At 54.4% G+C, this 57,671-nt stretch carries 54 protein-coding genes and 2 tRNA genes (1 of these 56 running past the window's edge); 31 read left to right on the forward strand and 25 right to left on the reverse strand.

The features are described from left to right. The 5 genes from ABLW18_RS10085 to ABLW18_RS10105 all read left to right on the forward strand — a co-directional run. The coding region (locus ABLW18_RS10085) for a GntR family transcriptional regulator (protein ID WP_347824686.1) at positions 1–659 on the forward strand (659 nt) is incomplete at its 5' end. A 110-nt stretch (positions 660–769) separates the two neighbouring features. Then, positions 770–2,140: an FAD-linked oxidase C-terminal domain-containing protein gene (locus ABLW18_RS10090; RefSeq protein ID WP_347824687.1), complete on the forward strand. Its 1,371-nt coding sequence runs from the start codon at positions 770–772 to the stop codon at positions 2,138–2,140. Positions 2,141–2,242: 102 nt separating this feature from the next. Then, positions 2,243–3,241, forward strand: coding sequence for a fatty acid desaturase (locus ABLW18_RS10095; RefSeq protein WP_347824688.1), 999 nt, complete (start codon positions 2,243–2,245; stop codon positions 3,239–3,241). Between the two features lie 21 nt (positions 3,242–3,262). Further along, complete coding sequence (locus ABLW18_RS10100) at positions 3,263–3,580, forward strand: non-heme iron oxygenase ferredoxin subunit (protein WP_347824689.1); 318 nt, start codon at positions 3,263–3,265, stop codon at positions 3,578–3,580. A 62-nt stretch (positions 3,581–3,642) separates the two neighbouring features. Next, a complete protein-coding gene (locus ABLW18_RS10105; RefSeq protein WP_347824690.1) occupies positions 3,643–4,854 on the forward strand; it encodes an FAD-dependent oxidoreductase in 1,212 nt (403 codons plus the stop codon). A 45-nt stretch (positions 4,855–4,899) separates the two neighbouring features. On the opposite strand, the gene ABLW18_RS10110 is transcribed toward ABLW18_RS10105, so the two are convergent. From ABLW18_RS10110 to ABLW18_RS10125, 4 genes are all read right to left on the reverse strand, one after another. Further along, positions 4,900–6,219, reverse strand: coding sequence for a TRAP transporter large permease subunit (locus ABLW18_RS10110; protein ID WP_347824691.1), 1,320 nt, complete (start codon positions 6,217–6,219; stop codon positions 4,900–4,902). Then, positions 6,219–6,734, reverse strand: coding sequence for a TRAP transporter small permease subunit (locus tag ABLW18_RS10115; RefSeq protein WP_347824692.1), 516 nt, complete (start codon positions 6,732–6,734; stop codon positions 6,219–6,221). Before ABLW18_RS10115 ends, ABLW18_RS10110 begins: the two co-directional genes overlap by 1 nt. A gap of 101 nt (positions 6,735–6,835) precedes the next feature. After that, positions 6,836–7,924, reverse strand: coding sequence for a TRAP transporter substrate-binding protein DctP (dctP, locus tag ABLW18_RS10120; protein WP_347824693.1), 1,089 nt, complete (start codon positions 7,922–7,924; stop codon positions 6,836–6,838). 929 nt (positions 7,925–8,853) lie between these two features. Further along, a tRNA-Ser gene (locus tag ABLW18_RS10125) sits at positions 8,854–8,943 on the reverse strand. 286 nt (positions 8,944–9,229) lie between these two features. Between ABLW18_RS10125 and ABLW18_RS10130 the strand changes: the two genes are divergently transcribed. From ABLW18_RS10130 to ABLW18_RS10155, 6 genes are read left to right on the forward strand one after another with little or no spacing between them, the layout of a single operon-like run. Continuing rightward, positions 9,230–10,372 carry a D-alanyl-D-alanine carboxypeptidase family protein gene (locus ABLW18_RS10130; protein ID WP_347824793.1) on the forward strand — a complete coding sequence of 381 codons (1,143 nt, stop codon included), beginning with the start codon at positions 9,230–9,232 and terminating at the stop codon, positions 10,370–10,372. Further along, positions 10,373–10,987 (forward strand): dTMP kinase, encoded by a 615-nt coding sequence (gene tmk, locus ABLW18_RS10135; RefSeq protein ID WP_347824694.1) that lies wholly within the window; start codon positions 10,373–10,375, stop codon positions 10,985–10,987. Beyond that, a complete protein-coding gene (locus tag ABLW18_RS10140; protein WP_347824695.1) occupies positions 10,984–12,108 on the forward strand; it encodes a DNA polymerase III subunit delta' in 1,125 nt (374 codons plus the stop codon). Before tmk ends, ABLW18_RS10140 begins: the two co-directional genes overlap by 4 nt. Continuing rightward, a complete protein-coding gene (locus ABLW18_RS10145; protein WP_347824794.1) occupies positions 12,108–12,893 on the forward strand; it encodes a TatD family hydrolase in 786 nt (261 codons plus the stop codon). Before ABLW18_RS10140 ends, ABLW18_RS10145 begins: the two co-directional genes overlap by 1 nt. Further along, positions 12,890–13,678 carry an MBL fold metallo-hydrolase gene (locus tag ABLW18_RS10150; protein ID WP_347824696.1) on the forward strand — a complete coding sequence of 263 codons (789 nt, stop codon included), beginning with the start codon at positions 12,890–12,892 and terminating at the stop codon, positions 13,676–13,678. Before ABLW18_RS10145 ends, ABLW18_RS10150 begins: the two co-directional genes overlap by 4 nt. A 1-nt stretch (position 13,679) precedes the next feature. After that, positions 13,680–14,609 (forward strand): AEC family transporter, encoded by a 930-nt coding sequence (locus ABLW18_RS10155; RefSeq protein WP_347824697.1) that lies wholly within the window; start codon positions 13,680–13,682, stop codon positions 14,607–14,609. 3 nt (positions 14,610–14,612) lie between these two features. On the opposite strand, the gene ABLW18_RS10160 is transcribed toward ABLW18_RS10155, so the two are convergent. Continuing rightward, on the reverse strand, positions 14,613–15,698 hold the full coding sequence (locus ABLW18_RS10160) for an FAD-binding oxidoreductase (RefSeq protein ID WP_347824698.1): 1,086 nt from the start codon (positions 15,696–15,698) through the stop codon (positions 14,613–14,615). A gap of 187 nt (positions 15,699–15,885) precedes the next feature. Between ABLW18_RS10160 and uvrB the strand changes: the two genes are divergently transcribed. Next, the gene (gene uvrB / locus ABLW18_RS10165) at positions 15,886–18,075 is read left to right on the forward strand and encodes an excinuclease ABC subunit UvrB (protein ID WP_347824699.1); all 2,190 of its coding nucleotides are present in this window, start codon (positions 15,886–15,888) and stop codon (positions 18,073–18,075) included. Positions 18,076–18,147: 72 nt separating this feature from the next. Here uvrB and ABLW18_RS10170 read toward each other — a convergent pair whose 3' ends face one another. From ABLW18_RS10170 to ABLW18_RS10180, 3 genes are all read right to left on the reverse strand, one after another. Continuing rightward, on the reverse strand, positions 18,148–18,651 hold the full coding sequence (locus ABLW18_RS10170; RefSeq protein ID WP_347824700.1) for a hypothetical protein: 504 nt from the start codon (positions 18,649–18,651) through the stop codon (positions 18,148–18,150). Between the two features lie 317 nt (positions 18,652–18,968). Further along, positions 18,969–19,370 carry a DUF4864 domain-containing protein gene (locus ABLW18_RS10175; protein ID WP_347824701.1) on the reverse strand — a complete coding sequence of 134 codons (402 nt, stop codon included), beginning with the start codon at positions 19,368–19,370 and terminating at the stop codon, positions 18,969–18,971. Positions 19,371–19,434: 64 nt separating this feature from the next. Next, complete coding sequence (locus ABLW18_RS10180; RefSeq protein ID WP_347824702.1) at positions 19,435–21,009, reverse strand: lysine--tRNA ligase; 1,575 nt, start codon at positions 21,007–21,009, stop codon at positions 19,435–19,437. A gap of 139 nt (positions 21,010–21,148) precedes the next feature. Here ABLW18_RS10180 and ABLW18_RS10185 point away from each other — a divergent pair, with 139 nt between their 5' ends. Continuing rightward, complete coding sequence (locus tag ABLW18_RS10185; protein ID WP_347824795.1) at positions 21,149–21,523, forward strand: tellurite resistance TerB family protein; 375 nt, start codon at positions 21,149–21,151, stop codon at positions 21,521–21,523. Here ABLW18_RS10185 and dacB read toward each other — a convergent pair. Then, positions 21,515–22,972, reverse strand: a complete 1,458-nt coding sequence (dacB, locus tag ABLW18_RS10190; protein ID WP_347824703.1) for a D-alanyl-D-alanine carboxypeptidase/D-alanyl-D-alanine-endopeptidase — start codon at positions 22,970–22,972, stop codon at positions 21,515–21,517. The genes ABLW18_RS10185 and dacB overlap by 9 nt on opposite strands. 89 nt (positions 22,973–23,061) lie before the next feature. Here dacB and ABLW18_RS10195 point away from each other — a divergent pair, with 89 nt between their 5' ends. After that, positions 23,062–23,889, forward strand: coding sequence for a DMT family transporter (locus tag ABLW18_RS10195; RefSeq protein ID WP_347824704.1), 828 nt, complete (start codon positions 23,062–23,064; stop codon positions 23,887–23,889). On the opposite strand, the gene ABLW18_RS10200 is transcribed toward ABLW18_RS10195, so the two are convergent. After that, entirely contained in the window at positions 23,886–24,485 is a 600-nt protein-coding gene (locus tag ABLW18_RS10200) for a nicotinate-nucleotide adenylyltransferase (RefSeq protein ID WP_347824705.1), read from the reverse strand. The two genes, ABLW18_RS10195 and ABLW18_RS10200, sit on opposite strands and share 4 nt — an antisense overlap. Before the next feature lie 136 nt (positions 24,486–24,621). Between ABLW18_RS10200 and ettA the strand changes: the two genes are divergently transcribed. Together ettA and ABLW18_RS10210 are read left to right on the forward strand one after the other, a co-directional pair. Beyond that, positions 24,622–26,277 (forward strand): energy-dependent translational throttle protein EttA, encoded by a 1,656-nt coding sequence (gene ettA, locus ABLW18_RS10205; protein ID WP_347824706.1) that lies wholly within the window; start codon positions 24,622–24,624, stop codon positions 26,275–26,277. Positions 26,278–26,522: 245 nt separating this feature from the next. Continuing rightward, positions 26,523–26,729 (forward strand): cold-shock protein, encoded by a 207-nt coding sequence (locus ABLW18_RS10210; RefSeq protein WP_044050638.1) that lies wholly within the window; start codon positions 26,523–26,525, stop codon positions 26,727–26,729. A 121-nt stretch (positions 26,730–26,850) separates the two neighbouring features. Here ABLW18_RS10210 and gltX read toward each other — a convergent pair whose 3' ends face one another. Next, positions 26,851–28,170, reverse strand: a complete 1,320-nt coding sequence (gene gltX / locus ABLW18_RS10215; protein ID WP_347824707.1) for a glutamate--tRNA ligase — start codon at positions 28,168–28,170, stop codon at positions 26,851–26,853. Between the two features lie 67 nt (positions 28,171–28,237). Then, the gene (locus tag ABLW18_RS10220) at positions 28,238–29,899 is read right to left on the reverse strand and encodes an NAD+ synthase (RefSeq protein ID WP_347824708.1); all 1,662 of its coding nucleotides are present in this window, start codon (positions 29,897–29,899) and stop codon (positions 28,238–28,240) included. Between the two features lie 179 nt (positions 29,900–30,078). On the opposite strand from ABLW18_RS10220, the gene ABLW18_RS10225 reads away from it, so the two are divergent. After that, the gene (locus ABLW18_RS10225; protein ID WP_347824709.1) at positions 30,079–31,521 is read left to right on the forward strand and encodes a 2-isopropylmalate synthase; all 1,443 of its coding nucleotides are present in this window, start codon (positions 30,079–30,081) and stop codon (positions 31,519–31,521) included. Positions 31,522–31,534: 13 nt separating this feature from the next. On the opposite strand, the gene ABLW18_RS10230 is transcribed toward ABLW18_RS10225, so the two are convergent. Further along, positions 31,535–32,248: an SDR family NAD(P)-dependent oxidoreductase gene (locus ABLW18_RS10230; RefSeq protein WP_347824710.1), complete on the reverse strand. Its 714-nt coding sequence runs from the start codon at positions 32,246–32,248 to the stop codon at positions 31,535–31,537. A 209-nt stretch (positions 32,249–32,457) separates the two neighbouring features. Between ABLW18_RS10230 and ABLW18_RS10235 the strand changes: the two genes are divergently transcribed. The 7 genes from ABLW18_RS10235 to ABLW18_RS10265 all read left to right on the forward strand — a co-directional run bounded on the left by ABLW18_RS10235 (position 32,458) and on the right by ABLW18_RS10265 (position 40,675). After that, entirely contained in the window at positions 32,458–34,023 is a 1,566-nt protein-coding gene (locus ABLW18_RS10235) for a 2-isopropylmalate synthase (protein WP_347824711.1), read from the forward strand. A 140-nt stretch (positions 34,024–34,163) separates the two neighbouring features. Continuing rightward, positions 34,164–35,201 carry a rod shape-determining protein gene (locus ABLW18_RS10240; RefSeq protein WP_347824712.1) on the forward strand — a complete coding sequence of 346 codons (1,038 nt, stop codon included), beginning with the start codon at positions 34,164–34,166 and terminating at the stop codon, positions 35,199–35,201. Between the two features lie 30 nt (positions 35,202–35,231). Further along, entirely contained in the window at positions 35,232–36,116 is an 885-nt protein-coding gene (gene mreC / locus ABLW18_RS10245; RefSeq protein WP_347824713.1) for a rod shape-determining protein MreC, read from the forward strand. After that, on the forward strand, positions 36,113–36,652 hold the full coding sequence (locus ABLW18_RS10250; RefSeq protein WP_347824714.1) for a hypothetical protein: 540 nt from the start codon (positions 36,113–36,115) through the stop codon (positions 36,650–36,652). The genes mreC and ABLW18_RS10250 overlap by 4 nt, the downstream gene beginning before the upstream one ends. After that, a complete protein-coding gene (mrdA, locus tag ABLW18_RS10255) occupies positions 36,649–38,601 on the forward strand; it encodes a penicillin-binding protein 2 (RefSeq protein WP_347824715.1) in 1,953 nt (650 codons plus the stop codon). Before ABLW18_RS10250 ends, mrdA begins: the two co-directional genes overlap by 4 nt. Next, on the forward strand, positions 38,598–39,749 hold the full coding sequence (gene rodA, locus ABLW18_RS10260) for a rod shape-determining protein RodA (protein WP_347824716.1): 1,152 nt from the start codon (positions 38,598–38,600) through the stop codon (positions 39,747–39,749). Before mrdA ends, rodA begins: the two co-directional genes overlap by 4 nt. After that, on the forward strand, positions 39,746–40,675 hold the full coding sequence (locus tag ABLW18_RS10265) for a glyoxylate/hydroxypyruvate reductase A (protein WP_347824717.1): 930 nt from the start codon (positions 39,746–39,748) through the stop codon (positions 40,673–40,675). The genes rodA and ABLW18_RS10265 overlap by 4 nt, the downstream gene beginning before the upstream one ends. Positions 40,676–40,707: 32 nt before the next feature. Here ABLW18_RS10265 and ABLW18_RS10270 read toward each other — a convergent pair whose 3' ends face one another. Further along, on the reverse strand, positions 40,708–41,484 hold the full coding sequence (locus tag ABLW18_RS10270) for an SseB family protein (protein WP_347824718.1): 777 nt from the start codon (positions 41,482–41,484) through the stop codon (positions 40,708–40,710). Beyond that, positions 41,471–42,091 carry a uracil-DNA glycosylase family protein gene (locus ABLW18_RS10275; protein WP_347824719.1) on the reverse strand — a complete coding sequence of 207 codons (621 nt, stop codon included), beginning with the start codon at positions 42,089–42,091 and terminating at the stop codon, positions 41,471–41,473. Before ABLW18_RS10275 ends, ABLW18_RS10270 begins: the two co-directional genes overlap by 14 nt. Positions 42,092–42,137: 46 nt before the next feature. On the opposite strand from ABLW18_RS10275, the gene ABLW18_RS10280 reads away from it, so the two are divergent. From ABLW18_RS10280 to ABLW18_RS10290, 3 genes are all read left to right on the forward strand, one after another. Beyond that, a complete protein-coding gene (locus tag ABLW18_RS10280) occupies positions 42,138–43,436 on the forward strand; it encodes a Na+/H+ antiporter NhaA (protein WP_347824720.1) in 1,299 nt (432 codons plus the stop codon). 145 nt (positions 43,437–43,581) lie between these two features. Then, the gene (locus ABLW18_RS10285) at positions 43,582–44,079 is read left to right on the forward strand and encodes a hypothetical protein (RefSeq protein WP_347824721.1); all 498 of its coding nucleotides are present in this window, start codon (positions 43,582–43,584) and stop codon (positions 44,077–44,079) included. Between the two features lie 63 nt (positions 44,080–44,142). Then, positions 44,143–44,217 (forward strand) — tRNA-Gln (locus ABLW18_RS10290). A 1,097-nt stretch (positions 44,218–45,314) separates the two neighbouring features. Here ABLW18_RS10290 and ABLW18_RS10295 read toward each other — a convergent pair. From ABLW18_RS10295 to ABLW18_RS10315, 5 genes are all read right to left on the reverse strand, one after another. After that, positions 45,315–45,764 carry a CoA-binding protein gene (locus ABLW18_RS10295; protein WP_347824722.1) on the reverse strand — a complete coding sequence of 150 codons (450 nt, stop codon included), beginning with the start codon at positions 45,762–45,764 and terminating at the stop codon, positions 45,315–45,317. A 2-nt stretch (positions 45,765–45,766) separates the two neighbouring features. Beyond that, entirely contained in the window at positions 45,767–46,117 is a 351-nt protein-coding gene (locus ABLW18_RS10300) for a 2Fe-2S iron-sulfur cluster-binding protein (protein WP_347824723.1), read from the reverse strand. Positions 46,118–46,119: 2 nt separating this feature from the next. Continuing rightward, positions 46,120–47,472 (reverse strand): selenium-binding family protein, encoded by a 1,353-nt coding sequence (locus tag ABLW18_RS10305; protein ID WP_347824724.1) that lies wholly within the window; start codon positions 47,470–47,472, stop codon positions 46,120–46,122. A 111-nt stretch (positions 47,473–47,583) separates the two neighbouring features. After that, entirely contained in the window at positions 47,584–49,023 is a 1,440-nt protein-coding gene (locus ABLW18_RS10310) for an aldehyde dehydrogenase family protein (RefSeq protein ID WP_347824725.1), read from the reverse strand. 67 nt (positions 49,024–49,090) lie between these two features. Further along, positions 49,091–50,230: a CaiB/BaiF CoA-transferase family protein gene (locus ABLW18_RS10315; protein ID WP_347824726.1), complete on the reverse strand. Its 1,140-nt coding sequence runs from the start codon at positions 50,228–50,230 to the stop codon at positions 49,091–49,093. 262 nt (positions 50,231–50,492) lie between these two features. Between ABLW18_RS10315 and ABLW18_RS10320 the strand changes: the two genes are divergently transcribed. Together ABLW18_RS10320 and ABLW18_RS10325 are read left to right on the forward strand one after the other, a co-directional pair. Continuing rightward, positions 50,493–50,831, forward strand: coding sequence for a P-II family nitrogen regulator (locus ABLW18_RS10320; protein ID WP_347816229.1), 339 nt, complete (start codon positions 50,493–50,495; stop codon positions 50,829–50,831). Next, positions 50,831–52,168, forward strand: coding sequence for an ammonium transporter (locus tag ABLW18_RS10325; protein WP_347824727.1), 1,338 nt, complete (start codon positions 50,831–50,833; stop codon positions 52,166–52,168). Before ABLW18_RS10320 ends, ABLW18_RS10325 begins: the two co-directional genes overlap by 1 nt. Positions 52,169–52,222: 54 nt before the next feature. Here the strand turns inward: ABLW18_RS10325 and hpaR are convergent, their stop codons facing one another. Beyond that, on the reverse strand, positions 52,223–52,684 hold the full coding sequence (gene hpaR, locus ABLW18_RS10330; protein WP_347824728.1) for a homoprotocatechuate degradation operon regulator HpaR: 462 nt from the start codon (positions 52,682–52,684) through the stop codon (positions 52,223–52,225). A gap of 119 nt (positions 52,685–52,803) precedes the next feature. On the opposite strand from hpaR, the gene hpaE reads away from it, so the two are divergent. Together hpaE and hpaD are read left to right on the forward strand one after the other, a co-directional pair. Then, positions 52,804–54,312, forward strand: a complete 1,509-nt coding sequence (gene hpaE, locus ABLW18_RS10335) for a 5-carboxymethyl-2-hydroxymuconate semialdehyde dehydrogenase (RefSeq protein WP_347824729.1) — start codon at positions 52,804–52,806, stop codon at positions 54,310–54,312. Between the two features lie 22 nt (positions 54,313–54,334). Further along, positions 54,335–55,318, forward strand: coding sequence for a 3,4-dihydroxyphenylacetate 2,3-dioxygenase (gene hpaD / locus ABLW18_RS10340; protein WP_347824730.1), 984 nt, complete (start codon positions 54,335–54,337; stop codon positions 55,316–55,318). Here the strand turns inward: hpaD and ABLW18_RS10345 are convergent. The 4 genes from ABLW18_RS10345 to ABLW18_RS10360 form a co-directional block, all read right to left on the reverse strand. Continuing rightward, complete coding sequence (locus ABLW18_RS10345) at positions 55,305–55,538, reverse strand: hypothetical protein (RefSeq protein ID WP_347824731.1); 234 nt, start codon at positions 55,536–55,538, stop codon at positions 55,305–55,307. The genes hpaD and ABLW18_RS10345 overlap by 14 nt on opposite strands. A 27-nt stretch (positions 55,539–55,565) precedes the next feature. Then, complete coding sequence (locus tag ABLW18_RS10350; protein WP_347824732.1) at positions 55,566–55,844, reverse strand: hypothetical protein; 279 nt, start codon at positions 55,842–55,844, stop codon at positions 55,566–55,568. Positions 55,845–55,927: 83 nt separating this feature from the next. Then, on the reverse strand, positions 55,928–56,770 hold the full coding sequence (locus ABLW18_RS10355) for a 3-keto-5-aminohexanoate cleavage protein (protein WP_347824733.1): 843 nt from the start codon (positions 56,768–56,770) through the stop codon (positions 55,928–55,930). 139 nt (positions 56,771–56,909) lie between these two features. Then, positions 56,910–57,671, reverse strand: the 3' portion of a protein-coding gene (locus ABLW18_RS10360) for an inorganic phosphate transporter (RefSeq protein WP_347824734.1). The gene runs 732 nt beyond the window's last position; only the last 762 of its 1,494 coding nucleotides appear in the window; its start codon lies off the right edge, out of view; it ends in the stop codon at positions 56,910–56,912.

Consider the following 57,671-nt stretch of genomic DNA (forward strand, 5'->3'; position numbering starts at 1 on the left):
AAAAGACATCAAAACTCCTCGAGCCTGACAGCCTCGTTGACAAACTTGTCGCCGCGATCCGCGATTCCATCATTGCGGGCGATCTCGAAGCAGGCGCTCACATCGGCATCAAGAAGATTGCGGATGAATACGGTGTCAGCATGATCCCGGTCCGCGAGGCCCTTGCCCGTCTGCTCGCATCGCGGCTTGTACGCGCCGAGGCAAATCGTGGCTATTTCGTCGCCTCAAAACCCTCTCGTTCCGATTTTTTCGAATTCGTCGAGGCGCGCGAATTGTTCGAGACCTCCGCCGTTGCGCGCGGCTTCGAAAAGGCCACGCCAGAGCATGTCCGCAAGCTTCGGAAACTGAATGAAAAAATGCGCAAGGTCGCAAAGGCGGGCCGAGCCAACATGATGGTCGAATGGGGCAATCTGAATGCCGAATTTCACAGCGTTCTGGTTGGCATGGCCGAAAATGCCTACCTGAGTGAGCTCTACGCTGACCTCTCGTTTGGCAATATGCACTTCCAGTTGGTGCGCAACTACCCTGCCGAAATCATAGGGTTGGATTTGCTGGTCGCACAGCATGAAGAGATGATCGACGCGCTTGAGAATGCCGATCAAAGCGGGCTCTTGTCCTGCCTATCGAACCATATTCGAAATCTGACAAAAGCCGATTGACGCACAACCCGCCTGCTGGAACACCATCCTTATTGTAATAGATATTGCAAAATATTTATATATTATATATAATTTCTTGTACTTGGGATTAATAGTCAGGGATATCGTGCATGTCTGTGAAAGAGGCGAAAGATCGCATTGCCGAGATCCTCGGTAACAGGCTGGCCGCCACCCGGGCCGTCAGAGCCGAGCACGCCCGAAACGAAGCGCATTTTCCGGAAGCTATGCCCGACGCTGTTGCCTTCGTCAAAACCACGCAGGAAGTTTCGCAGGTCTTGGCGGTCTGCCACGAAGAGGCCTGTCCGGTGACCGCGTGGGCGGCAGGGACTGCGCTGGAAGGTCAGCATCTACCGACGAGGGGCGGCCTCGTGCTGAATATGATGGCAATGAACGCGGTCAAGGCAGTGAGCCCAGAAGATATGGATGCGGTGGTTCAGCCGGGTGTGACTCGAGAGCAGCTCAATGAAAACTTGCGCGCGACGGGGTTGTTCTTCTCGGTTGATCCTGGGGCCAATGCGTCCATGGGTGGCATGGCCGCCACGCGCGCTTCGGGAACAACGGCGCTGCGCTATGGTACGATGCGTGACAATGTCAGTGCGCTAGAGGTGGTTCTGGCGGATGGACGGATTATTCGCACAGGAACCCGAGCTCGCAAGTCATCCGCCGGGTATGATCTGACAGGTGCATTTATTGGATCCGAGGGCACGTTGGGGGTGATCACCCAGCTGACCGTGAAACTGCATGGCGTACCCGAAGCGATCTCGGCTGCCTCCTGCGCGTTCGCATCTGTCGCGGATGCTGTGCAAGCGGTCGTGACAACAATCCAGATGGGCATCCCCATCGCCCGAATGGAGCTTTTGGATGCGGGGTACATTGAAGCCCTGAACGTACGGTTCGGGCTCCAATTGCCTGACACGCCGCATCTGTTCCTCGAGTTTCACGGCTCCGATGATAGCGTGCGCGAACAGGCAGAGACGGTCGGCACGATTGTCACAGACTGTAATGGGACCAACTTTTTCTGGAAAACCAGAGCGGAAGACCGAAACGCACTCTGGCAGGCACGGCATGGTGCCTATGAGGCTATGGGCGCGATGCATCCCGGTCGTCGATCTGTCGTGACGGATATCTGCGTGCCAATCTCGCACCTGCCTGACATGATCGAGGCGGCGCGCTCCGATATTGACGGGTCGACCATACCAGGGGCCATCATTGGGCACGTGGGGGACGGGAACTTCCACGCCCAGCTGATGGTGCAAGACGGCAATATGGAGGACCTGAAGATCGCCAAAAATCTGGCCAACCGCATGGCGCAGCGCGCATTGGACGTGGGCGGCACGATCTCTGGTGAGCACGGGATCGGACAGGGCAAGCGCGACCTGATGGAAGCAGAACACGGGGCCGCTTGGGACGTGATGGGCGAGATGAAACACATGTTCGACCCAAGGGGCATTTTGAATCCAGGCAAGCTCATCCGCGATTAAGGCATCAATCATGCATTTGGTGCACGCAACTGCAGAGATCTGGTGTTGACAATTATATATTATATAGTATTTTACTTCCATGTAACGAGACAGGAGGAATTCATGTCAAAGCCAGCGATCGATGCAGATCCATGGGTCCCTCCAAGTCTCGAAGGAGTGCAGATCGAGCGAAAGAAGCTGAAGGGATTTATGCGCCGCAGCGATACGATCCCCCTGATACGCCTTCTGCTCAGCGTTTTATCAATCAGCTTTTACGGCTGGCTTTACTACATCTCTTGGGGGACTATTTGGGTTGTTCCGACAGTAATACTCTTCGGCGGAACGATGTCGCTTTTTGCCTATTCGCTCAGCCATGAATGCGCCCATGGCACGGCGTTCAAATCGCGTTGGCTGAACGAGACGGTTTTCTGGTTCTCGTCCACCTTGTTCGGCCAAGAACCTCTCTATCGCCGGTACAGCCATGCCGAACACCACACATATACTTGGTTCTGGGAAAAAGACGCCCAGATGCCTTTCACAATCCGCCAAAAGGTCAACCTGCTGACATATCTGCGCTGGTACACGTCGCTGGAATATCATTATCTCTTTATCAAGATCGCGCTGCTGCATGCGTTCGGTAGATTCTCCGCCCGGACCCGCGAGTTCACGCCGGAAACCGAGCTCTGGCCGATGCAGCGCAACTCGATGATCTTCGTTGGCATCTGGGTCGTCGCTGCGGCAGTCTCGGTCTACTTCCAGTCTATGGCGCTGGTCTGGTTCTACGTCATCCCCAAAATCGTCGGAGACATGATCAACATGACCTATGTCGGCACCCAGCATTTCGAGATGGCCGAAGACGATCTAAACCTTGCGCACACCACGCGCTCGATCAAGCCGAACTGGTTCATCGATCTCTATTACTGGAACATGTCCTACCACATCGAGCATCACTTTGCCCCGACGGTGCCGTTTCACGCGCTGCCAAAGTTGAACGAAGAGATCAAGGACAAGCTGCCGGAGCCGCAAGGGGCGATCCCGATCACAATCGATGTGTACAAGGCGATGCGCAACCGGCACCTGAGCATCGAGAAAGATGCGCTGGAAATGCCCACAAGCCACTAACTATCAAGACGGGAGATCGGTATGTCGAGCAATTGGGTTCTGGCCTGCGCCGCAAATGATGTCGACGAGGAAGATGTGCTGGGCGTTGAGCTCAACGGTCAGAAACTGGCTGTCTACAATACGCCCAAAGGTTTCTTTGCGACCGACGGCATCTGCACCCATGAGGTCGCGCAACTTGAGGACGGGCTGGTGATCGGCACGGTGATCGAATGCCCACTGCACCAGGGACGCTTTGACGTCACAAACGGCAAAGCCCTCTCGGCGCCTGTATGCGTTGATTTGAAGACCTACCCAACGAAGGTCGAGGACGGCGATGTCTATATCGACGTCCCAGCCTGAGCGATGTTGGGTTCGCAGATGCGCCCGATACCCCGATTTCCAGCTCTTGGACAGCCCTCGACATGAGACATGTCGCGATTGTCGGCGCTGGTCTCGCGGGCTTTTCCGTCGCGCGCAGATTACGTGAACTGGACTATACAGGGGCTATCACGCTTTTTGGCGATGAAGGTGCCCTGCCGTACGATCGACCGCCGCTCTCCAAGGGATCCTTGAAGGCCTCTGTGGATGCGTCCGGTGCTACCCTGCGCCCATCAGAGTTCTTTGAGGAAAACCAGATCGCTCTTCGTCCAAGCGAGCCTGTTTTGGGCATCGATACGACGGCGCGAACGTTGCAGCTACGAGGTGAAGCCTTCGCCTTTGACGCACTGGTATTGGCAACTGGCGCCACGCCACGCGCATTGCCCAATGCCATAATCCGCGGTTTGCACGGCGTCCACGGCCTGCGCACCCTCGCCGATGCACAACGCATTTCGCAAGCTTTCGGAACGGCGCAACACGCTTTGATCGTCGGCGGTGGATACATCGGGCTAGAGGTTGCGGCCGCCGCGGCTGGACGCGGGCTTCGCGTGACCCTCATCGAAGCGGGTCCCCGAATTCTGGGGCGCGTCGCCGGACCGCCAACAGCCGATGCCATCCGCGCCGCGCACAAGCGTAAGGGTGTCGACATCCGTGAAGGTGTAGGTCTGTCAGCGTTCGTTGGAACTGACCAAGTGAAGGGTGCAATATTGTCAGATGGCGCGCATGTGGCTGCGGATTGCGTGATCGTCGGAATAGGGATTGATCCGAACGTCACGCTCGCCAAATCAGCGGGGCTGGCGACAGAGAACGGCATCCTTGTCGATCCAACCTGCCAGACATCCCAGCCGGGCATTTGGGCCGCCGGGGATTGCGCAGCCTTCCCGATGGCCGATCAGATCACTCGGCTGGAAAGCGTCGGCAACGCCATCGAGATGGGAGAGGTCGTTGCCGCAAACATCATGGGCCAGTCGCGACCTTATGCACCGACGGCCTGGTTCTGGTCCGATCAGTTCGACTTGAAGCTGCAGATGGTCGGCCTCAGCCCGGGATACGATCGGATTGTGACCCGTCCTGGCGTAAACCCAGATGCAATATCGCACTGGTACTACGCAGGCGAAAGACTGCTCAGCGTGGATATAATCAATGAGCCCAAAACCTATATAATCGCCAAACGCCTGATCGAGACGGGCAAATCTCCGCCACCTGCACAGATAGCTGATCAATCTGTCAATCTGAAAGTCTTGCTGAAGTCTTGAAGCGCGTCCATTCTGATTGGATCGACCTGCCGAAGATGCCCCAGACTATCGGAAGCCTGTAATCTGCGAAGGCAGATAAAGCGCGATCTGCGGGAAGATCAAAATCAGCACAAGCGTCAACAACTGCAGCCCGATAAATGGAATGACGCCACGATACATGTCAGCCAAAGTGATTTCCGGTGGACTAATGGCGCGCAGATAGAAAATCGCTGGCGCCATCGGCGGCGTCAAATAGCTGGTCTGAATCATCACCAGAAAGAGGATGCAGAACCACACCGGATCGAAGTCCAGTGACGTGATGATCGGCATCGAGATGGGGATCATCACCAAGACGACCGACACCAGATCCAGCGCGAAGCCCGAGATGAAGGCGATAAAGAGGATCAATAGCAATGTATGCCACGGGGTCAGGTTTGCTGCGTCCAACAATGCCCGCACATCGCCAACGCCCCCCGACGCGATGAAGACACCGGCAAACATGCTGCCCGCAAGCAGGATGGTCAGCATCATCACCGTGATCCGCACGGTCTTTTGCGCCGCATCGCCCAGCACCTGAATGCTCAATCGCCTGTTCATCAGGGTCAGCAATGTAGCGCCAACAGCGCCACAGGCTGCCGCTTCTGTCGTCGTCGCAAGGCCCATCAGGATTGTTCCAAGAACTGTGAAGATCAGAAAAAGCGGGGGTAGCACGGCAAGAACAGTCATCCGGATCATCGTCAACAAAGGCACTTCCGGGCCTTTATCGGCCATTTCATGAGGGGCAAGCGCCGGATTCAACGCACATCTGATTACGATGTAGAGAACAAAAAGCATCGCCATCAGAAGACCTGGGAAAAGCAGACCGGCAAAAAGATCCCCCACAGACACATCCGCGATCGGTGCCAGAATGACCACCAATACTGACGGCGGGATCACAGTGCCAAGCGATCCGCCTGCGCAGATTGTGCCCGCGATCAGCGACTTGTTGTATCCGTACTTCATCATGATGGGGATCGCCAAAAGCCCGATGACGGTTTCCGTGGCACCCACCACCCCGCTGGCCGCAGCAAAGATTACTCCCAGCAAAACCGCCCCAACGGCAAGGCCTCCAGGCAGGCGACGGGTCCAGAGATAGAGCGCCTCGAACAGTCTCTCTGCAATTCCAGCGCGTTCAAGCATGCACCCCATGAACACAAAAAGCGGGACCGCGGCGAGGATGTAGTTTCCGCCTACATCCTGAACTTTGGAGACGAACTGAAACACCGCCTTGTCGCCGAAGCGGATGAACCCGAACACCAACGAGACGGCAAAGAGCGAATAGGCGACCGGTATCCCGACCAGCAGCAACACCAGCAAGGCCGGAAACATGAGAAGTGCGATATCCATCAGGAGGTCCGCTTGGCCACACGGCCGGTTATGAGTGTGCAGAGCGCATTCAGGATGTCGGCGACAATCTGAGCGGCAAAGAGCATGAAGCCCAGCCAGAACGTCAACCGCGCAGGCCAAACCACCGGGTTCCAGATGCTCTGACCCGATCGCTCGCCGCTGTTCAAGGCTCGCTCGAAGTAGTCCCAAAGGCCAAAACACAGCCAGATGACAAGTGGTGCGATCAGCAAGAGGCCAATCAGATCCACAAGCGCCTTCTTACGTGCCGAAAACCGATGATAGAACAGATCGACTCGCACGTGGCCATCGGTCTGGCTGACATAGGCAATGCCCAGCAGGAACAGTGCCCCCATCTGCATATAGGCTGCTTCGTAAGCCCAGATCGTGGGCCGCGCGAAGACATATCGGGAAACGACCTCCCACAGCATGGACCCGGCTAGCGGGACGATGAGCCAGGCAACCACCTTGCCGGTGCCGCAAGTTACAAGATTGATCAGGCGAACGATGGTGAGCATATATGCAGGATCCCGGACGGCCGGCTTGAGATATCAGATACAGGCAGAGATCAAGGGTGCCGATGAAAATCGGCGAGACCCCTGTCCCAAAACCCTCTTGGTCACTGTGAGGGCTTGCTATCGCGATACTCATGCGCGTTGACCCACCGGGCTTGGAAGGCGCGCTGGTCTTCCAGAACTCGGGTGAACCAGCCTCCAAGCTCTGCGGCATTCGCATCTTCCCACTCAGTGGTCAGTTCCGCAACTTTCGCCAGAACCTCGTCATCGACGGTCACAAATTCTGAACCAGCCTCCTCGAAAAATGCGTAGGCATCGGCATCCGCGTTCCCCGTCCGCTCATACACGCGGTGCGCCTGAATATAGGCCGCATGTTCGATCATGTTCTGGTTGTGTTCGCTGATCTGATCCCAGGCTTCGGTATTGAAGCTGCATTCCATTACGACGGTCGATTGGTGAAAACCGGGAAGAACGATGTAGGGCGCAACTTTATGGAAGCCCGAAGACTGGTTGAGTGACAGCGCCGACCATTCCACGGCGTCCACGACACCGCGCTCGAGCGCCTGATAGACCTCGGCACCCGGCGTCACAACGGTCGCGACACCCAGACCCGCGGCAATTTCAGACCATGCGCCAGCGGTTCTCAGTTTGAGCCCGTCGAAATCGCCGACGCTTTGGACGCGTCTGCTTGAGAACATCCCGCCTTCCCGCGGAATGTAGGCACAGGGGAATGCGACGAGTTCGGCGGTTTCCATCCGGTACTCGCGCCACATCTCTGCACCACCACCCTGGCTGAGCCAATGCTGCATCTGATCTGCGGTCAACCCGCCGGGACGCCCGCCGAACAGAACGGTTGTCTTGTCCGCCCCGTATTCGTAGCCAATGAAGGTGTGACCGGCTTCGGCGACACCGTTTCTGACTGTTTCACCGACCTTTAACGGGCTTCCCAAAGTGCCCGCGGTGAAGACTTCGATCGTCACCTCGCCATCGGTCATTTCACCCACCAGATCAGCAAAGCCTTGCGCCCACTCCAGCGGTGGACCGCCGCCCCAAGAAGTCGCCATGCTGAGCCTTTGCTCAGCGAATACACTCCCTGCAGTCAGAATGGATGCCGACAGAGCGAATGCCGTTAACTTATTGAATTTTATCACGTTTTTCTCCCATGAAGCTTGTGCTGCCGCGTCTTCCGGCACAGTCTCGTCCAAAACAGCTTACCCGGGAGAGTTATAATGTCAATATTATATATAATATGCAGATTGCTTTTAATGGCTTTCCTAAGAACCAAAGAGCCGGAGAAATCCATGCCCGCCCTGACGAGCGCTGTGTTAACGCGTTGGAAAAAGGGCCACCTTTTCGCAAATCCGCAATCGATAAGCGAAGTTTGATAGAATGCCAGCGTCTGGCTTGAGCCGCGCTCGGTGGGAGGCCAATTACCGTATGCTCCAAGGCAAGCCATCAAATGTCAGACAGAGGCTCGGGGAGCAGGCTGACACCTTTCGCCGGTTGGAACGGGTAACCGGACATCATCAATCTCTTTGACTCGGCCATCGCAGAGGGCTGCCGGAACAAGCCCTTACCGGTACTCGATGCTGCGCCTCCAGGACCGGTCAAGAGCGGTGACTGCATCGAGTGCAAGGTTGATCTGTATAAGGATCAAACGCCGATTTCGGCGATTAGGCACATAAGCTTCGGCACTTATTCGCAAGTGACGGGGTTTCGCCAAGGTGTTGCAGAAAACTGGTTCGCGCTGCGTAGGAGGAGTTGAACAGAAACGACCTTTCCAAAAGCAGACTTTTAAAGTCAATTTGTCAAGGTCGGGTTTGTCCGCATAACAGTCGTTGATGCTTAGCCTAAGCAATGTCTGCTTCCTCAGTTGGTGCTGGCAAACAAAACCAACGTCGAATGAATTTACAACGCTAACACTAAAGGCCCGTGGTCCGAGACGCGGGGCCCTGGGATTGGGGGCCCCGGTCCATGGTCCTGCGGATCAACTGTAGCGATCAGGCGCAGTAACCCCTGATTAACTCTGTTTTGATCTGATGTTTCATTGTGGGTAGCATTGTGGGTAGATATTTTATCTTAATATTAATATTAATTAAAACAGCCACTTAATTTAGTTATGTGGCGGAGGAACAGGGATTCGAACCCTGGGAGGACTTTCACCCTCGTCGGTTTTCAAGACCGGTGCATTCGACCACTCTGCCACTCCTCCGACAGAGCTTACTTAATAGCGAGAAATTGATTCAGCAAGAGCAAGAATGCGTCAGAGGCGCAAGAAATTGCCTTTGAGCGATGATCGACAATACTGGGCTTTCCACCTGTGGGGCGATCGGGTTACTCTGAGCCGTGACCGGGCAGGCGTTTTGATCAAGACAGGCGCGGGTTTTGGGTGATCGGTCTCAATGGGCCGGCAATGAATTTTGCGGCAGTCTGGGTCGAGCAGTACCGAAGGCAAATATTACAAGGAGTGGATCATGCCTAAATCTTTCGGACCAACCATGATTTTAGCCATTCTTTGCGCGTGGATCAGTGGGGCCGCCTCGGCGTTTGAAACCAAGGCGCAAGCAGCCTATGTGCTGGATCATGACAGCGGCACCGTCTTGCTAGCCAAGCAGGCGGAGGTGGCCCTGCCTCCGGCCTCAATGTCGAAATTGATGACGCTCTTTTTGGCCTTCGAAGCGCTCCGGGATGGACGCCTGCGCTGGGATGAGCGGTTGCCGGTCTCCACCCATGCCATGAGCTATGGCGGATCCACCATGTTTTTGGACACCACGGACCGGAGCACCGTCGAGGATCTCATTCGCGGTATTATCGTTTTATCCGGCAATGACGCCTGCGTTGTCATTGCTGAAGCCTTGTCTTTGGATGGCACCGAAGCTGGCTTTGCTGCGATGATGACCGATCGTGCCAAAGATCTCGGCATGGAAAAATCTGTCTTTTCCAATTCCAACGGCTGGCCCGATATTAATCACCGCATGTCGATGAAAGATTTGGCCATTCTGGCGCAGCATTTGATCACGGAGTTCCCTGAGCAATACAAGATGTTTTCAGAAACCGAATTTCTGTTTGATGGCCGCGCGCCCAGCAACACGCGCAACCGCAATCCTTTGTTGACACTTGGAATAGGCGCAGATGGCCTGAAGACCGGTCACACGACGGAGGCCGGTTATGGTTTGACCGGATCTGCGCAACAAGGCGATCGGCGGGTCATTTTCGTTTTAACCGGTCTGCAAAATCCGCAGGAGCGGGCTGAAGAGGCCGAACGCATCGTCACTTGGGCCTTTCGGCAGTTCACCTCCAAAACACTCAGCCAGCCGGGCGAAGCTTTGGCTCAAGCCGCGGTTTGGATGGGTAGCAGCCGCGACGTCGGCCTGGCACTTGATGGCGCTCCTAAAATCCTGATCCCTGTCACAGGTGGTCAGGAAATCTCCTCAAAAATTGTCTATGACGGACCGTTACAAGCTCCGATCTCCAAGGGTGATCAGGTTGCCGAGCTTGTCATTTCTGTACCGGGCCTGCCCGAGACCCGCCTGCCACTGATCGCGGTACAAAGCGTTACACGTGGCGGATTTTTACCGCGCTTGCGCACAGCGGCACTCGTGCTGTTGCGTAAAGTAAATGGGGGCCTGTCCGGCATATAGATGACTGACGCAAAATTTTTATCCTTTGAGGGCATAGACGGCTGTGGGAAGTCCACCCAAGCCAAGCGGCTTGCCAGCCATCTCACCGCTGCGGGTCAAGAGGTTGTGCTCACCCGTGAACCGGGGGGCAGTCCGGGCGCGGAAGCCATACGCCGGCTTTTGCTGACCGGCGCCACCGACAAATGGAGTGCTGAGACCGAACTGTTATTGTTCACCGCCGCCCGGCGCGATCACCTTGAGCGCACCATCACCCCAGCCCTATCCGCGGGTAAAATCGTCGTCTGTGACCGTTTTGCCGACAGCACCCGTGTCTATCAAGGGGCCACCCGCGGGGATCTGCGCGGTAAGGTCGATAAGCTGCACACCGCGATGATTGGCCGCGAACCAGACCTGACGCTGATCATTGATGTTGATCCTGAAGTGGCTCTTGCACGCGGATTGGCGCGCAACTCCGGCGAAGATCGCTTTGAAGATTTCGGCCTGCCGTTCCAACAAAAACTGCGGACGGGCTTTTTAGCCCTTGCGGCGCAATATCCGCAACGGTGCCGCATCATAGATGGAAATCGCACCCTAGAGGCGATTTTTGCGGATGTATTGGCACTGGCGACGTCATGAGTGATTTGCCACAAGCCGATCGCATTGCCGGCCTGCCTCACCCGTGTGAAACCGAACATTTATTCGGACATGATGCCGCTTGCGCGCAGGTATTGGAGGCCTTCAATGGTGACCGGATGCATCATGCTTGGATGTTGACAGGTCCCAAGGGAATTGGCAAAGCCAGCCTTGCCTATCAAATAGCGCGATTTTTACTCGCCGCCGAACCACCCGGAGACGGCCTCTTTGGCACACCGCCGCCAGCAACAAGCTTGTTCGTGCCCGCCGATCACCCTTTAGCGACCCGCATAAGAGCCGGATCAGAACCTGGCCTATGTATCTTACGCCGGCCAGTGGATTACAAAAACGGCAAGCTCAAGACAGTGATCCCAGTGGATACAGTGCGCGAATTGCGCCGGTTCTTCAGTCTCTCGGCCGGTGGCAACGGTCGACGCGTGGTCATTGTCGACTGTATTGATGACATGAATGCCAATGCGGCCAATGCGTTGCTCAAAGTTCTGGAAGAGCCACCGCAAGAGGCAGTTTTGTTGTTGGTGACCCATCAACCAGGCCGAATTTTGCCCACCATTCGTTCGCGCTGCCGCACTCTGGCCTGCGCGCCACTGTCGCCAGAAGATTTACAACGCGCCTTTGCACAGGCCTTGCCAGGACGAGCGTTTGATCCAGGCTTAATCGCACTTGCGGCAGGCTCTGTCGGACAAGCCGCAGAGCTGTCGCTTACAGGTGGCGCCGAAACCTACCGGGCGATTGTCAGCCTCAGCCAAGGCTTGCCTCAGTTGGATCGCAGCGCGTTGCTAAAATTGGCCAATTCTTCAGGCCGTACCAATGATGGGAAATTGGAACAGCTTCTCAATTTGCTAGATCTATTCCTCGCCCGTCTGGCGCGGGCCGGTGTAAGTCTACCCGGCCAAGAGGCAGCAAGCGGCGAGGCGCAGGTCTTCGCGCGACTCTGCCCCGGACCCGCGGCCGCCCGCATTTGGGCCGATGCCCAGCTCGAGCTTAGTCAAAGGGCCCAGCAGGGAAAAACGGCAAACCTTGACCCCAGTTCGCTGATCTTAGATATGGGATTGAAGATAGAAGAAACCGCGTCGAAAATTTTGCGCGAGAAAGGTCTTTCGTGATCAATGCGCCAAAACTGACCGACAGCCATTGCCATCTTGATTTTCCAGATTTTGAGGGCGAGCTGGACCAGATAATAGCACGAGCAGCCGAGGCCGGCGTGCACCGCATGGTGACGATTTGCACACGCCTGCGCCAAGAGCCGCAAGTGCGCGCTATCGCCGAAATGCAAGCGCCAGTCTTCTATGCGGCCGGCACCCATCCGATGAATGCAGACAAAGAACCCTTGGCAAAAGCCGAAGAGTTGCTCGCTCTGGCGGCACATCCGAAGTTTGTCGCCATCGGTGAAACCGGGCTGGATTACCACTATACTGCCGAGAGTGCCGACATCCAGAAGCAATCTCTGTGCGCTCATATTGAAGCCGCTCAAAAAAGTAACCTGCCCCTGATTATTCATGCGCGCGCCGCCGATGAGGATATGGCTGACATTTTGAAGTCCGAATATCGCAATGCGCCCTTTAGCTGCGTCATGCATTGTTTCAGCTCGTCACCTGAGCTTGGGCGCACCGCTCTGGATTTGGGATTTTACCTCTCCATGTCGGGCATAGCCACATTCCCAAAATCTCAAGAGGTACGCGATATCTTCGCCTCCACCCCATTGGACCGAATTTTGGTGGAAACCGACGCCCCCTATCTCGCCCCGCCGCCCTATCGCGGCAAGCGCAATGAACCGGCCTATACCGCCTTTACCGCCCAGGTCGGTGCCGATGTCTTCGGCATGGCTGTGTCGGAATTTGCCGCCCAAACGGAGGCCAATTTCGAACGTCTCTTTTGGAAAGCCGCATGACGCGCCGGGTCACAATATTGGGGTGCGGCTCTTCGGGCGGCGTGCCGCGTTTGGGCGACAATTGGGGCGCTTGTGATCCGAACAATCCCAAAAATCGCCGGCAACGTTGCTCCATTTTGGTTGAGCAATCCGGTCCAGACGGCACAACGCGCGCGCTCATCGACAGCTCGCCCGATTTGCGTACACAATTGCTAACCTCCCAGGTGGGCCGGTTAGACGCCGTGGTTTACACCCATGCCCATGCGGATCACGTACACGGGCTGGACGATCTGCGGATGATCGTGATCAATATGCGCAGGCGCTTACCAGTTTGGGCAGATCGGCCAACAAAATCCGATCTGTTGTCACGATTTTCCTATGCGTTTGAAACGCCTGAGGGCTCAAGCTACCCGCCCATCTTGGAGATGAATGACATCACTGGCCCCTTTGCCATCACTGGTGCCGGTGGCGCGCTAGACTTCACCCCCTTTGAAGTGGCCCATGGCACAATCAACGCGCTGGGGTTTCGCATCGGCGATATGGCCTATTTGCCTGATGTGTCCGATATCCCCAAAGATGCCTGGTCGCATTTGCAGGATCTTGACCTATGGATTGTGGATGCGCTGCGCTATGATCCTCATCCCTCTCACACTCATTTGGAAAAAACCCTAAAGTGGATTGCGCAGGTGCAGCCTAAACGCGCCATATTAACCAACATGCATGTGGATTTAGACTATGCGACTTTGCAAGCCGAATTGCCCAATGATGTGGCACCAGCCTTCGATATGATGACTGAATTGTTCTAACATGAGCATCCTGCTCCAAGTGATCCTTCCGGTGTTTTTCGTGGTTGGCTTCGGATATATTGCCGTCTGGCGTAAGTGGTTCTCTGACGCGGGGGTTGAGGCTTTGATGGCCTTCACCCAAAATTTTGCCATTCCTTGTCTGCTGTTTCGCGCCATTTCGACTTTGGACCTGGGGCAAACCTTCCAGCCGGGGTTGCTGGGCAGTTTTTATATCGGCGCGATAGCCGGATTTGGCTTGGGTCTGTTTGGCGCTCGTATCTTGTTTAAGCGCAGTTGGGAAGACAGTGTCGCTATAGGGTTTTGCTGCCTGTTCTCAAATACCGTGCTCTTGGGACTGCCCATCACAGAGCGGGCCTATGGGACGGAAGCCCTAACAGCCAATTTTGCAATCATCGCTGTCCATGCACCGATCGGATATACGCTTGGCATCACGGTGATGGAACTGTTTCGTGGGCGCGGCCTGGGCGGCCGTGCATTTCTGCGCAAAATATTGATATCAGTATTTAAAAACGCGCTGGTGATCGCCTTGAGCCTTGGTTTTGCGATCAACTTATCGGGATTTATTTTACCACAGATCATCACCGATGGTGTTGATCTTTTGTCCCAAGCTGCCTTGCCGGTGGCTCTGTTTGGCTTGGGCGGTGTTTTGGTGCGATACCGGCCAGAGGGCGATATTCGGGTGATCTTATATATTTGCGCGATTTCGCTTTTGGTTCATCCTGCGCTGGTTTGGATAACAGGAAGCTATTTCAATCTCTCCACCAGTAATTTTCGCAGTGCGGTCCTGACAGCTGCCATGGCACCCGGGGTCAATGCCTATATTTTCGCGCAAATGTACGGGCGCGCACAGCGGGTCGCAGCTTCCGCCGTCTTGATCAGCACCGGTCTCACAATTTTCACCGCAAGCCTCTGGCTCTACGCCCTGGGGTAGTGCTCAAGATTCGGCAAATCTCGAGGCGCGAAAACTCGACAGCAAGGGGCTCGAGCTGCCTTGCAAAATTTCCTGCGCCAACAGCTGACCGATCAAAGGACCAAGGGTCACGCCGCTGTGCATAACAGCCAAAAAAACCCCTGGGGCGCCGGGGACCGCGCCCACAACAGGCAGGCCATCCAATGGCACGGGGCGCTCCCCCAGCTTCACTTCTGCCAGCTGAACATCGGGCTGCCCACGCAATTTTTGGCAAATTCGCGCGATCACAGTGTCCGCAAGTGCGGGCGCATCCTCAGATGGATCCAAGTCACCGCTGAATATTTCTCCTGCCACAAGACTGCCATCGAGATTTTGTCTAAAATGCACATCAGGCGTCATGAGAATATGATGAATGCGCGTCTGCACCGGCCGGGTATGCACGATCATGCCACGTTTATTGTCCATAGGCAAAGCCCAGCCAACACCGGCCAGACCACGGTAGGCCGCGGCACCTGTAGCCAAAATCACAAAATCACAGGGCAAATCTCCAGCTGATGTCTGCACAATATGGCCACCGCCAGAACTGGGGTGCACAGCCTTGACGGTCTGTTTGGGGCAAAGCCTCCCGCCGCGCTGCGCCACATGCGCCAGAAGGGACTGCGCCACAGATTGAGCCTGTGCGGCCCCTTCCATGGGCGTGAACAGCGCATGAGCTGGACACTGACGCAGATTGGGCTCAAGCGCCGCGATCTCATCGTGATCAAGCCGCCGGGCCCCATAGCCCCGCGCAGTCAGACTGGCAAATTGCGCCTCAAAATCTTGCCCCACATCTTCCCACCAAAGCGTGCCTGGCCAGCTGACATGGGCCTGTAATTCTAACCTCTGCCCCAAGCCTCGAAAGGTCTCTAGGGCCGCGTTGCGCAGATCGAAATAGGCTTGGTTTTCGGCAAAACTGGCATTGATCCAGCCAAAAGAATTGGCACTGGCGACGCCGCCCAAAGGCCCCTGATCCACAACAATGACCTCAGCACCGAGATCTTGGCAGGCCAAAGCCGTGCTGGCGCCAATGATTCCAGATCCCACGATCACAACTTTTGCAGCTGCCGTCATATCATGCCCTTCTCTGCGCTGGCGCCTCCTTGACCAGCCATGACACGTTCGCGCCGCGCGACGGAAGCAATTTTCATCCCCAGCGGGGAAAAATGATCACAGCGGGGGATTGAATCGGACTTTGCCGACCCGCCCCCTTGTTTCTGCCCCATAGAAGGCCAACTCTAGGGGGCACAAGGAATCAAATATGCACAATAATTCGCCCGAACAAATGCCCGTGTTGCAAAACCCCGCTCCGAATATGCGCGACCGGGAAAAGATGGAAGGGGGCAAGGCCTTTCGACTTGAAACCGAGTTCACCGCCGCAGGCGACCAACCCACCGCGATCAAAGAGCTGGTAGAGGGGATCACCGCGGGAGAGTCCAATCAAGTTTTGCTCGGGGCCACGGGCACGGGCAAGACCTTCACCATGGCGCGGATCATACAAGACACCCAGCGCCCGGCGATTATTCTTGCGCCAAACAAAACCCTCGCAGCCCAGCTTTATGGCGAATTCAAAGGGTTTTTCCCCGATAATGCCGTGGAATATTTCGTCAGCTATTACGACTATTACCAACCAGAAGCCTATGTGGCCCGCTCGGACACCTATATTGAGAAAGAAAGCCAGATCAACGAGCAGATTGACCGGATGCGTCACTCGGCGACCCGCGCTTTGCTGGAGCGTGATGACGTCATTATCGTGGCTTCTGTGTCCTGCATCTATGGCATAGGATCAGTTGAAACCTATGGGGCGATGACTCAAGATTTGCACCGTGGCAATTGCTATGACCAGCGCCAAGTCATTGCCGATCTCATCGCCCAACAATATCGCCGCAACGACCAAGCCTTCCAACGCGGCACCTTTCGGGTGCGTGGGGACAGTTTGGAGGTTTGGCCGGCGCATTTGGACGACCGGGCTTGGCGTTTGAGCTTTTTTGGCGAAGAGCTGGAAACCATTGTTGAGTTTGACCCGCTGACAGGAGCGCGCACTGATACGTTTGAACGGGTGCGAATCTATGCCAACAGCCACTATGTGACCCCGCGCCCAACCATGCAGCAGGCTGTGATTGGGATCAAAAAAGAGCTGCGTATGCGGCTTGATCAATTGGTGAGCGAGGGAAAATTGCTCGAAGCGCAACGGCTAGAACAGCGCACAAATTTCGATCTGGAAATGCTTGAAGCGACAGGCGTATGCAGCGGAATTGAAAATTATTCGCGCTATCTCACGGGCCGCGCGCCAGGTGAACCACCCCCCACACTGTTTGAATTCATCCCAGACAATGCGATTGTCTTCGCAGATGAAAGCCATGTCAGCGTGCCGCAGATTGGCGCGATGTATAAGGGCGACTACCGCCGCAAATTCACCCTTGCCGAACACGGATTCCGATTGCCGTCTTGTATGGACAACCGGCCACTCAAATTCGAAGAATGGGATGCGATGCGGCCTCAGTCTGTTTTTGTCTCTGCCACACCATCCAAATGGGAGCTGGACCAAGCAGGCGGTGTGTTCACAGAGCAGGTGATCCGCCCTACGGGCCTGCTGGATCCGCTGGTCGAAATTCGTCCCGTAGAAACGCAGGTTGATGATCTTACAGATGAAATTCGCAAAGTTACCGCCATGGGGCAAAGGGTTTTGGCCACAACATTAACCAAACGCATGGCCGAAGATCTCACGGAATATTTGCATGAGCAGGGCATTCGGGTGCGTTACATGCACAGCGATATCGATACGATTGAGCGTATTGAGATACTGCGCGATTTGCGGTTGGGCGCCTTTGATGTGCTGCTAGGCATTAACCTTCTGCGCGAGGGGCTTGATATCCCTGAGTGCGGTTTGGTTGCGATCCTTGATGCAGATAAGGAGGGCTTTTTACGGTCTGAAACCTCTTTGGTTCAAACCATTGGCCGGGCCGCGCGCAATGCCGATGGGCGGGTCATCATGTATGCAGATCGCATGACCGGTTCAATGGAACGCGCGATTGGCGAAACCAACCGCAGGCGCGAAAAGCAACATGCCTATAATGTGGCCCATGGAATTACCCCTCTGACGGTGAAAAAGAATGTCGAGGATGTTCTGGCCGGTCTTTACAAAGGCGATACCGATATGGCGCGGGTCACGGCAAAGATTGATCCGGCCTTGCAAGGCGGCAATATTCAAACCGTGCTCGAAGGTCTGCGGCTTGATATGCGTAAAGCGGCAGAGAATTTGGAGTTTGAGGAAGCCGCTCGGCTGCGCGACGAGGTCAAACGCCTCGAGACAGTTGAGCTGACGATCTCAGATGATCCCCTAGCCCGGCAATATGCGGTCGAAAAAGCAGTTGAAGACGCCCATAACGCCTCCGGCCGGTCAAAAGGTGGACGCGCAGGTCAAAGGGGCGGCGCCCGGCGGCGCAAATAGACAAGACCCCACACAAAAAGGGGCAATAGGATCTGAGCCCTAGTGCCCCCTAACTTGCGAAGAGCGCCAGATTTAGGTGGGGTTGTCCATCCGCTCGGTGAGGTTGACGCTCCTGCGACAGGCACGCGACCAGTTCAGTTTCACCTGACTGCCGCTGCCCCCTTGCTCGGCCTCAGAATGTGGCAATTCGTAGATATTCGCACAGCCTGATTGAATGGCTCCAACCGGAACAACCGCCTTGACTGTCCACGCGCGGCCATTGAACGGCAGCGATGGCGCAAAATCGACCGTCCAGGTTTGGGTATCTGAGGCTTGGGTATGCTCCAAAATGCAGGGATTGTAGATTGGCTCACTGATGGCATTGAACGTGTTGCCTTGCACCACGACATTGCGCGCCTTGCTGTGGTTGAGCGTGGCGAAGGTGCTGTCCACGGACTCGGCGCGGTCAATTGGCCCGTTGATTGAACGAAAGACATTGCCGGTCATCGTAAGCCCATGCACGAAATGGCCTGGTCCATAAGGTTTAATCACCAAAAAGCTAAACCAAGAGGTTACATCATCGCGCAGCTTTTGCACGGCTTGCGTCCTGGTCAGCTCCAAGCAGCCAGAAAAGTCTTGATCCGCCGTCGCGAAGGCGGCGTTGGGCTCAGTGTCATAGTCATCTTGCCCGAGCGTGCCGTCCTAGCTCGACCAATGATGCAATCCAAAAGCAAATTTGAGTGGTGTAAAGACGATACCATCGGTGATTGTTTTGTTCATAAAACCTCTTTTCCAAACGCCGCTCCATGCGTTTGTGTGGTTGATCCGCAACCGCAGCCCCTGCGGTAGGTGCCGCTCTGCGAAACAGGGGTAAAAGCTCGATGTTAAGAAGGCCTAGCTTTAGCGTACGGTGCTCACACGCCGGTCTCTTGCGAGGGCAAAAGCTGGACACCATTAATGCGCCATGCTCCGTCCAATTGGATCATTTGATACGCCATGATGTGATATCGACCCTGGCCGTCGCGAATTTGCACTTTCTGCCAGTAATATCCCTCAACCGCGGCGAGTTCCAAGAATGCAATCTCAGACGGGCGGTACACCATAGGATAACCTTGCCTGACCATACGCCCAAACACCTCTGGCGCGCGAAATATCTGCTGAATCGTTGGACTTGCGTAGGTAAAGGCACGTTCGAAATCATCCGCCTGAAAAGCGGTAATTTGCGCACGAATTGTTGTTTCAATCTCTTGGCTCTCGGCCCAGGCCGGCAGTGCCGCCGCAACCCAAAAAGCAATTGCTAAAATGAACGGTCTCATAACACCCTCCTGTTGACTAGCATAAAAATAGGACGCAACGGGAGGGGGTCAAATTCGTCGCAGGTTAGGTAAACTCGCCAGCAAGGCCTTTGTCGATCAGGGCTATGCTCTCCTGGATGCCCAAAAGCGCAATAAATCCGCCAAACCGCGGCCCCTGTGATGCGCCCAAAAGCACCTCATAGAGCGCTTTGAACCAATCGCGCATCGGGTCAAACCGCTCGCGCCCACAGGCAAAAACCAAAGATTGCAGCGCATCCCCATCCAAACCTTGATCCCAAGCCTTCAGCCCGTCGCGCAGCGCGATCAAAGCCTTACGTTCGATATCCGTAGGCGCGCGGTAGACTTTGGCAGGTTTGACAAAATCATTGTAATAACGGACCGCAAACCCCGCCGCCGCGTCTAAGTCCGCATGGGTTTCGGCGGAGGCCTCGGGCGCATAACGTTTGATGAATCCCCAGAGTTGATCTTTATCCTCCGCCCCAGACACAGACGCCAGATTGAGCAGCATTGAGAAAGGTACGACCATTTTGCTGACCGGTACATGGCCGCCATGAATATGCCAAGCCGGATTGTTCAGACGTGCTTTGTCGTCTTGCCCCTCATAGGCCCGCAATTGCTGGTGATACTCATCTACCGCCTTGGGGATGACATCAAAATGCATCCGCTTGGCGGTTTTGGGTTTTAGATACATGAAGTAAGACAGGCTTTCCGTGCTGGCATAGGTCAACCACTCATCAATTGACACGCCATTGCCGGAGGTCTTGGAAATTTTCTGCCCATTTTCGTCGAGGAACAATTCATAGCTGAAATGTTCCGGTGCAGGTTGCCCCAGAATACGGCAAATTTTGTCATAAATCGGGGTATTGGTGGAGTGATCCTTGCCATACATCTCAAAATCCACCCCAAGGGCCGCCCAGCGCGCACCAAAATCGGGTTTCCACTGCAACTTGACATTGCCACCCGTCACCGGAAGGGTCATTTCTTCACCCTCTTCAGTGTCAAAGGTGATTGTGCCATTTTGGGCGTCCACAAATTTCATCGGCACATAAAGCACCCGTCCTGTTTCAGGATGAATGGGCAGAAAAATTGAGTAAGTCTTCTGACGTTCCTCGCGCAGCGAGGCCAGCATCACCTTCATGATGTCATCATATTTTTCCACAGCACGCAGCAAAACCTGATCAAACTGACCCGATTGATAAAACTCCGTGGCACTGATGAAATCATATTCAAAGCCAAATGTGTCCAAAAACCGACGCAACATGGCGTTGTTGTGATGACCGAAACTCTCATATTCCTCAAAAGGATCTGGTACAGAGGTCAAGGGCCGCTGCAAATGCTCGATCAGCCTCTCCGGGTTTGGCACATTGCCCGGCACTTTGCGCATACCGTCGAGATCATCAGAGAAACACACAAGCCGGGTTGGCAGGTCACTCAATTCTTGGAATGCGCGCATAATCATTGTGGTGCGCGCCACTTCGCCAAAAGTGCCAATATGCGGCAACCCACTGGGGCCATAGCCCGTTTCAAACAAGACATAGCCCTTTTCAGGCGGCTTATTTTGAAAGCGTTTCAAAATCCGCCGCGCTTCTTCAAAGGGCCAGGCTTTCGATTGAGTAGCAGCGTCTCGCATTTTGGACATGTTTAACTCCAGTTTCCTGACGCTTCCCTATTGCCGCAGAGGCCTCGGGTCAATAAGTTGTACCCACAGCTAGAAAGGTCGTCGCTTCGTGAACACCCATCCCCCGTCTCTGTCATCACAAGATTGTCTGGTTGCGGTCATGATTGCCGTATCTGCAAGTGACGAAAATATTCGCACAGCAGAGCTGATGAGCATTCAAGCGATTGTAAACCACCTGCCGATCTTTGGAGAATATGATGTAGACCGCATCAAATCTGTGGCCGCTATGGTTTTGGATCTTTTGTCCGAAGAAGACGGGCTTGACGCTCTGTTTGGCTTGATCCGGGACAGCCTGCCCGTTGGTTTAAACGAAACTGCCTATGCTATGGCCTGCGATGTGGCCGCGGCGGATGGAAGACTAGGGCAAGTCGAGTTGCGCATGCTGCAAGAAATTCGCCATGAGCTTGAGGTGGACCGCCTGCATGGGGCGGCTATAGAAGCGGGCGCACGCGCAAGGTTTCGCACCCTATCGTAAATGCCCCAGCCAATCGCGCAAAATCGCATATTGCAAGCTACGAGATCGCGCCTCCCAACCCTTGGCCCCCCGTGGATTTTCACTGCCTTTTACTTTTTCACGCCGCGCCATATCGGCTGTCAATATAGAAAAGCCAAGGCTTTTGCCTTTATATGTGAGATATCCGGACAGCGAGCTGACAAAATTTAATGTACCTGTTTTTACCCGCAGATCCACACCATCCATCGGCTTTCCTTTGTCCCGCAGAATCTTGGGCTTGAGCAAATCGGCCAGCCCGTTGCGGTGGTGCCAGGCCATGAACATTGCCAGTCCACCAGCCGTAAGCCGCGATTGATCCGACAGACCGGAATGATCAACAACCGCGCCACGCATCCCATGGGCCTGAGCAAACTGGCTCAGAGCCGACGCCGATTGGCGCATCGTTGGCGCGCCCGAGGCTGTGAGGCCGATCACCTCAGCCGTTAAATTCGTCGATAATTTCAACATTGATTTGGCAATTTCATAATAAGGGCGCGACTCCTTTTGTGCGATATCCACCGTCATCACCGCATCCGGGTATTGCCCCTCAACGATGGTTGGAGACGGCAGCTGCATCCCCATCTCTGCGCATATCGCCTGAAAGGCTTCACCGGCGTAGCGCCTTGGATTGCGCGCCGGCAACCACCGCCCCCCATCCTTGCCCAAGACCGCGCGCTGAACGGACCACTGCTCGCGTTCCGGTGAGTGTTGATAGGCATAGCTTGGCGCTACCCGCTCTGCAACGCGCATCCCAATGGAAGGGATTTGTGGCCGATATATGCGCCCCGGCGCGCTCATCGACAGATCATAGCCGCCACCAGCCTGGCGTGCCCATTCGAATTGCACCCGGTTGAGGTTTAAGTTCACTCCGGCAATCGCTGGGTTGTAATTGGCTTGCGGCAATTGGCTGCTGTCAATTTCACGTTGGTAGGGAAAACCATTGTCCACAATCACAAGCCGACCTTTAAACTGTTGAATACCTGTTTTTTGGAGGGCCTTGGCAAAATTGACCAAATCATCTGTGTGCAGAGTGGGATCCGCAGATCCGGTCAAAATGATATCCCCAACAAACGCCCCATTTATGACCCGCCCCTGAATGCTCAAACGTGTGATAAATTGAAAATCGCGCCCAAGTTTCTGCAAGCCATAGGCAGCAGTCAGTGCTTTGGTCACGCTGGCCGGGGGCAATTCAGTCTCAGGTAAATATGCGTCGAGAAGCCTGCCATTTTCTGGATCCATCAGAGCGCAGCTGACCTGACCTTTGAGAGAAAACGAGCGGATAACCGCAGCCGCCCCGCCCAAAAGGTCAGACGATGCAGCAGGCCTTGCGACGGGCCGCAACGAATTCAAGGGCGCCACAGCAAAGGCTGAAGAGCCAAGCGCCGCCAGGGCTGTGCTGAGCGCGGCTCTGCGTGTGAGGGTATTTTCCATTCCCAATGGCTAGCGGGGCGCGTGGGTCTTTGGCAAGATGATTTTCCACAGGGCTGGTGCCGAAGGCGGGTGGCTGTTAACCCGGCAGGATGTGGCGTGCGATACTTTTTATGTTCATCGGCATGATGCTGATCCCAACCGGTGATGCCGCCAGCAAATTGCTGTCGAATAGCCATGGTTATCATCCCTTTTTCATCGCCTGGGCCCGGTTCGCCGTCGGGTCAATCTTGGTGCTGCCCTTTATACCGCGGAGCTGTTTCACGGTGTTTCGCAACCCGGTGGCTTGGGGTCGCGGATTGCTGCTGGCGACCGGCATCAGTGTCATCACCTTCGCCGTTGCATTGGAGAACTTAGCCAATGTTTTCGCCGTCTTTTTCATCGGGCCAATTATCAGCTATATTCTGGCGGCCATCTTCTTGAAAGAAGCCGTGACCCCCCCGCGCAGCGCCCTGCTCTTCCTCGGCTTCATTGGAATTTTGCTCATTGCCAGACCCGGCTTTGGCTTTTCCATTGGACTGGCTTGTGCCCTTTTTGCCGGGTGCACCTATGGAGTTTTTCTAACCCTGTCGCGTCTGGCCGCGGGCCAAGAGGAGCCCAAAGCGCTTTTGTTCTCACAAATGCTCATTGCCACCATCCTCTGCACGCCCATGGCACTGATATATTGGCCCCAGCAGCTCTTCGCCAGCCCGGACATGCTCGCCATCTCTGGCGGCGCCTCTATGCTTGGCAATATGTTTTTGATCTTCGCCTATAAGCTTGCACCGGCAACCCGCATGGCACCCTTCGTCTACTTTCAACTTGTGGGCGCATTGCTATTGGGATGGGGTGTCTTTGGCACACTACCCGATATCTGGGGGCTTGCCGGTTTGGCCTTGCTGATGATCTCAGGCTTTGGTTCCGCCCTCTTGCGCCGTTAACTCCAAGCCCCGCGGTTGCGAATAGCCGAGGAACTTGCCGGGCTCTGGGGCATATCCACAAAACACCAGGCCGGTGCCGTGCGATGGCTCAAAAGCCTTGAAGCGCGTGCGGCAAGTCTCTCTGAGGCGAAGCGCCGCGCCGCAGGTGCGCATTGCGCCGCCAGCCCTTCCCCGGGCCGAGCTAGAACACCAACCGGCATAAGCTGGAATATATCCTGCCAATCACGCCAGTGATGGATCTGCGCCAGATTATCTGCCCCCATAAGCCAAGTGAAATGCGTGGTGGAATAGATCGCCCGCAGCTCGCGCAAGCTGTCGCAGGTGAACCTTGTGTCCAGCTGCGTTTCCACATCGGTGATGACGATGCGCGGATGGTCGATCAGGCGTTTCGCATGGGCCACCCGCTTATCCAGCGGCGCAGGTCCGCGCAGCTTTAAGGGATTGGCAGGGCTAACGAGCCACCAGATTTGATCAAGATCAAAGCGCTTGAGCGCCTGGTCAGAAATCCGCACATGCCCTTCATGGGCCGGATCAAACGACCCGCCCAAAAGACCCACACGCCGCCCGGCGTTAGATTGTGGCAAGTTAAACCGCATCATTCCTTACCTTTAGCGCAGATAGACCCCTGCGCAAGCCATGGCCGCACCAGTTTTCTCAATTTCACATTTGCGCCCACGCGCGCGCCACTGTAACAGGGGTTTAAATTCTTCAGTCTAACACCCGGGGGCACAGATGGCCGCATATCAATATGTATACCACATGGATGGCGTTTCAAAAACTTATCCTGGTGGAAAAAAATGCTTCGAAAACATTCGACTATCGTTCCTTCCCGGAGTGAAAATCGGTGTGGTTGGGGTAAACGGCGCCGGGAAATCAACCCTGCTCAAAATTATGGCCGGCTTAGATACGGATTTCTCTGGCGAAGCCTGGGCGGCGGAAGGCGCGAAAGTTGGCTACCTGCCACAGGAGCCGAAACTGGAAGAAGGCCTGACCGTCCGCGAAAATATCATGCTGGGGGTGAAGGCCAAAAAAGACATCCTGGATCGCTATAATGATCTGGCGATGAATTACTCCGACGAGACCGCCGATGAAATGGCGCAGCTGCAAGACGAGATTGATGCTAATAATCTTTGGGATTTAGATGCCCAAATTGACGTCAGTATGGAGGCACTGCGCTGTCCACCAGACGATGCGATGCCCGAAAATCTTTCGGGCGGTGAAGCGCGCCGCGTGGCGCTGTGCCGGCTGTTGCTTGAGCAGCCTGATATGTTGCTGCTTGATGAGCCAACCAACCACCTGGATGCCGAAACCATTGCTTGGCTACAAAAGCACCTGATTGACTACTCCGGTACAATCCTAGTGGTCACTCACGACCGCTATTTTCTCGATGATATTACCGGCTGGATCCTCGAGATCGATCGTGGGCAAGGCGTGCCGTATGAAGGCAATTACTCCTCTTGGCTCGAACAAAAGGCAAAGCGCTTGGCCCAAGAGTCCCGTGAGGATAAGTCCAAACAAAAAACGCTGGAACGTGAATTGGAATGGATGCGGCAGGGTCAAAAGGCCCGGCAGGCCAAATCGAAAGCCCGTATTGCCGCCTATAATGATATGGCCAATCAATCCGAGCGTGAAAAAGTGGGACGTGCCCAAATTATCATCCCAAATGGACCACGGCTGGGTTCAAAGGTCATTGAAGTCTCAGGGCTTAAAAAAGCCATGGGCGACAAGTTGTTGGTAGAAGATCTCTCGTTTTCACTGCCACCCGGTGGCATCGTTGGGGTGATCGGCCCCAATGGCGCGGGCAAGACCACCCTGTTCAAAATGCTTACCGGGCAAGAACAGCCCGATGAAGGCGCGGTTGAATACGGGGATACAGTGCAATTGTCCTATGTTGATCAATCTCGCGATGATTTGGATCCCAATGCCAATGTTTGGGAGGCTATTGCAGACGGTCTTGATGTAGTGCAACTGGGAGATGTGGAGGTCAACGGGCGGGCCTATTGCTCAGCGTTTAACTTCAAAGGCGCGACTCAGCAGAAAAAAGTCAGCTTATTGTCTGGCGGAGAACGCAACCGGGTCCATATGGCGCGATTGCTGCGTGCAGGTGGCAATGTCTTGCTGCTCGATGAGCCGACCAATGATCTGGACGTGGAGACCCTACGGGCGCTGGAAGATGCTCTGGTTGATTTTGCCGGCTGCGCTGTGGTCATCTCACACGACCGCTTTTTCCTTGACCGGATCTGCACCCATATCCTCGCCTTTGAGGGCGACGCGCATGTAGAATGGTTTGAGGGCAATTTCGAAGACTACGAGGAGGACAAAAAACGCCGCCTCGGTGTCGATGCCCTGCAACCCACGCGCATCAAGCATAAGAAATTCGCGCGTTAAGCCAGTCCGTATTAAAAGCGTATCCCTGTCTCTCGTTAAGGCGCGTTGCGCGCCGGCACGAGGGTCTTCCCCCTCTGCGCGTCTTCTGGCTTGCAAAAAAAATTCGAAACGGCCATATGGCCCTTGCGACCGTTACCGCATTTCGACCAACTGTTTTGCTTACAAGGCCACAGTCCTCGACATGAAATGACTGACGCCGACCTGCCGCAATAACGTGGGCAGTAATGTAAAATGGAGTACACGGGATGGCTACTGGCACCGTAAAATGGTTTAACGCAGACAAAGGTTATGGCTTTATTGCACCGGACAATGGCGGCGAAGATGTGTTTGTACACATCACAGCTGTACAACGCGCGGGTTTGGACGGTCTGAATGACAACCAAAAAGTAAGCTTTGAAGTCGAAACCGGCCGCAACGGCCGTGAAGCTGCGACTGATTTGCAAGCACAATAATATGATTTAGGGCCAATCTAAACCGAGGGTTTATTCCGCATTACTTAGATTGGCCCTTTTCATGGAGCCCCGGTCTCAAGGGCGGCTTGGGCATGGGCAATTCATGCCAATCCTTTAAGGTCTACTGCCGCGAAATTTGTTGCAACAGCGGCAAAAGAGCGCCCATATCCGGGCCATGAGACTGGCCCGTCAAGGCTTTTCGCAGCGGCATAAACAGAGCTTTGCCCTTGCGTCCAGTGGCCTCTTTGACCGCCGATGTCCAAGCGCCCCAAGTGCCGGAATCGTAAGGGCCGGCAGGCAGCATAGATAGAGCCTGGGCTACAAAATTCCTATCTTCCACATCAATCACCGGGGTGGCGCCATTTTGGATCAAATCCCACCAGCCTGCGAGATCATGCAGGGTCGATATATTGCCGCGTGTGACGTGCCAGAAGTCCTCAGCGATTTCAACCGGAACGCCAATAGCCGCCACATCTGCAGCAACGGCCTCCAACTCAAGCCCCTGCAAATATTTTGCAGTCAGCGGCACCAAATCAGCTTCGTCAAATTTCGTTGGAGTAGAGCCAAATTTCGTCAGCTCAAAACCTGCGATGATCTCCTCCATGGAGTCCCGCAGCTCAACCGGATCGGACGATCCCAGACGCGCCAAATGGCTCAACAGCGCCATCGGTTGCACGCCTGCCGCCCGCATGTCTCGCAAAGCCAATGAACCCAGCCGCTTGGACAGGCCCTCCCCTTTGGGACCAGTCAACAACGAATGGTGGGCAAAATTCGGCACTGATCCGCCAATAGCTTGGATCATCTGGATTTGTGTCGCGGTATTGGTCACATGGTCTGACCCACGGACCACATGGGTCACGCCCATATCCGCATCATCGCAGATGGAGGCCAGCGTGTAGAGCACCTGCCCATCACCGCGGATCAGCACCGGATCGCTCACTGAGGCGGCATCAATCGACAGATCTCCAAGGATCCCATCGCTCCATTCAATTCGTGATTGCTCAAGCTTAAAGCGCCAGTGACCCATGCGTTCTGCACGCAGCGCCGTGCGCTCTGCCTCTGAAAGCGCCAATGCCGAGCGGTCATAAACCGGGGGCTTGCCCATATTCAATTGTTTTTTACGTTTTAGGTCTAATTCGACAGGCGTTTCAAAACACTCGTAAAACAGCCCTTGGTCGCGCAGCTGATCGGCCACTTCTGCATAGCGGTCAAACCGGGCAGATTGACGCTCAATGCGATCCCAATGCAGTCCCAGCCAGTCCAGATCGCGCTTTATCGCCTCAACATATTCCGCCTTAGAGCGCTCTGGATCTGTGTCATCAATCCGCAGAATAAACTCTCCACCCGCCTGACGCGCGATAAGATAGTTAAACAGCGCAGTGCGCAGATTGCCGATGTGAAGGTAGCCCGTGGGCGAAGGGGCAAAACGAGTGGTTGTCATAGGGTTCTCCTGTTGCGCTGTCTTTACACATAGGGCGCAGGAGATGTCCAGATATGGCCGCGCGACCCTATGTGCTGTGATCGCGCCAGCGATTGGCTATGGGATAGCGCCGATCCAACCAAAAGGCCCGCGGAGATAGGCGCGTCCCCGGCGCAGATTGGAAGCGCTTATACTCGCTCACATAGATCAAATGCTCGATTTTCTTGACTGTTTTGCGCTCAAAACCGACCGCCACGCAATCGGCCACTGAGGCCTCATCATCCACCAACATCTGCAAGATACCGTCAAGCACCGGATAGGGTGGCAGGCTGTCTTCGTCTTTTTGATCAGCGCGCAACTCTGCGCTGGGAGCCTTGTCGATAATGCGGGGATCAATAACCACGCCGTCCGGTCCCCTCATCCAGTCACGGTGATGCGCATTGCGCCAGCGGCAGATGTCAAACACCCGCGTTTTATACAGATCCTTAATCGGATTATATCCTCCCGCCATATCCCCATAGATCGTCGCATAGCCAACCGCCACTTCTGACTTATTGCCCGTTGTCAACAGCATATGCCCCAACTTGTTGGACAGGGACATCAACAACAGGCCGCGCAAGCGAGACTGGAGATTCTCCTCCGTTGTATCCGCAGGCCGGCCGGCAAAAATCGGCGCCAAACTCTCAGTGATCGCCGCCTGCGGCCCGGTGATGGGCAAGGTTTGCAAGGGCGCGCCCAGCGCTTGCGCCACCGAGACAGCGTCCTGAAGCGATGCTTGGCTTGTGAATTGCGAGGGCAACATGACGCAATGCACATTCTGCGGCCCCAGCGCATCAGCAGCAATTGTGGCAACAATGGCAGAATCGATCCCACCCGACAGCCCCAAGACCGCCGATGAAAAACCGGTTTTGCGCATATAATCGCGCAAAGACAGAACCATCGCATAGTAGTCTTGTTCAAAAGCATCCGGCCAATGGGCCAGAGTGCCTGTGCCGGCCTGCCAGCCTTGATCGGTCAGCTCAAAATCCACATGCGCAATGCAATCTTCAAACAACGGCAAAGACAGAGCCAAAGCACCACCGGGATTGAGTACGAATGATCCGCCATCAAAGACCTGATCATCCTGGCCACCAACCATATTCACATAGACCAATGGCAGCCCGGTTTCGACCACCCGCGCGACCATATGCGCCATGCGCACATCCATTTTGCCCCGCGCGAAGGGCGAACCGTTCGGCACAAAAAGCACTTCTGCACCAGATTCGGCCAAGGCCTCGGGTACATCCGCATGCCAGGCATCTTCGCAAATCGGCGTACCAATCCGCAGGTTGCCTACCCGGTAAGGCCCAGAGACATCCGCCGATTGATAGAGGCGTTTTTCGTCGAACACATCATCATTTGGCAAAATATGCTTTTTAATTACAGTTTGGATACGGCCGCCAGCAAGAATATAATATGCATTATAAAGACCGGTCTGATCACGAAACGGCCCACCGATCCCCATGGCCGGCCCCTCAACACAAGATTGGGCCAGGCCCTGAATTTGCGCTATCGTATCGCGGGTAAACGCTGGTTTAAGCACCAGATCTTGCACTTGATAGCCGGTGACAAACATCTCTGGCAACATAACCATATCAGCGCCCGCGCGTTTGGCCACTTTCCAAGCCTCAAGCGCTTGCGCCGCATTGCCAGCAAGATCACCCACTGTTGCGTTGAGCTGCGCCATGGTTAACCTAAATCTCTGTGTCATCTACCTGCTCAATCCTGTCAAACCCATGTCTTATCTATCAGACATCCGCCGAAGCAAAAGCCCAATCGAAAGGGAAATGTGGAAAGACATTGCCCTCACGGATGAGGTTTACTAGTCTGAGATGAATAAAAATAGAGTCAGTCCGACGCTGAGCCATTGCCCAAGAGGTTAAAACTTCAATGAATAAGAAGATCGCACATCTCCTATTGGTCACAGCGACCTTGCTATTGAGCGGCCTAGCCCAGGCGCAAACTGCCACAATCCAGTCGAAACAATATGAAGACGGTGGCTATTATGAGGGCACGTTCAAAAACGGTCGCCAACACGGCCAAGGCACCTACACCCTACCGTCCGGATATAAATATACCGGCAATTGGGAAAATGGTGAAATTTCTGGCCAAGGTGAGGCAATCTTTCCTGATGGGTCGGTCTACATAGGTGCATTTTCGAACGGGAAGCCTCATGGAGACGGCCGCGTAACCTATGCAGACGGTGGAACCTATGAAGGCAGCTGGGTGGCCGGCAAAATCGACGGAGAAGGCGTGGCGGTTTATGCGAACGGCCTGCGCTATGAAGGGCAGTTTCGCGATACCAAACACCACGGCCAGGGTATTCTCACCTCTGACAGCGGATATCGCTATGAGGGCAATTGGGTTGACGGGGAAAAACAGGGCACCGGCACCATTATCTATTCGGATGGGGCGGTCTACCAAGGATCCATTGAGGCTGGCGAGCGCTCTGGAGCTGGCATTCTAACCATGCCCGATGGAGTGATCTATGAGGGCAATTGGACCAAAGGTAAAATCAATGGGGAGAGCACCCTCACTCATGCCAACGGCGATGTTTTTACTGGGATTTTGCAAGATGGTAAGCGCGAAGGACGTGGCAAGTTTGTCTATGCCAATGGCGATGTTTACGAAGGTCAATTCCACAAAGACCGCCGCCACGGCAATGGCACTTTTCTCGCCGCAGATGGGTATCGTTACTCTGGCAGCTGGCAGAATGGTAAAATTTCAGGGCGCGGTGAAGTGCGCTACCCGGATGGGTCGATCTATATTGGCGCCTTTTTGAATGATCTACCGGAAGGTGTGGGCAAAATAACATATCCAGATGGCTCGACATATGAGGGAAATTGGAAAGCCGGGGTCATTGAAGGGGCCGGAAAAGCAACCTACCCCAATGGGTTGGTCTATGAAGGCAGCTTTAAAAATGCGCAAAACCATGGCTATGGCATTATGACGTTTTCCGACAGTTATCGCTACGAAGGTAACTGGAAAGATGGCAAGCGCCACGGTGCCGGGCAAGCGCGATACCGCGACGGTACGACCTATGTCGGCGGGTTTGTCGAGGGGCAACGCTCCGGTGACGGCTACATCAAAATGAAGGATGGCTTTAGCTATACAGGCGAGTGGCTCGACGGCGAAATCCACGGCTTTGGCACCGCCACCTATGCCAATGGGGACGTCTACACGGGAAGCTTTGTCGATGGTCGCCGCCAGGGTACGGGCACGATGCGCTATGCCACAGGCGGCGTGGAGAGAGGCACTTGGGACAACGGAGTTTTGCAGCCAGCCGAAGACACGGCACCTGCGCCCGGCGGAGCGGCTGGCCCCTCCGAATGACGTGGGTGGCTGTTCACCATGGGACCATAGATCCGTTCTGATCGAAAAATTGCCCGGTCTCATGGGCCCCGCGCGCTTCAATAACCTCATGCAATCTTGCGGCAGCCTCTGGCGCGGGGCGAGCGTCATATTTGGCTGAAAAGGGCCGGGTTAACGGCGTGTCGACAGTGCCAGGATGCAGTGCAAAACATGATAGCTGTGGGTGACTGCGGGCCAACTCAATCGCAGAGGTGCGCAAAATTTGATTTAGGGCAGCCTTGGCCGCTCTATAGGATATCCAGCCCCCCAGCCGGTTGTCACCAATCGACCCTACCCGCGCAGAAAGAACCGCGATCCGTGCAGGGCAATCACGCGGCAGCAAAGGCCCAATCTGCCCTAGAATGAGCGCTGGACCAATGGCGTTGACCTGCATCTGGGCCGCCATGGTTTGCGCCGTCACAGCCTTAATGGTCTTTTCCGGTCCAACCCCGTCCAGCGTCAACGCCCCCGTAGCAATGATGATCGTGTCGAAGGGCCCCTTTAGAGTCGCTATTGCGGGGGCGATACTGTGCTCTTGTGTTAAATCTAACCCATGCTCTTTGCGAGACAGGCCCGCGCACTGCCAACCCTGGCTGCGGTAGGTCTCTGCCAGAGCAGTTCCAATAGCGCCCGAGGCTCCGATGATCAAAATCCGTTTCATGGTTCCGAGATAGGGCCCATCACCAAAACGGCCACTGAATAGCCGCATTTTGCCAAAAATTGCTTGCGTGCAACGGAGTTTGTCCTATTTTTCACTTCCCATTTGGGAAATCACAGCTATACCTATGGCCATGGAACATTTGACTGAGCAACTCCTCCTTCTAACACTTAGCCTCGGCTGAGCGTGCTTTGCGGCGCGGGACGCTCGCCTAAGCCCAGCGCCGAACCTTTCCATGACCCTAGCAGAAGAACAGTCCTATGACCCAAGATCGTGTATATATTTTCGATACCACTTTGCGTGACGGTGAGCAAAGCCCTGGCGCAACCATGACTCATTCCGAAAAGCTCGAATTGGCAGAAATGCTTGACGATATGGGCGTGGACATCATTGAGGCCGGATTCCCTATCGCCTCGGAAGGGGACTTCAAGGCAGTCAGCGACATCGCCAAACGCAGCAAAAACGCTATGATCTGCGGCCTTGCTCGTGCCAATTTCAAAGATATTGATCGCTGTGCCGAAGCGGTGCGCCATGCGGCTCAGCCCCGCATTCATACATTTATCGGCACATCGCCCCTGCACCGTGCCATTCCCAACCTGACCCAAGATGAAATGGCCGAGCGCATTCACGAAACCGTCACACATGCGCGCAATCTATGCGACAATGTGCAATGGTCGCCAATGGATGCCACTCGAACAGAATATGACTACCTTTGCCGCACGATTGAAATCGCCATAAAAGCCGGCGCGAGCACGATCAACATTCCTGATACGGTTGGCTATACGGCGCCGCGCGAAAGCGCAGAGCTGATCAGGCGTTTAATCAAAGACGTGCCCGGTGCCACAGAGGTGATTTTTGCCACCCATTGCCACAATGATCTTGGCATGGCCACCGCCAATTCCTTGGCCGCTGTGGACGCTGGCGCACGACAAATTGAATGCACCATCAATGGCTTGGGAGAGCGCGCGGGCAATACCGCCCTCGAGGAGGTCGTGATGGCCATGAAAGTACGCAATGACATCATGCCCTACCGCACACAGATCGACAGTACAAAAATAATGGCCATTAGCCGTCGCGTGGCCACGGTGTCAGGCTTTGCGGTGCAGTTTAATAAAGCAATCGTCGGAAAAAATGCCTTTGCCCATGAGAGCGGGATTCACCAAGATGGCATGCTGAAAAATGCCGAGACTTTTGAGATCATGCGGCCTGAAGATGTTGGATTGAGCGAAACCAACCTGGTCATGGGCAAACACTCCGGCCGCGCCGCACTGCGCTCCAAGCTCAAGGATCTGGGCATTGATTTGGCAGACAATCAATTGAACGACGTCTTTGTGCGCTTCAAAGATCTGGCGGATCGCAAAAAGGAGGTGTTTGACGAAGATCTTCTTGCCTTGGTTCGGGCAGATACCGCCGACGAGCAATCCGATCACCTCAACCTCAAATCTTTACGCGTGGTCTGCGGCACCCAAGGTCCGCAGGAGGCCAGCTTGGAGTTATCCATTGATGGGGTTGTGCGCAGTGTTACCGCCACAGGTGACGGCCCGGTCGATGCAACCTTTAATGCGGTCAAAGAGCTTTACCCACATGCGGCGCGTTTGCAGCTTTACCAAGTGAATGCGGTGACCGAAGGGACCGATGCGCAGGCCACCGTAAGCGTACGGATGGAGGAAGAGGGCAAGATCGCAACCGGACAATCGGCAGATACCGATACGGTGGTCGCCTCAGCCAAAGCCTATATCAACGCCCTAAATCGCTTGATCGTTCGGCGCGAAAAATCCGCGCCCGGGGAGGACTTGAAATCGGTTTCCTACAAAGACGCCGGCTGATCCCCGCCCATTTCGATAAATTGACGGCGTGTCGGGTGAAAACCACCTTACAAGGCCTTGGAAAGGCCACGCCTAAACCTTATAGATGGGAAAATTCTAAGTCTACGTCGGCTTAGACTCATACCGATGGGGCGTTGCGAATGTTTGGACTTGGTGGTCTGTTTTCTTCAGATATGGCGATTGATTTGGGCACAGCCAATACTCTGGTCTACGTGCGCGGCAAGGGTATCGTTTTAAATGAACCATCGGTCGTGGCCTATCAAGTCAAGGATGGTCAGAAAAAAGCGCTGGCCTTCGGCGAAGATGCCAAGCTCATGCTTGGTCGGACACCCGGCTCCATTCAAGCCATCCGCCCAATGCGGGACGGGGTGATTGCGGATTTTGACGTCGCAGAAGAAATGATCAAGCATTTCATCCGTAAGGTTCACAAGCGCACCACCTTTTCCAAGCCAAAAATCATCGTCTGCGTACCACATGGCGCCACTCCGGTGGAGAAACGCGCCATTCGCCAATCGGTCCTCTCTGCTGGGGCGCGCCGGGCCGGCTTGATTGCAGAGCCTATTGCGGCGGCCATTGGCGCAGGCATGCCCATCACTGATCCGACAGGCTCTATGGTTGTGGATATCGGCGGCGGGACAACAGAGGTCGCGGTTCTATCCTTGGCAGATATCGTCTATGCGCGCTCGGCGCGCGTCGGTGGTGACCGGATGGATGAGGCGATTATCAGCTATCTGCGCCGCCAGCATAACCTTTTGGTCGGGGAAGCCACAGCTGAGCGGATTAAAACGACAATTGGAACAGCGCGCATGCCCGACGACGGGCGCGGTGTAGCCATAGCCATTCGCGGGCGTGACCTGCTCAATGGCGTGCCCAAAGAAACCGAAATCAGCCAGGCACAAGTGGCCGAAGCCCTGGCAGAACCGGTGCAGCAAATTTGCGAAGCGGTCATGACCGCCTTGGAGGCCACCCCGCCAGATCTGGCTGCCGATATCGTAGACCGCGGCGTCATGCTGACCGGCGGTGGCGCTTTGTTGGGCGAATTGGACCTCGCGCTGCGCGAACAAACCGGCCTGGCTGTCTCGGTGGCAGAACAAAGCCTCAACTGCGTGGCGCTTGGCACGGGTAAGGCTTTGGAATATGAAAAACAGCTCGCCCATGTTATTGACTACGACAGTTAAACATTAACCGCGCAGCCCTTAGGGAAGCTTATGGCACGGGATCGTAACACGCCAGATCGCTATTCAACAGCCCTTGCGCGGCTGATGCTGGGCGCTTTGGTCGTTATGCTGCTTGGGCTGTTCTTGCTGTGGCGCATTGACAGTCCACGGGTCGAGCGGCTGCGCATGGAAATCACCGATCGCGTTATTCCCAATTTCGCCACCATCACTGCCCCGGTGACCTCCGCAGTCAACATCCTGCGCTCAGCGCGCAGTTACACGCGGATCTATCAGCAAAACCAAGAGCTGCGGCGCGAATTGCAGCAGATGAAGGCCTGGAAAGAAGCAGCGCTTCAACGTGAACAGGAAAACGCGCGGCTCCTTGATCTGAACAATGTGCGACTCGATCCAAAGTTCACCAAAATCACGGGTGTGGTTCTGGCCGACAGTGGCAGCCCGTTCCGCCAAACAGTACTGCTCAATGTAGGGCGCCGCGATGGGATTGTGGATGGATGGGCGGCCATTGATGGCATTGGCCTGGTGGGCCGTATCGCTGGCGTGGGCGGGCGCACTTCACGGGTGATCCTACTCACGGACACCTCGAGCCGCATTGCCGTCTCAATCGAATCCAACGGACAACGTGCGATGATCGTTGGCGATAACACCAGCCGCCCGCCTTTGGAATTCTTGGAGGACCGCGAAACCGTCCGCCCGGGGGATCGTGTGGTGACCTCTGGGGATGGCGGGGTCTTTCCGCCCGGCCTGTTGGTCGGCCAAGTCACCCAAACCCAATCGGGACGGCTGCGCGTGCGATTGGCAGCTGACATGCAAAGACTGGAATTCCTACGCGTGGTGCGCCATCAGCCACGCGAGCCCATCTCAACCGCCGGTGATCTGATCGGGGTGCAACTGTCTGAGCCAGGAGGGGAGCCATGATGCAAGACCCCCCTCTGCGCATCCTTCGCCTGCAACTGACCTATCTCGCGATTGTTGCGCTGGTGGTTTTGTTGCAAACTCTGCCGCTGCAAAGCCTGCCCTATCCCTTCGCCCCCGCAGATATGCCGCTCGCCATCACCCTTGCCTGGATCATGCGCCGCCCCGATATCATGAGTCCGATCCTCATCACCCTGGCCTTTTTATTTGCTGACGCCATTCTACAAAGGCCGCCAGGCTTATGGACATTGATCGTGCTCTGCGCCGCTATTTTCCTGCGCATGCGGACACGCGGCCGCAAGGAAGTTCTGTTTCTTTATGAATGGTTCATCATCTCCTTGGTGATCGGGGTGAGCTTTTTGACTCAGTATTTAGCCTTAATGTTCACATTTTTGCCAGTTCCAGACGTGCAACCATATATCGTTCAAGTACTGCTGAGCATTTTGATCTACCCGATCTGTAAATGGCTCTTCCGCCCTATGCTTCGCTTTGCCCTGACGCAAAAAATGCATCCAAGCGCGCCGAGGGCCAGAAGATGAAATACAATCCCAATGAAATCATCAACTCGGCCCAAAAACTGTCACGGCGCGCCCTATTGGTTGGCGCCTTACAGCTTGGCGTCGTTACGGCGCTGGGTGCCCGCATGCGTTTCCTACAGGTTAAGGAGGCCGAAAAGTTCCGGCTTTTGGCCGAAGAAAATCGTATAAACTTGCGGCTCTTGCCACCAGCGCGCGGCATCATGTTTGACCGCGATGGACGGTCCGTTGCCGCCAATGTAACCAACTACCGGATTTTACTGGTGCGCGAAGAGACCGAAGATGTCGATCAGGTCTTGACGCAATTGCAAAAGCTCATTGCCATCAGCCCAAGCGATCTGGAAAAAGCCCGCAGAGAATTATCCCGCCGCAGCGCCTTTGTGCCGGTCACCATCGCCGAGAATTTAAACTGGAATGATTTCGCGCGCGTGGCGGCCAATGCACCGGCTCTACCGGGGCTCTTAACTGATGTTGGATTGTCTCGGATCTATCCGCAAAAAGAAAATTTGGCCCATGTGGTGGGATATGTTGGCCCAGTGAGCGATCATTATCTATCCCGCACGAAGGATCCTGATCCGCTCCTACAAATCCCGCGGTTTCAGGTTGGCAAAACCGGGGTTGAGGCACAGATGGAGCAGAGGCTACGCGGCTCTGCGGGACACCAACGAATTGAGGTGAATGCAGTCGGACGGGTGATGCGCGAATTGGAACGCGCCCAAGGGCAGCAAGGCGCCACAGTGAAGCTGACCATCGACAGTAAGATCCAAAACTATGCTTTGGCGCGGATGGATGGGCTGTCCGCCTCTGCTGTGGTGATTGATTGCGCAACCGGAGATCTTCTGGCTGTGGCATCGAGTCCGAGCTTTGATCCAAATCTCTTTGTGCGCGGCATATCGAGCAAAAATTATAATGCTCTGCGTGATGATATTTTTGGTCCACTTCGGGCCAAAGCGGTGCAAGGCACCTATGCGCCAGCCTCGACCTTTAAAATGATTACGGCCCTCGCGGCCTTGGAGGACGGTGTGTTGAGCCCAGATGATACGGTATTTTGCCCGGGTCATTTCGAGATTTCTAACAATCGTTTTCATTGCTGGAAGCGGCGGGGTCATGGCGCTTTGAACGTCGAAGACAGTATCGCACAGAGCTGCGACGTGTTTTTCTATTCTATAAGCCAAAAAGTTGGCATCGACAAAATTTCCGCTATGGCGCGCCGATTTGGCCTGGGTGAATATCACGATTTGCCGCTAAGTGCCGTCAGTCGCGGCGTGGCCCCAACGCGATCGTGGAAGCAAAAATCTTTCGGAAAAGCATGGTTGCTCGGCGATACGGTCAATGCCTCTATCGGTCAGGGGTATGTTTTGGCCTCTCCGCTGCAATTGGCGATCATGGCCGCACGATTGGGAACGGGGCGGGCTGTGCTGCCCAAATTGGTGCAGTCAATCGACGAAACAGCCATGCCGTTAGGAACCGGCGCCCCCTTGGATGTGGACCCCGAGCATCTGAAGGTCGTGCAACGGGCGATGTTTGCAGTAACCAACACCAAAAAGGGTACGGCCTACAGCAAGCGCATTGCCAGCCCCGATCTTCAAATGGCCGGTAAGACCGGCACAGCCCAAGTGCGGCGCATCACGGCAGAGGAGCGGTTGACTGGGGTGATCCGCAATGAGGATCTACCTTGGGAAAAACGCGACCACGCGCTCTTTGTCGACTATGCCCCCTATGACAACCCTAAAGTTGCCGTTGCCGTTGTCGTAGAACACGGCGGTGGTGGCAGCTCTACCGCCGCACCAATCGCCCGCGATATTACCCTTTTCGCTTTGACGGGAGAAATGCCCGCACCAAGCCACTATCCCGCCGGCCTTCAAGCGCAAATCAGAGAAGAGCAAGAGGAGTTAGCCCCAAAACTCTTTGATTGGAGCACGCTGGACAAAAAAGGGCAGGTACAAACGTGAGCTATCTTGAGCATAATCTGGCCGCAGCTCCTGTCGGGTTTCGCAAAATCCTGGCGCTCAACTGGCCAATTTTGATCTTACTCACTGCGATTTCTAGCGTGGGGTTTGTCATGCTCTACTCAGTGGCAGGTGGCCAAATAGACCTCTGGGCACAACCCCAAATGCTACGTTTTTTCTTGGGCATGCTTGGGCTTTTTGTGGTTGCCATGGTACCGATTTGGTTTTGGCGCAACATGTCTTTCCCCGCCTATTGTCTCGCAATACTATTGCTCATCGCCGTGGAATTTGTCGGCACGACCGGCATGGGAGCCCAAAGATGGATCGATCTTGGGGTTATCCGCCTGCAACCCTCAGAGGTCATGAAAATTGCTTTGGTTCTGGTGCTGGCCGCCTATTACGATTGGTTGCCCCAACAACAGATTTCGCGGCCATTTTGGGTCTTGCTGCCTGCACTCATGGTTTTATTCCCGGTATTTTTAGTTCTCAGACAACCCGATCTTGGCACTTCATTGCTTTTGATCATGGGCGGTGGCGCGATCATGTTTTTAGCCGGTGTACATTGGGCCTATTTCGCAACAGTCATCAGCAGCGGCATTGGCCTTTTGGTAGCCGTGTTTCAATCCCGCAGCACAGGCTGGCAATTGCTCAAAGACTATCAATACAGTCGGATTGACACGTTCCTCAATCCAGATCAGGATCCATTGGGCGCAGGCTATCACATCACCCAGGCAAAGATCGCGCTTGGTTCAGGCGGTTGGACCGGGCGTGGTTTCATGCAAGGTACCCAATCTCGGCTCAATTTCTTGCCCGAAAAACACACTGATTTCATCTTTACCACCCTATCCGAAGAATTCGGTTTCATCGGCTCAATAACGCTATTGGGTCTTTACACATTGGTGGTTCTAGCCTGCGTGACCTCAGCCCTCAGTAATAAAGACCGCTTCTCGGCCCTATTGATCCTCGGCATTGGCATCACCCTCTTTTTGTTCTTTGCGGTGAATATGGCCATGGTCATGGGGCTTGCGCCCGTCGTAGGTGTACCATTGCCATTGGTCAGCTACGGTGGCTCTGCTATGCTCACCTTGCTGCTCGGCTTTGGCTTGATGCAAAGCGCTCATGTTCACCGTCCAAGGCCAAAAATCAAATGATAAATATCCTATTCGCCGCCCCTCCGGAGCAATTTGAACTCTATGAGCCGCCGTTGCGCCAGGGTTTGGCGCAGCGGGGGATTCAGGCAGATGTAACAACGGATTATCCGCCAGCTGATATAGATTATGTGGTCTATGCACCTAGCAGCACGCTACAAGATTTCACCCCCTACACCCGCTGCAAAGCGGTACTGAGCCTCTGGGCGGGCGTCGAGAAAATTGTCGGCAATAAAAGCCTGACGCAACCCCTGTGCCGAATGGTAGACAGTGGCCTGCGTCAGGGCATGGTGGAATGGGTTGTCGGCCATACTCTGCGTTACCACCTCGGGATTGATCAGCATATTATCAATCCAGATCGCAGTTGGCGCGAAATCCACCCACCCTTGGCGCGCGATCGCCCTGTCACAATTCTGGGCTTGGGCGCTTTGGGCCAGGCCTGCGCTGTCGCATTAACCGCCCTTAATTTTCCCGTAAGCGGCTGGTCGCGCAGACCAAAGCAAATTCATGGTCTGACGTGCCACCATGGACCCGACGGGCTTCAAGCCGCCTTGCAGAGCGCAGAAATTCTGATTTTGCTTTTGCCAGATACCCCCGAGACCGAACATGTGATCAATGCGCGAACCCTCATGCAGATGCCGCGCGGCTCTACAATCATAAACCCCGGCCGCGGGCCGTTGATTGATGATGCAGCCCTTTTGTCAGCACTTGAGCAGGGGCATATTTCAGCCGCCTGTTTGGATGTGTTTCGCGTGGAACCCTTGCCGCAAGATCATCCCTATTGGCAGCTACCAAATGTCACTGTCACACCGCATATCGCTTCAGGCACCCGCCCAGTCACGGCTGCTGAGGTTTTGGTCGAGAACATTGTGCGTGGAGAAAAAGGCGCACCATTTTTGCATTTGGTCGATCGGACGGCGGGGTATTAAGCCCCTCCATTTTTCGCACCAGCGCCTTCAAATTATCGCAAAGTCGGTGGCTGGCCAGGCGTGCCGCCAGGCGCCGGGCGTTCAGGCGCAGCCTCGGGTATTGGTAAATCAAAGCGCAAGCCGATTTTAACAAATCGCGCGACCATAGGATGGTCCGGCAACAGATAAGACACATCCCAAGGCGCCCCATCCAATTGTGAAAACTGCAAATATTCTTGTATCAATTTCGCCAAATCAGCCTGGGCCGCAGGAAAGTTGCCCACAAAGCAAATGAGTGGATTTTTGGCTCCAGCACCATCGCGGGCTTGCACCAAACAGGCAAATTCTGCCAAGCCCTGCGCGGCAGTAAGTTTCACCGAAAGCGCCTCGAGCGCCTTGGGCGGTAAAGCGGGCGGCGCGGTAAGTTCAGAAATCTGTTGCGCCATTTCATCAGGCCGCTCATCCAAAGAACGCGCCAGCCAGTCGAGCGTGTCGCGTTCGAACAAATAACCAATGGCCGAAGACCCAGGATTGAGCGCAATACCGCTGTCCTGCCCAACGAGCATTTGCACCAAAGCCCGGCCTGACACCGACAAGTAATCCGCCTCGCCACCCACCGCCTCTGCCAGATGCAATTCTGTATCAAAGATCGCGACATAGCTTTGCCCGTCCCGCTCGACAGTTTTGGGCGTGATATTTTTATCGGATGCTTCAGCCTCAAGCACCAAAAATACCTCTGCATCACAGAGCCGTTCAAGCACCGTGGAAAAGCGCGCGGGATCTTCCGGCGCGGCTTGGAGCATGACAATCGTGCGTTCAAGAGGGGTCATAGGCCATCTTTCTTATCTGGCCAATCCGCGCCCGTAATGCCGGAATGAGCTCAGTTTCAAACCAAGGGTTTCGTTTAATCCATGCAGTATTACGCCATGAGGGATGCGGCAAGACAAAGCTGTTCTCACCATATGCGCGCCAATTGCGCAAACGATCATTCACCCGCAGCCCGTCGCGCAAATGCCAAGCCTGCGCATAGCTGCCGATCAGCAAGGTCAAAGAAATTTGCGGAAGTGCCTTCAAGGCCAAGTCACGCCAAGTCTTGGCGCAAATGGCCGGTGGTGCAAGGTCATGGCCAGCGGCGTTATAGCCCGGAAAACAAAATGCCATGGGCAAGATCGCGCATAGGTTTTGATCATAAAACTCCGCATCGCTCAGGCCCATCCATTGGCGCAGGCGCAGGCCCGAGCGGTCATCGAATGGTCGGCCAGAGTGATGAACACGCAGGCCGGGCGCTTGGCCAGCGATCAGTATTTTCGCCTCTGGCGCCGCCCATACGACCGGGCGCGGCTCATGCTCTGAAACCCCTTGAGAAAACCGCGTTTCACACAGGCGGCACTGCGCAATTTGCGAAAAAACTTCTCCATTGTGGTTGCTCGTCCGCATCGGGTAAACTATCTCCAATCACACAAAATCAGTGGAGCGCTCATTTATGTACCGTGTTTGGAATTTTATCGCAAACTACTCAATCTTATTGATTTCCGGGGCTCTCATCGCACTGATCTGGGCAAACATAAATCCAAGCAGCTACCATCACTTTGTAGAATTTCCACTTTTGTTCAATGATCATATCGGCTTAGACTATAACTATTGGGCCAAGAGCTTTGGCACAGGTTACGCTGAGTTTGGCGGCGCCGGCAGTCTCAAAGTTCTGAGCCTGCACTATCTCGTGAATGATATGCTCATGGCCTTCTTTTTTGCGATTGCGGCGAAGGAGGTTTGGGAAGCTGTAATCCTAAAGAATGGCTCGTTGCGTGGGAAGAAGGCGGCAACGCCCCTGTTCGCCACGCTAGGCGGCATGTTAGGCCCTGTTTCAGTTTATTTGGTATTAGCCGCATTTATGGGCTCAGATACCTACAATGCCGTGGCCAATGGCTGGGCCATACCTACGGCAACAGACATCGCGTTTTCCTATTTGGTGGGACGGTTGGTCTTTGGTGCGGGACACCCGGCGGTGCGCTTTTTGCTACTCCTGGCCATCGCTGATGATGCGGCTGGGCTAATAATTTTGGCAGTGTTCTATCCGCAAGGGGACTTGGCTCCGATCTGGCTAATGCTCTCGGTTGGCGCGGCTGTAGCTGTATATTTGGTGTTCAACATGCTGCCGCGCCTTTTGGATGTGGGTAAGCAACTGCGCCCAGCTTCGACCTGGGTGCGCAACTACCTCAGCTTTTGGCCCTATCTAATGGCCGCTGGCCTGTCTTGGTATGGCTTCATGCGCGCAGGCTTACATCCCTCTCTTGGTCTCTTGCCAATCGTTCCAGCCATCCCTCACGCAGATCGCGCATTCGGAATTTTCTCGGAAGCAGAGCAATACCTGACAGATCTTCTAAATCACTGCGAACATCTGCTGAAACACCCCGTCGAAGTGGTGCTATTCTTTTTCGGGCTGTTGAATGCTGGTGTTGAATTTGGCGCTATGGGCGCGGCAACATGGCTAGTTTTGGCCGGTCTGTTGATTGGTAAACCTTTCGGTGTTTTACTCTTTGGCTGGCTCGGCGCGCGGGTTTTCCGCCTAGGGCTGCCGGATGGCATGCGGATCATAGATCTATTTGTCATCGGCTGTATCGCGGCCATCGGCTTCACAGTGGCACTTTTCATCGCGGTGGTGGCCTTCGAAGCCGGACCCGTTCAAGACGCTGCGAAAATGGGTGCGCTGTTTTCTTTTGCCGCCGCTGGTATTTCGCTGGTGGTCGGTAAATTGACAAAAGTTGAGCGGAAAGACCTATAGGCGCAACCTTCAGTACGGGCGTTCAAAGCTATTTGACCAGCTTTGAAGCGCCTGCAGCTAAGCGCTGGACCGCCTTGTGACGTTGCAGCAAGAGTTAGCAGTCATTTTTTCAAAAACCGCCATAGCCGCTGTGAAACAGCAAATTATGACTCTGGAGCTAGAGATCGATCAGATAGCGAAATCCTTGGTCATCCATCTAGAAAATGCTCGGCCAAACACCCCAAAGGTCAATACATTGAAGACCTCCATTCGAATGAACAAGGATCTCATTCAAGCCAAGCAAGCCGAATTGACGCAAACCACCGGTGGCGCAGATTTGCTGGCCAGTAAAAATGCGCGGATGATCGTCGCGGAAGAAGATTATCAAAACCGCGAAATGATGGTGCAAGCTGCGATTCAACGTATTGAGGCTGCCCGCGTGGCCGCGGACTGGCAAGCCCGGCATTTGGCCACATCTGTCGCCTCCGTACGGCCTGAAGATCCTTCTTATCCGCGCAAGTTTGAAAATACCTTATTATCTTTACTAATTTTCGGAGGTGTTCAATTAATTATGTCACTAACCACGTCCATCCTGCATGCGCAGGTTTGGCCCCATGGAAATTTTAAAGCGATCTGTGAAATATCACCAACAATAACCCTTTAAGCATTTTTTGCTATTTCAGGGCTTGAAACGTCCGCGCTTCCGGCGTATCCCCTGCCTCGCTGATGGGTCGTAGCATAATGGTAATGCACCTGTTTTTGGTACAGTAGAGTGCAGGTTCGAGTCCTGCCGACCCAGCCAACATTCATATCATTTCTATAGCAGTACGATTTTTCGTGTTTTGCTCCGTGTATTCAGGGGGCCCGACCAATGTATCTATCTAACGGATAATTTCGACCATATGGTTCGCAAGTTCAGTCGGGAAGGCAAGCTTCTTTTAGAAATTGGAACGGCAGGTGTGAGCTCTGGTTTCATGAGTGGCAAGCCGTTTTGCAAGTGCACCCATTCAGCAGTCTCGCCTTCCGGCGATATTTTCGTGTCCGACGGCTATCAGAACGCGTGTATACACAAGTTCGACGCCAGCGGCAGGCTGCTTAAAAGTTGAGGCACGCCCGGTACGGGGCCTGTAGAGTTTAATCTTCCTCACAACATCTGCTGCAATGCTAACGGCTGGATCTATGTCGCTGACCGGGAAAATTCTTGCATTCAGATATTCGATGAAGGCGGCCAATTTGAAACACCGATCAACAATATGCACCGTCCGAGCGGTTTGGCCATTTCTCCTGGCAGTTGTCCGGATTGCTTCGTCGGTGAGTTGGCTTCGTATTTGGAGGTGAATAGCGAATTTCCAAATATTCGTCCTTTTGTGAGTGTCTTTGACTAGCAGAGTAATGTTCTGTCACGCCTTGATTCAAAGAATGGTCCGGGCCTAGAACCAGGCCAATTCCTTTCGCCCCATAGAATCGCTTATGGCAGCAAGGGAGATCTTTATATTGGTGATGTGGTTGATGCTGACTGGGCTCAAGTTTTTCCAGATCTTGAGAAGCCCCACCAACCTCGAAGGTTTCAAAAACTGAGACTTGTCAGCCCGTCGGCCCCTTGAACCGAGCTTTCAGTTGCTGGGGGGATACCACAACGAGAATCTTGTTGGGTATCGCCCACAGGGCTCAAGTGTGCATTCCCTGTTCGCTTACAAACATTCCCTGATCGGCAAATAATTTTCCCTGTTAATTTTCTTAGGGAAATCACCCGTAAGCCACTGTAACCACGTCTGTATTCCACCCCGATTTGGGGAATGCCTGCCAAAATCGCATTTTTCCCTGTTAATTCGCTGTTAACAGGGAATTCCAGAGGCAGACTGGCTCGCTCGAGACTGTGTGCACGGCCAGCTTTACACTTTAAATTGTCAGGTGTAGTTTTGGTTTCCAGAATGGCCGGAACAGCTCGATTTTTGGACATCTGTCCATGACGACCTGCATCCCAGCCTCTTCTGCCAGCAGGGCCGCTTCGTGATCCACCACACCGATTTGTCCCCAAAGCACTTTTGCGCCAATCGCGATGGCCTCATTTGTAACATCCATGAGGTCTTCAGGACGGCGAAACACTTCGACCATATCCACAGGACGATCGATGGCCGCAAGGCTTGGGTAGACTTTCAAGCCTCGGATTTCCTCAAGGCCCGGGCGCGGATTGACCGGGATCATGTCGTAGCCAGTTTCATTCAACACCCGCAAAACCCCATAGCTAAACTTGGTTTTATCAGGGCTGGCGCCAACCATAGCGATAGTTCTGACCGACTTTAGAATCCCCTGCAAATAGCTATCTGAATAGGGTTGAGTATGGTCCATGGTCAGACCTCCTTTGGGACGGCGATATCAGCCTTGAGTTCATGAGATTGCAACGGGTCCAAAAATGGGTTGCGATACAGCCGGTCATGGCTTTCCACCCCAATTTCGAGCGTAATGTCAGACAAGGGGCGTGCGACGCATAAAATCACGTAACCCTGATTGATTTGCCGATTGTTCAGCGCCACTTGTCGGCGCTGGTCGACCTCTCCTCCGGTCAATTTTGCCGCACAGGTGATGCAGCCGCCATATTTGCACCCATAGGGCAAATCTACCCCCTGATCGCGCAGGCTGTCTAAAAGGGGGCGGCGGGGATCCACCACATATTGCGCCCCATCGCGGTTTGATAAGGTCACAATCACAGCCAAATATCACTCGTGCAATCGCCGCCTGGGTAGCGCGCTTCATGGCAACGGGACGGGCCATTGGGTTCCTGTCCAAAGTCGACAATAAAATTCTTGTTTAAGGTCATTCCACCATTTTCCGGATCGCAATCAATCTGCACCATCACACCGCCCTGCTCGCGAATTTCAGGATAAAATTGATTGTCCCAGGTGCTGAACAAGCTGGTGGTGACATAGAGACGTCGGCCATCGAGAGACAGTTGAAACATCTGCGGCCCGCCAGCCATTTTCACCCCATTAACCTCCGGCGCTTTTCCCAAGAGGCCGCCCATCCAGACTTGGCCTGTCAAAACCGGGTTGTGCGGATCTGAGATATCATATTGCCGCATATCGCCATGTAACCAATTGTTGAGATATAGATATTTATCATCCATCGAGATCAAAATCGCTGACATGACTCCCGGCACCGGAATGGGCCATTCCGGATGCGGCTCATTGGCCACATCAATGATCTTCTCCCATTGCCATTTTCCAGCCTCATCGCGCCACCAATGGATCACATTTGAGCTGAGCGCCGCCCCGCAAAACCCATGGGTGCTGTCAGGATCATGATGGAATTTAACCTCCAAAGGCAAAAGCCCATCCTCGCCAAGATAAATGGTTTCAATTGGGACTTTCTTTTCAAAATCCCAGAAGTGGAGTTCGCGGCCATATTTCAAATGCCCAACCTCTTCCAAATCAAACCCTGGCATAAAAGTATTTGGGGCGGCCCATTCAGAAGACACCATCACGTTATGGCGGGGCTGATACCAAAAATCATATCCAAACTTGATATCTCCCATGGAGTTTTCCCACCGTCCGACGATTTCAAAATCTTTGTTCAGATGGAGATATCCACCGGGTGCTTCACCTTTGGCATCGCCCAACATGGAAATAATGATTTCAGAGCCTAAACAATGCACCGTATGCGGTCCTGACAAGTTCGTTTTCGACTTGATCTCCGCACCGTCAATCACCTTGTGCAAACGCGGCGCGCGGGGGTCACTGGCCGTATCGACCACATGGATGTTGTTCGAGCGCACCCCAGGCATCAACAAATACGTACGCGACATCGAGCCATCATTGAAACAAGACGAGCAGGCATTCCAACCCATATGGTGCAACTCATCGCCAATGCCAGGCATTTCCAAGCGGTGGATCACCTGCGAATAGGTCGGACTTTCGGGATCAACATCCACCGTTGCCAGATAGTCGGGCTTTTGAATGCCCGTGCCAGTGTAAATCGCAATGGTATAGAGCAGCTTTTCACGCGGTGCTTTGATGGCCTCCTGCGGGCTTGAGTAGCCCGGTCCACAACAGTCTTTCATTCGCTCCGCTCTCCTATTCGTCGCCAGGCATTCATAATCAATCCAAGATCGCAGGTCTCACCATAACTTCGCGCGCCAGGGAGGTCTCTTGTGCAGTGTTCAACTTTCAAATTAACCTAATCCGTGAAGCGTTTTGGTTTCAAGGTAATCTTCTAACCCCATCAAACCACCTTCGCGGCCATTGCCCGATTGTTTATAGCCTCCAAAGGGAGAGCCATAATTGAAACCACCACCATTAATATGGATTGCACCCGCCCTGAGGCGACCCGCCACCCGTTCGGCGCGCGCGCGATCCCCCGTTTGCAGATATGCAGCCAGCCCGTAGGGCGTGTCATTGGCGATTTCAATCGCCTCAGCTTCGTCTTCAAATGGGATGATGACCAACACAGGCCCAAAGATCTCTTCCTGCGCAATCCGCATGTCATTAGACACATCACAAAAAATGGTTGGCTTCACAAACCAGCCGGCATCTATCCCCTCGGGCCGTCCCAAGCCACCAGCCAGGAGGCACGCGCCCTCCTCAAGCCCAACTTTAATCATGGCTTGCACCCGATCAAATTGAATGCAGTCAAATAGTGGGCCAATATGCCCGCCCTCCTGCGCCGGGTCTCCCACCTCAGTGGCCTCTGCTGCGCCTTTGGCAATCTCCAGCACCGCCTCATAACAGCTGCGCTCGACCAATAACCGGGTTGGCGCATCGCAAGATTGCCCCGTATTATACATACATTCCGCGACCGAGGCATGCACCTGGGCCTCAAGGTCACAATCAGCAAAGACCAAATTGGGCGATTTGCCACCAAGCTCCAAGGTCACGCGCTTGACCGTTTCTGCCGCATCGCGGGTCACAGCCGTCCCAGCACGGGTTGAACCGGTAAAGGACATCATCTGCACATCCTTGTGGCGCGACAGCGCCGCGCCCACCGTTGGGCCATCGCCCTGAACCAAATTGAAAACACCCGGCGGAAAGCCCGCCTCATCAATAATTTCAGCATATATCATTGCAGAAATCGGCGTATGTTCCGAGGGTTTTAATACGCAGCAACAGCCCGTCGCCAAGGCCGGGATGACTTTCAACGCAATTTGGTTCATCGGCCAATTCCAAGGGGTGATTAATCCGCATACCCCGATCGGCTCGCGCAACAAAATGTCACCATTATCCAAAGTCTCCCGCTCCACCAACGCGTCCAACGTGCCTATGAAACCCTGCAAATGGCCGATGGCCGCATCGGCCTGCGCCTCACGGGCCATGGTAATCGGCGCGCCCATCTCCATGCGCATCGCCTGCGCCAAATCTTCAAACCTGCGCTCAGTGGCCGTCTTCAAGCTGTGCAAAAGTGCCATCCGTTCAGATTTGCGAGTCTCGCTATAGGCTGGGAAGGCCGCAACCGCCGCCGCAACCGCCGCGTCCACATCTGCCGCATTACCCAAAGGCACCGTGCCGATCTGGCACTCATCGGCCGGGTTCAAAACAGGCATACTAGCCTGTGATCGCGGTGCAAGCCACTGCCCGGCGATGTAAAACTTACCTAGATTTCTTGTATCGACCGTCATAATGCTTCGCTTTCAGCTGGACCATTTCGTCATTATTCACACGCGCAACATTTCTGCACGCAAAAAATCACGCTTTGAACTCAGCACGAAGAGCCTGGGTTTGCGCGCCTAAATTCGGCACTTTCTGTCCGGGGCCAGCATGGCTTGTCAATGGTAAAGCGGCCAAAGAAACCTCACAATCACCAATCTGTGCCACGGAATTTCGCAAAAACGGATGCTCCGACAGATCCGCCACGGAATTGAGTTGCGCATTGGCAATTTGCGCAGCATCCAGTTTTTCCACCACCTCAGTGGCGGTGAACTGCGCAAAACAAGCCGCTACGATGGCATCCAGCGCGTCGCGATGGGCGTATCGATCCGGGTTATCCGAGAACCTGGGATCACCGGGCAACTCAGGTCGCTGCAAGACCTGATTGCACAGAGCCGCAAATTCGCGATTGCTTTGTACCGAAATCAACACCTGCGCGCCATCCCTACATTCGAAGGCGCCATAGGGGGAAATGAACGAATGCTTCAATCCCGAGCGTGCCGGCGCGCCGCCCATATAGCGATGTGCCAAAAGTGGCATATTCATCCAATCGGCCAGTACATCGAACATGGAAATTTCCAAATCAATGCCCAGCCCCGTCCGTCCTCTTTGGATCAAGGCGCGTAAAATGGCCGAAAAGGCAGTCAGGCCTGTCGAAAGATCGGTCAAGGAAAGCCCGACACGCGCGGGACTTTCCACGCTGCCGGTCACCGAACACAGACCACTCTCAGCTTGGATCAAAAAATCATAGGCCTTCTTTTTCGCCGCCGCGCCCGTTTGCCCATAACCTGAAATCATGCAGGTGATTAAACCGGGGTTATCACGTCGCAGATATACGCCGCTCAGCCCCATACGCGCCACCGCGCCAGGTGCAATGTTGGAGACAAAGACATCAGCTTTGGCCAGCATACGGTGCATCACCACCAGATCATCGGGATCCTTTAGGTTCAAGCAAATCGATTCCTTACCGCGATTCAGCCAGGCAAAAATTGCACTTTGTCCATTGGCGCCGGCATCATAGCCACGAGCAAAATCTCCCTCCGGGCGCTCAACCTTAATCACCCGCGCTCCAGCATCCGCCAGCATCAAACCACAATAGGGCGCCGCCACCGCCTGCTCCAGGGAGACCACCGTCATCCCTTCCAGTTCTTTATTCAACCCCATGGAATCATCATTCATCTTTCAAGCCCGCTTCCTCTATCCCGCCAGTGTGTGTCCTCGGGTTGCGAAAAGACAAGGCCAGAGGCCAGGCCTGGTGCCAAAAAGGCGGTCAATCTCCAGACCAATCGCGCTGATGTTTTGAAACTCATCTGCCTCATTGCCCATATTTTAGGCAAATCGCGACATCTACGGGTTTTTCCATGGGCCCAAAGTTTACGCCGCTCTGCAGCAATTTGAAGGTAGAGTCAGGATCGCATTCGGTAGAACGAAAGGAAGACGAGTGAAACTTATTATTGCAACGATCAAACCCTTCAAGCTCGAGGACGTGCGCGAAGCAGTGTCTGAGGTCGGTGTCAGCGGAATGATGGTGAGCGAAGTTAAAGGCTTCGGCGCTCAATCCGGTCACACTGAAACATATCGAGGAGCAGAATACACAGTTAATTTTGTTCCCAAAATCAAACTTGAAATCGCAGTCACCGATGCGGCTGCGGCGGGGGTGGTGGAGGCCATCACCAAAGCGGCACGCACCGGAAAAATCGGTGATGGCAAAGTTTTCGTCCTTGACCTAGAACAAGCCCTGCGCGTGCGCACGGGCGAAACAAATGAAGAGGCTCTGTGATGCATAGAGAGTTAACAAGTAAATTAGGAACCGTAAGCTTGGCTGCGCTGCTGCTGGCTGTTCCACAACTGGCCACGGCGCAAGAGGCGGATGTGACCCCGCTGAATGCAGACATCGGCTTTATTTTCACAACATTTATGTTCCTTGTTTCAGGGTTCTTGGTATTCTTCATGGCCGCAGGTTTTGCCATGTTAGAAGCCGGTTTGGTGCGCGGCAAGAACGTGGCGATGCAGCTGACCAAAAATATGGCACTGTTCTCTCTGGCGTCACTGTTTTTTTACATATTGGGATATAATCTCATGTATCCAGGCGATAGCTGGACCATTCAAAACGTGCTTGGCGCCTTTTCAGTCACAGCGCTTGAGCCTGTAGGACTGGAAGGTGTGGAAGCTGATTTGACCTACGCCTCTGTTGGTTCAGATTTTTTCTTTCAATTGATGTTCTGCGCAGCCACCGCTTCTATTGTGTCGGGCGCATTGGCCGAGCGTATCAAACTTTGGCCGTTCCTCGCTTTTGTCATCGTTCTTGTGGCCGTGATATATCCTGTTCAAGCCAGCTGGAAATGGGGCGGTGGTTTCTTGGATGCAATGGGCTTTCAAGATTTCGCAGGCTCGACAGTAGTGCACTCCGTAGGCGGTTGGGCAGCCTTGACCGGCGCGATCATCCTCGGCCCACGTTTGGGCAAATACAAAGACGGCAAAGTAAACCCAATGCCAGGCTCGAATCTCGCATTGGCCACCTTGGGAACATTTATCCTTTGGCTCGGCTGGTTCGGCTTCAACGGCGGGTCACAACTTTACATGGACACATCGGGCAATGTGGCTGATATCAGCCGGATTTTCTCCAACACCAATATAGCGGCAGCCGCTGGTGCGGTAACTGCGCTAATTTTGACGCAACTCCTGTACAAAAAGCCTGATTTGACCATGATCCTGAACGGCGCCTTGGCAGGTTTGGTGTCCATCACTGCAGAGCCGCTGACCCCATCACTTGTCTCGGCAACTCTGATCGGTGCTGTTGGCGGTTTTATCGTGGTCTTCGCAGTCCCCCTTCTGGATCGCTTGAAGATTGATGACGTAGTGGGAGCCATCCCCGTGCACCTCTTTGCAGGCATTTGGGGCACTCTGGCGGTTTGCTTCACCAACAGCGCGGCCAGCTTCTCGGTTCAGTTGACTTCAATCGTCATCGTCGGTGCCTTTGTTACAGTGGCCTCCGCCGTGGTTTGGTTGGCGCTCAAAGCGATGTTCGGCCTGCGGGTCAGTGAAGAGGCCGAAATCACAGGTCTAGACCGTAGCGAGCTGGGCATGGAAGCCTATCCGGAGTTTTCGGGTAGCTAAATTCCTTCCTGCCGTACTGGGCCCCCTGAAAGCTAACTTTCAGGGGGCCTTTTTCTATCCGCCTCTCACGGGAACAGGCAGGCCCTGCTCCAGTTCCCTCAAAAGATCCAACAAAAGCTCGTAGCGCTCAGCGCCAAGCTGATCTTTATAATTTGCGGCAATCTGTGTGGCCTGCTCCAAGTTGTCATCAATAAGCTGTTGCCCAGCTGGCGAAATGACGACAGTTTGCCGCCGCCGGTCCTTCGCATTTGACGCACGGATGACGAGGCCATTTTGCGCAAGGTTGCGGATAATACGCGATAGGCTCGGCATCAACAAACAGGCCTGCTGCGCGATCTGTGTCAAATCTTGCGGACCAAATTCGGACAAAATGCGCAGCACCCGCCATTGCTGTTCGGTCAAACCAGAGGCCCGCAGCATATCGCGGATCGGCGCCATGACTTTTTCCCGGGATCGCATCAACGCAATCGGTAAAGACCTCCGAGTCGAGGGAAGCTGAAGCTTGGTTCTGGCCATTGACGCACCTATGAATTGCCGTGCAATGTTATTTAAAAATATTGACAGCACAATGAAAAATCAGAACACTCCATTTAGTTAACATGTTACCTAAAATCTAGGGTTGAAAGAGAGCTGCGATGTCTGCGTTGGAACAAAATATCGAGAAACTTAATCGTCATTTGGCGCGCTTTGGGCGCAAGGGCGTACTGCACCGGATCGCGGGTGCAGATCATGCGGGTGGCGACGGTGTCTTTGAAACCCTCTCCCCGGTAGATAAATCCATAATCTGCCAAGTGGCGCGCGGCGACGCAAGCGATATTGATAAGGCCGCCAAAGCGGCTAAAGCGGCCTTTCCAGCGTGGCGCGATATGCCCACCAAACAGCGCAAGGCAATCTTGATCAAAATTGCTGAGGGCATTGAAGCCCGCGCCGACGAGATCGCGCTCTGCGAATGCTGGGACACCGGCCAGGCCTGGCGTTTCATGTCAAAAGCGGCCATTCGGGGGGCGGAAAATTTTCGCTATTTTGCCGATCAAGTCGAGGCCGCCCGAGATGGGCACCATTTGCAATCGCCCACATTGATGAACATCACGACACGGGTGCCCATCGGCCCAGTGGGTGTGATCACCCCTTGGAACACGCCCTTTATGCTCTCCACATGGAAAATTGCTCCCGCCCTCGCGGCCGGTTGTACCGTGGTGCATAAGCCTGCCGAAGCCTCCCCGCTCACAGCCCGTCTCCTGGTAGACATTGCCGAAGAGGCTGGCCTGCCTCCCGGGGTTTTAAACACGGTGCAAGGCTATGGTGAGGATGCTGGCAAAGCGCTAACGGAACACCCGGACATTAAGGCTATCGCTTTTGTGGGGGAAAGCCGGACCGGTTCTATGATTACAAAACAAGGCGCAGATACGCTGAAGCGGACGCATTTTGAATTGGGCGGGAAAAATCCTGTGATTGTCTTTGAAGATGCCGATTTCGAGCGCGCACTGGATGCGGTGATTTTCATGATCTATTCCATCAATGGCGAGCGGTGCACCTCATCTTCCCGGCTTTTGGTACATGAAAATATCAAAGAAGCCTTTGAGGCGCGTTTGGTAGAGCGGGTCAAAAACATAAAGGTTGGCCACCCTCTGGATCCAGCCACTGAAATCGGCCCGCTGATCAGCGAAGAGCATTTCGCCAAAGTCACCTCCTATTTCGATATTGCAAAAAAAGACGGAGCCAAAGTGGCCGCTGGCGGCGAGGTTCTTGGGGATACCGGATATTTTATCCGGCCAACCCTCTTCACCGAGGCGCATAACGCCATGCGCATTGCCCAAGAAGAAATTTTTGGCCCGGTTCTCACCTCCATTTCCTTTGCCAGTGAAGAGGAAGCCCTTCAGATTGCAAATGACACGCCCTACGGACTCACCGCCTATTTGTGGACCAATGACCTCACCCGCGCGCTCCGTTTTACAGACAAGCTTGAGGCAGGCATGATCTGGGTGAATAGCGAAAACGTCCGGCACCTGCCCACGCCCTTTGGTGGCGTCAAGGCCAGCGGCATTGGCCGCGACGGTGGCGATTGGAGCTTTGAATTTTATATGGAGCAAAAGCACATTGGCTTTGCCACCGGAGCCCATAAAATTTCACGCCTTGGCGTCTGACCGAAAATTAAAGGAGCCCAAAATGCCAGTTCCCAGCCCAAACCTTTACCCAAGCTTCAACACCGTCCGGCTCAGCCATGCCTGCCTCAATGTCGCAGATTTAGACCGCTCAAAGACTTTTTACACAGAAATTCTTGGTCTGCAGGTCTCGGATGAAACACAGAACCATGTCTATCTGCGCGCCATGGAAGAACGCGGCCATCACAGCGTGATTTTGCAAAAATCTGACCATCCCGGCACAGTAGATGTCATGGGCTTCAAGACCTATGATGAGGCCGATTTGGATCGGGCGGAAGCAGAGTTTCGTGCTAAAAATTGCCCCACACAATGGGTCGAGCGCCCCTATCAGGGCCGGACTTTGTTGACTGCGGACAATATTGGAGTTCCTTTAGAATTTTATCACAAAATGGATCGCCTGCCATCTCTGCACCAAAAATTTGCACTCTATCGTGGCGTAAAACCCTTGAGAATCGATCATTTCAATTGTTTCTCGCCAGATGTCGACGCCTCTGTGGCGTTTTACAATGAAATTGGCTTTCGGGTGACCGAATACACCGAAGATGAAATCAGTGGAAAACTATGGGCCGCATGGATGCATCGCAAAGGCGGCGTGCATGATATGGCTTTCACCAATGGCCGCGGTCCAAGGATGCATCATATCGCGTTTTGGGTGCCTACTCCGCTAAACATCATTGACCTGCTCGATCTCATGGCCACCACTGGCTATGTCAGCAACATCGAGCGCGGACCGGGGCGGCATGGGATTTCAAACGCCTTTTTCCTCTATATTTTGGATCCCGATGGGCATCGCATCGAAATCTATTGCTCAGATTATCAAACCGTGGATCCCGATCACGAGCCAATCAAGTGGGACCTCAAAGATCCGCAACGCCAAACCCTATGGGGCGCCGCGGCGCCAAAAAGTTGGTTTGAACATGGAACGGAGTTCACAAAGGTTGCGCCGCGCGACAGCGCCTTGAACGCCACGCCGATCATCGCGCCATAAGCACTTTGGCTAAAGCGCCAATGGTTTCAACTTGGGCCAGCAGATCTTCTGCCGCGCTGTGCAGCATCGCGGGCAAAACTATCCATTCCAGCGCCCAAGCCGCCACAGAGCGTTCTCGCTCGTGGATTAAGGCCTGATGCATCTCGCCAAGCTGAACAGCATTATAGCGCAACAGGGTGACCAATAACTTCGTCAAAACTGGGTTTTGCTTATGTGGCATGGCCGAGGAAGAGCCGCCTCCAAGCAATCAAGTCTCATCCAAGCCTTGCTTTGTCATGAGCGAGATATCCATGCTCATTTTGCCCAAGCTGCTGGACATCAGCGAAAGCCAACCGACCAATTCGCCAAATCTATCGCGCATGACGTGCCAGCTTTTGTCCGGCGCTGCCGAGCCTAATTGCGCCGCAATCGTAGCCGTGCCCTCTGTCAAATCCTCCGGGCCTATCGGCACGGCCTCAATCACGCAGGCCACAGACTCATTGCCCAATGACCGGCTGTGAGCCGCTTCAATGCGTAGCATCTGCACCAGTTGCACCTAAGCAGACAGATGCGCCTCTACAAGTTTGTCGCCGGACACTCCTGTCAGCCAGGCCAGGTCGAATACCAATGTCATACGGCCCTCAAACCTAGAATTTCGCGAGCTTGCGCCGGGCTTGCGACCGGGCGCTCATAGCGGGTGCAAAGTTCAGCAGCACGGGTAATCAAAGCTGCATTCGAGGGGGCAAGCGTGCTGCGGTCAAGGCGCACATTGTCTTCAAGCCCAGCGCGGGTGTGGCCACCTGCCGCTATGGCCCATTCATTCACAACCAATTGATTGGGCCCAATACCCGCGGCGCACCACTCAGCTTGCGGCGCGCGCGCTTGCATCTGCGCCACATAAAAATCAAAAATCGCACGATCTGCCGGCATAGCATTTTTCACACCCATTACAAATTGCACATAGAGTTTGCCGAATAATTTTCCCTCGTCATGCAGGCGCAACGCTTGCAAGATATGTGAAAGATCAAAAGCTTCAATCTCCGGCACCACTTCATATTTTTGCATTTCTCTGGCCAGCCAAGCCACCAAATCCGGCGGGTTCTCATAAACGCGCTTGGGAAAATTGTTTGAGCCGACAGAAAGTGAAGCCATATCAGGTCTCAGAGACAACATTCCGCCACGCTCTTGCCCCGCACCAGAACGGCCTCCAGTTGAAAACTGAATGATGACCTCCGGGCAATGCCTGCGCAGCTCTTCTTGCACGCGGGCGAATTTTTCCGGGTCGCTGCTCGGTGTTTCATCGGCATTGCGCACATGGGTATGAATAATCGAAGCCCCCGCCTCCACCGCCGCCAAGCTGCTCTCGACCTGCTCAGAAATACTGATGGGCACAGCTGGGTTGGCCGATTTTGTCGGCACCGAACCGGTGATGGCGCAGCACAGAATGCAGGGTTTGTTATGCAGATCAGACATTCATTAACACCGTTTCCTCGTCACCTTGCAGGTTTATTCTAACAATCTATTAAACCACGTGGAAAAAACACTTTTTTCGTTTAACGCGATAAAACACGCACCGCGCAGAGCCGAAGCCCTACGCAGTGGACCTGCAAGATTAGCTTGCGCCACCCATATAAATCGAGATGATCCAGAAGATTAACGCCGAGATCGTCGCCGCGGCCGGTACTGTAATCACCCATGCAGCGATGATTGTAAGGAAGTGACTGCGACGCACCAATTTGCGGCGGCGGCGTTCTTCTTTTGGCTGTTCTACGGCCTGTGGAATGGTCACCCGCGCCCGCTTCATCCGACGCTGCGAGTCCCATTCGCGAAAGAAGCCCACACCAAATACGCCACCAACAGCGATATGCGTTGAGCTGACCGGCAGGCCCAACCAGCTGGCAACAATCACAGTGATGGCCGCTGAAAGCGCAACACAATAGGCCCGCATCGGGTTGAGTTTAGTAATTTGACCGCCCACCATGCGGATCAATTTTGGTCCAAACAAAAACAGGCCAAACGATATCCCCAACGCACCGATGGCCATCACCCAGAGCGGAATAGAAACTGCGTCTACGAAACCGCCTGAGGCCGAAGCCTGCACAATCGCGGCCAGCGGTCCAACCGCATTGGCCACATCATTTGCTCCATGAGCGAAACTGAGCAACGCGGCGGATACTACCAAGGGGATGCCAAAGAGTTTTTTCAGCGACTTATTACGATTTTCCAACCCCTCGGCTTGCTTGCGCACAACTGGGATCATAACCAACCAAATGATGACACCTAAACCAAGACCGATCATCATTACCGAGGAAAAATCAATTTTCATGATTTTCTTAAGGCCCTTGAGCGCCAAGTACGCAGAAAATGCTCCACC

It is taken from the genome of uncultured Planktomarina sp., from assembly GCA_943788425.1.
Classification (GTDB): Bacteria; Pseudomonadota; Alphaproteobacteria; order Rhodobacterales; family Rhodobacteraceae; genus Planktomarina.

Bases quoted from the DNA above. Each gene is read 5' to 3' on its own strand.
- ABLW18_RS10280 (WP_347824720.1), top strand. From the start codon at position 42,138: ATGTACCGTGTTTGGAATTTTATCGCAAACTACTCAATCTTATTGATT.
- mrdA (WP_347824715.1), top strand. From the start codon at position 36,649: ATGAAATACAATCCCAATGAAATCATCAACTCGGCCCAAAAACTGTCA.
- ABLW18_RS10100 (WP_347824689.1), top strand. From the start codon at position 3,263: ATGTCGAGCAATTGGGTTCTGGCCTGCGCCGCAAATGATGTCGACGAG.
- tmk (WP_347824694.1), top strand. From the start codon at position 10,373: ATGACTGACGCAAAATTTTTATCCTTTGAGGGCATAGACGGCTGTGGG.
- hpaE (WP_347824729.1), top strand. From the start codon at position 52,804: ATGTCTGCGTTGGAACAAAATATCGAGAAACTTAATCGTCATTTGGCG.
- ABLW18_RS10305 (WP_347824724.1), bottom strand. From the start codon at position 47,472: ATGAAAGACTGTTGTGGACCGGGCTACTCAAGCCCGCAGGAGGCCATC.
- ABLW18_RS10175 (WP_347824701.1), bottom strand. From the start codon at position 19,370: ATGAGACCGTTCATTTTAGCAATTGCTTTTTGGGTTGCGGCGGCACTG.
- ABLW18_RS10265 (WP_347824717.1), top strand. From the start codon at position 39,746: ATGATAAATATCCTATTCGCCGCCCCTCCGGAGCAATTTGAACTCTAT.
- ABLW18_RS10160 (WP_347824698.1), bottom strand. From the start codon at position 15,698: ATGACGGCAGCTGCAAAAGTTGTGATCGTGGGATCTGGAATCATTGGC.
- ABLW18_RS10235 (WP_347824711.1), top strand. From the start codon at position 32,458: ATGACCCAAGATCGTGTATATATTTTCGATACCACTTTGCGTGACGGT.
- ABLW18_RS10270 (WP_347824718.1), bottom strand. From the start codon at position 41,484: ATGACCCCTCTTGAACGCACGATTGTCATGCTCCAAGCCGCGCCGGAA.
- ABLW18_RS10210 (WP_044050638.1), top strand. From the start codon at position 26,523: ATGGCTACTGGCACCGTAAAATGGTTTAACGCAGACAAAGGTTATGGC.
- ABLW18_RS10285 (WP_347824721.1), top strand. From the start codon at position 43,582: ATGACTCTGGAGCTAGAGATCGATCAGATAGCGAAATCCTTGGTCATC.
- ABLW18_RS10295 (WP_347824722.1), bottom strand. From the start codon at position 45,764: ATGGACCATACTCAACCCTATTCAGATAGCTATTTGCAGGGGATTCTA.
- ABLW18_RS10095 (WP_347824688.1), top strand. From the start codon at position 2,243: ATGTCAAAGCCAGCGATCGATGCAGATCCATGGGTCCCTCCAAGTCTC.
- hpaR (WP_347824728.1), bottom strand. From the start codon at position 52,684: ATGGCCAGAACCAAGCTTCAGCTTCCCTCGACTCGGAGGTCTTTACCG.
- ettA (WP_347824706.1), top strand. From the start codon at position 24,622: ATGGCCGCATATCAATATGTATACCACATGGATGGCGTTTCAAAAACT.
- ABLW18_RS10150 (WP_347824696.1), top strand. From the start codon at position 12,890: ATGACGCGCCGGGTCACAATATTGGGGTGCGGCTCTTCGGGCGGCGTG.
- ABLW18_RS10110 (WP_347824691.1), bottom strand. From the start codon at position 6,219: ATGGATATCGCACTTCTCATGTTTCCGGCCTTGCTGGTGTTGCTGCTG.
- ABLW18_RS10315 (WP_347824726.1), bottom strand. From the start codon at position 50,230: ATGAATGATGATTCCATGGGGTTGAATAAAGAACTGGAAGGGATGACG.
- ABLW18_RS10105 (WP_347824690.1), top strand. From the start codon at position 3,643: ATGAGACATGTCGCGATTGTCGGCGCTGGTCTCGCGGGCTTTTCCGTC.
- ABLW18_RS10140 (WP_347824695.1), top strand. From the start codon at position 10,984: ATGAGTGATTTGCCACAAGCCGATCGCATTGCCGGCCTGCCTCACCCG.
- ABLW18_RS10250 (WP_347824714.1), top strand. From the start codon at position 36,113: ATGATGCAAGACCCCCCTCTGCGCATCCTTCGCCTGCAACTGACCTAT.
- ABLW18_RS10240 (WP_347824712.1), top strand. From the start codon at position 34,164: ATGTTTGGACTTGGTGGTCTGTTTTCTTCAGATATGGCGATTGATTTG.
- ABLW18_RS10195 (WP_347824704.1), top strand. From the start codon at position 23,062: ATGTGGCGTGCGATACTTTTTATGTTCATCGGCATGATGCTGATCCCA.
- dacB (WP_347824703.1), bottom strand. From the start codon at position 22,972: ATGGAAAATACCCTCACACGCAGAGCCGCGCTCAGCACAGCCCTGGCG.
- ABLW18_RS10310 (WP_347824725.1), bottom strand. From the start codon at position 49,023: ATGACGGTCGATACAAGAAATCTAGGTAAGTTTTACATCGCCGGGCAG.
- mreC (WP_347824713.1), top strand. From the start codon at position 35,232: ATGGCACGGGATCGTAACACGCCAGATCGCTATTCAACAGCCCTTGCG.
- ABLW18_RS10345 (WP_347824731.1), bottom strand. From the start codon at position 55,538: ATGCCACATAAGCAAAACCCAGTTTTGACGAAGTTATTGGTCACCCTG.
- ABLW18_RS10180 (WP_347824702.1), bottom strand. From the start codon at position 21,009: ATGTCCAAAATGCGAGACGCTGCTACTCAATCGAAAGCCTGGCCCTTT.
- gltX (WP_347824707.1), bottom strand. From the start codon at position 28,170: ATGACAACCACTCGTTTTGCCCCTTCGCCCACGGGCTACCTTCACATC.
- ABLW18_RS10130 (WP_347824793.1), top strand. From the start codon at position 9,230: ATGATTTTAGCCATTCTTTGCGCGTGGATCAGTGGGGCCGCCTCGGCG.
- uvrB (WP_347824699.1), top strand. From the start codon at position 15,886: ATGCACAATAATTCGCCCGAACAAATGCCCGTGTTGCAAAACCCCGCT.
- ABLW18_RS10185 (WP_347824795.1), top strand. From the start codon at position 21,149: ATGATTGCCGTATCTGCAAGTGACGAAAATATTCGCACAGCAGAGCTG.
- hpaD (WP_347824730.1), top strand. From the start codon at position 54,335: ATGCCAGTTCCCAGCCCAAACCTTTACCCAAGCTTCAACACCGTCCGG.
- ABLW18_RS10200 (WP_347824705.1), bottom strand. From the start codon at position 24,485: ATGCGGTTTAACTTGCCACAATCTAACGCCGGGCGGCGTGTGGGTCTT.
- ABLW18_RS10355 (WP_347824733.1), bottom strand. From the start codon at position 56,770: ATGTCTGATCTGCATAACAAACCCTGCATTCTGTGCTGCGCCATCACC.
- ABLW18_RS10275 (WP_347824719.1), bottom strand. From the start codon at position 42,091: ATGCGGACGAGCAACCACAATGGAGAAGTTTTTTCGCAAATTGCGCAG.
- ABLW18_RS10230 (WP_347824710.1), bottom strand. From the start codon at position 32,248: ATGCGGCTATTCAGTGGCCGTTTTGGTGATGGGCCCTATCTCGGAACC.
- ABLW18_RS10220 (WP_347824708.1), bottom strand. From the start codon at position 29,899: ATGACACAGAGATTTAGGTTAACCATGGCGCAGCTCAACGCAACAGTG.
- ABLW18_RS10115 (WP_347824692.1), bottom strand. From the start codon at position 6,734: ATGCTCACCATCGTTCGCCTGATCAATCTTGTAACTTGCGGCACCGGC.
- ABLW18_RS10325 (WP_347824727.1), top strand. From the start codon at position 50,831: ATGCATAGAGAGTTAACAAGTAAATTAGGAACCGTAAGCTTGGCTGCG.
- ABLW18_RS10225 (WP_347824709.1), top strand. From the start codon at position 30,079: ATGAATAAGAAGATCGCACATCTCCTATTGGTCACAGCGACCTTGCTA.
- ABLW18_RS10090 (WP_347824687.1), top strand. From the start codon at position 770: ATGTCTGTGAAAGAGGCGAAAGATCGCATTGCCGAGATCCTCGGTAAC.
- ABLW18_RS10155 (WP_347824697.1), top strand. From the start codon at position 13,680: ATGAGCATCCTGCTCCAAGTGATCCTTCCGGTGTTTTTCGTGGTTGGC.